Raw genomic sequence first — 54,868 nt, 5'->3', positions numbered from 1 at the left:
CGTATCTCAGTTCAGCCGTTTTATGACCGGGATCGAAATTCATCCGGGGGCGAAGATCGGCCAGCGTTTCTTTATCGACCACGGCATGGGCGTCGTGATCGGCGAAACGTGCGAGATCGGCAACGACGTCGTTATCTATCAAGGCGTTACGCTCGGAGGGACGGGCAAAGAGAAGGGCAAGCGCCATCCGACGATCGGCAACAACGTCGTGATCGGCTCAGGGGCGAAAATATTAGGTTCCTTTAAGGTTGGCGATAATTCGAATATCGGCTCGAACGCCGTCGTGCTGCGGGAAGTTCCGCCCAATTCGACCGTTGTCGGGAATCCGGGGCGCGTCGTGAAGCAAAACGGGGAGCGGGTCGGACGGCTCAATCATCATCAGCTGCCCGATCCGGTCATTGAAATGTTCCGGGATTTGCAGAAACAAATTGACGGTCTTCAGGCGCAGCTGGATGAGCTGCGGCAGCCCGTTTCAGGAGGAGAAGTAAACAAATGAGTCTTTCCATCTACAATACGTTGTCGAGAACGAAGGAAACGTTCCGTTCCATCGAGCCGGGCAAGGTGAATATGTACGTTTGCGGTCCTACCGTCTACGACTATATTCATATCGGCAATGCGCGTCCGGCGATTTTTTTCGACGTTGTGCGCCGTTATTTGGAGTTCCTCGGTTATGAAGTCAATTATGTGGTCAATTTCACCGACGTCGACGACAAGCTGATCAAGAAAGCGGAGCAGCTCGGCACGACGGTGCCGGAGGTGGCGGACCGGTTCATCGCCGCCTTCCGCGAAGACATCGAAGGGCTCGGCATTCGCAAGGCGACGGTTAACCCGCGCGTAACCGAAGAGATTCCGGAGATCGTTGCGTTTATTCAAGGTCTTGTTGACAAAGGCTATGCTTATCCGAGCGACGGAGACGTTTATTTCCGCACGTCGAAGTTCGAAGAATACGGCAAGCTTTCGCACCAGAACCTCGAGGAGCTGCAGTTCGGCATCCGGATCGAAGTCGGCGAGCGGAAGGAGAACCCCGCGGACTTCGTGCTCTGGAAGGGAGCCAAGCCGGGCGAAATCAAGTGGGATAGCCCGTGGGGGCCGGGCCGTCCGGGCTGGCATATCGAATGCTCCGCGATGGCGCTCAAATACGCAGGCGATACGCTGGACATTCACGGCGGCGGACACGACCTGCAGTTCCCGCATCACGAGTGCGAGGTCGCGCAATCGGAATCGCTGAACGGCAAGCCGCTGGCCAACTATTGGATGCATAACGGCTATCTGCACATCAACAACGAGAAAATGTCGAAATCGCTCGGCAACGGGATCACGGTACACGAGCTGCTGAAGCGGGTGAAGCCGCAGGCGATCCGGTATTTCATGCTTTCGGCGCATTACCGCAGCCCGCTCAACTTCAGCGACGACGCGATCGCCCAAGCGGAAAAAAGCGTGGAGCGGATTGCGAACTGCGCCGCGAGCCTGCAGCATCGGCTGACGGCGGCAGGGGACGATAAGGCGCCCGTAACGGGTTCGGAGGCGCCGCTGCCGAGCGGAGACGCCGAGCTCGATGCGAAGCTGGCCGCCATTCTGGCGCAATTCAAAGCGAAGCTGGACGACGACTTCAATACGCCGGACGCGATTACCGCCTTGTTCGAGCTCGTCGCCGAAGCGAACCAATACATGAATCGCAGCGATGCTGCGGCCGCCGGCTTCAAGTCGGCGCTCCACCTGCTGGAGACGATGGATCGGGTGCTGGGCCTGCTGCCGGACGCATCGGCCGAAGCCGAGCTGCTTGATGAGGAGATCGAGCAGCTGATCGCCGAGCGCACTGCGGCCCGCGCCGCGAAAAACTGGGGGAGAGCCGATGAAATTCGGGATCTGCTGACCGCCAAAGGCATTTTGCTCGAGGATACGCCGCAAGGGATCCGTTGGCGGCGCAAATGAGCGAACGGAACGATACGATGAACTTGGACAACGTTTTGAACGAGGATGGAGATAGATTGACCTATGAAGGCGCGAACGAACCGGCCGGCCACGGGAGCGCGGGCACGGACGAAACCTGGCCCGGCCGCTCCGAAGCCGATGCGGACCGTCAGCCGGAAGCCGGCGGCGCCGAAGCCGGTTCGTTCGAACCGGTCGGCGGTCCGGCGGCGGGCGAAAGCCCGTTCCCGTTCTATCCGCCGTCCAAGCCGGCCAAGCTGATGAATCCCGTCATTCTCGCTTATGTGGGCGATGCGGTATTTGAGCTGATGGTCAGACAATATCTGGTGGCCGGCGCCAATCACAAGTCGCATTATTTGCACAAGGAAGCGACCTCGTACGTTTCCGCGAAAGCGCAGCGGAGATGGCTGGAGCTGTGGCAGCCGCTGCTGACGGAAGAGGAGCTGGACGTGGTGCGGCGGGGACGCAACGCGAAGTCGGGCAATCCTCCGAAAAACGCCGATCCGGCGGACTACAGGCAGGCGACGGCGCTGGAGTGCCTGGTAGGCTATTTGTTTTACGAGGGCCGCGCAGACAGGCTGCAGCAGCTGTTCGCCGCGGGCTTGAAAGACGGCGCAGCAGGAAATTAGGAGGACTACGATGACGAACCGCAAGCAGCATTTGAACACGAACTTGAACGACCCGAACGCGGACGAGCTGATCGCCGGCAAGCATCCGGTGCTGGAAGCGCTCCGATCGGGGCGGGAAATCAATAAAATATGGATTGCCGAAAACGCGCAAAAGCATTTGACGATGCCGATCGTCGCGGAAGCCAAAAAGCTCGGAATCGTCGTGCAGCATGTCGACAAGCGCAAGCTGGACAGCATGGCGCAAGGGGTGCAGCACCAAGGAATCGTCGCCCAAGCCGCCGCGTACCGGTACGCGGAGGTCGAGGATTTGCTCGCGCGGGCGGCGGAGCGGGGCGAAACGCCGTTTCTGCTGCTGCTGGACGAAATCGAGGATCCGCATAATTTGGGCTCGATCTTGCGGACGGCGGAATGCACCGGGGTTCACGGCGTCATTATCCCGAAGCGCCGCTCCGCGGCGATGACGGCGACGGTGCTCAAAACGTCGGCCGGAGCGGCCGAGCACGTGCCGGTCGCACGGGTGACGAATCTCGCCCAGACGATCGACCGGCTGAAAGAGGAAGGCGTATGGATCGCGGGGACGGATGTCGCCGCCGAGCAAGACGTTTACGATACCCGGCTCGATCTGCCGCTCGGCATCGTCATCGGCAACGAGAGCAAAGGCGTCGGCCGGCTCATCAAGGAGAAATGCGATTTTCTCGTGAAGCTTCCGATGCGGGGGCAGTTGAATTCGCTTAACGCTTCCGTCGCGGCGGGCGTGCTGATGTACGAGGTCGTCAGACAGCGGCGGAGCGGGTAGGAAATGAGCCGGCGCGACGATATACTGATCGTGGACGGCTATAATATCATCGGGGCGTGGCCGATGCTTGCCGTCCTGAAGGATACCGAGCTGGAGGAAGCGCGGGACAAGCTGCTGGACATGCTGGCCGACTACCAAGGCTTCTCGGGAAGAAAGGTTTACGTCGTGTTCGACGCGCATCAGGTGCCCGGGCTGGGCGCTTCGTATTCGCAGCACAAGCTGACCGTCGTTTATACGAAGGAGAAGGAAACGGCGGACGAATGCATCGAAAGGCTCGTTACGGAGCTTTTCTCCCGCCGGACCAACATTTACGTAGCTACGTCCGACCTGGTCGAGCAGCACGTCATCTTCGGCAGGGGAGCGCTGCGCGTGTCGGCGAGGGAGCTTCTGATCGAGGTAAAGCATAACCGTCACGTCATGGAGCAGCGGCTGAAGGAAGAGAAGCGGACGAAGCGCAATTCGCTGGAGGGGATCGTAAGCCCGGAGGTGCGCTCCCAGCTTGAGAAATGGCGCCGCGGAGACCTATGACGAAAAAAGGAAATGAATCCCTTCCGGTTACAAAATTAGTATGAAAAGTTGTCTCCTTACTGGCAAATCGGTTGACTGGATAAGGTTACATAATATATACTGGCACTATATTTGCTGGATGCAAGGCCATCCGGCAGTGTACGCCTTGCAGGCCGGAGGGATTGTTCGTGAGCATCGACCTCAAAGAATGGAGTACGCTGGATTACGACTGCAGTACGGACGAGGAGATCGTCGAGGCGGTCCGCAATGGCGACAGCTTAGCGCTGGAATACTTGATCAATAAGTACAAGAACTTCGTTCGAGCCAAGGCGCGGACCTACTTTTTGATCGGCGCGGATCGCGAGGATATCGTGCAGGAAGGCATGATAGGCTTGTACAAGTCGATTCGCGATTTTAAAGGAGACAAGCTCGCAAGCTTCAAAGCTTTCGCGGAGCTGTGCATCACCAGGCAGATTATAACCGCTATCAAGACGGCGACCAGACAGAAGCATATTCCGCTTAATTCTTATGTTTCGCTGGACAAGCCGATTTACGACGAGGATTCCGACCGGACGCTGCTCGACGTCATTTGCGGCACGCGGGTGTCCGATCCGGAGGAGCTGATCATTAACCGCGAGGAGTTCAGCGGGCTCGAGGATAAGATGTCCGAAATTTTGAGCGATCTCGAACGGAAAGTGCTGATGCATTATTTGGACGGAAGGTCGTATCAGGAAATAGCCGTCGATCTCGACCGGCACGTCAAGTCGATCGACAACGCTTTGCAGCGGGTGAAGAGGAAGCTGGAACGCTATCTCGAAATCCGGGACATTAGCGGATAACGGAATTATAGGATCATTGGAAGAGGACTGTCTGACCGATTCGCCCAAGCGCGATTCGGTTTCGGACAGTCTTTGTTGTTTTAAATCCCGAGGATTGTGACGATACTGCTAGAGAATCCCGATGTTGCCGCGTTTTCCAATAAATAGACGGCGGTCCAATATCGTTGACAGTAAAAATGCCATGTGATAAAGTGTTTAGGTAGGCCTGAAACTAGAAGGTTTTTTTCAGTCGGGCACATGAGTCGATGATGTTATATTAGCTTCATGATTCATACTTAGTAGCAGTTCGGGAGGTGTACTTCAATGCGGGTAATTATCACGTTGGCTTGCACAAACTGCAAACAAAGAAACTATACGAGCACCAAAAACAAGCGCAACCACCCCGACCGCATCGAGTTGAAGAAGTTTTGCAAGTTCTGTAACGAGCAGACTCCTCATCGCGAGACGAGATAGTCATTTGGAGGTGTTAGCGTGGCGTTTATTGCTAATCTGAAGCGAAGCTTCGGGAAAACGTTCGGTTTCTTTACCGACAGCTGGGCAGAGCTGAAGAAAGTCCGCTGGCCAAATCGTAAAGAGTTGACAAGCTATACGATCGTTGTGCTTGTAACGGTCTTGTTTGCGACGATTTACTTTTGGGTTCTTGACATCGGGATCTCAAGTTTGGTTGAACTGATTGTTTAAGAAGGGTCCAAAGGTGGATTGTAATGGAAAAAAGATGGTATGTCGTGCACACTTACTCTGGCTATGAGAACAAGGTCAAAGCCAATTTGGAGCGCCGCGTAGAATCGATGGGCATGGAGGATAAAATCTTCCGCGTGCTCGTCCCGATGGAAGAGGAACTGGTAGACAAGGATGGCAAGAAGAAGACGGTCATGCGCAAAGTCTACCCGGGATACGTCCTCGTGGAAATGATTCAAACCGACGATTCCTGGTATGTGGTTCGCAATACGCCGGGTGTGACAGGATTCGTAGGGTCGACGGGCTCGGGCTCGAAGCCGATTCCGCTTTTGCCGGAAGAGGTGGACCAGATTCTGAAGCATATGGGTATGGAAGAGCCGAAGCCGAAGATCGAGTTCGATCTGAAGGAGACCGTTCGCGTCAAAGTAGGTCCTTTCGCGGACTTTGTCGGCACGGTAGAAGAAATTCTAACCGACAAGGCGAAGCTGAAGGTTCACGTGAACATGTTTGGTAGGGAAACCCCGCTTGAGCTTGACTATACTCAGGTGGAGAAGATATAATTGTCCGGTTTCCATTAGCAAGCCGTCACCGCTAGGATATCAAGGCAAGGAGGTGTAAGTCATGGCAAAGAAAGTCATCAAGCTTGTAAAACTGCAAGTACCAGCTGGCAAAGCGAATCCGGCTCCGCCAATCGGTCCTGCCCTTGGTCAAGCGGGCGTTAACATTATGGCATTCTGTAAAGAATTCAATGCTCGTACTGCTGATCAAGCCGGTCTGATCATTCCGGTCGTTATCACGGTGTTTGAAGATCGTTCGTTCACGTTCGAAACGAAAACTCCGCCGGCAGCTGTCCTTCTTCGCGTAGCAGCAGGAATCGAAAAAGGTTCCGGCGAGCCGAACAAGAAGAAAGTCGCTACCGTGAAACGCGACAAAGTCCGCGAAATCGCCGAGCAAAAAATGCCGGACCTGAATGCGGCATCCGTCGAAGCAGCAATGAAGATGGTCGAAGGAACCGCTCGCAGCATGGGTATCACGATCGCCGACTAATTGATAGTCGCAACCGCAATCCGTTTAGGATGCGGCTTAAGGGCGCCGCACAGGCATGCCCGAACCGTCTGGCGTACGGCCAGGCGGGTGGGAGGATTTTCCTTAGGAGGATTTTCCGCTATACCACGTAAGGAGGAGAATGTATAATGGCTAAGCACGGCAAAAAGTATTTGGAAGCCGCTAAGCTGATCAACAGCGAAGCGACTTACGAGCCGCTTGAAGCGATTGAGCTCGTGAAGAAAGCAGCGACTGCCAAATTCGACGAATCCGTTGAAGTTGCAGTTCGCTTGGGCGTAGACCCTCGTAAGCAAGACCAGGCAGTCCGCGGCGTTGTTGTACTTCCGCACGGCACTGGTAAAACGAAACGCGTCCTCGTATTCGCGAAAGGCGACAAGGCGAAGGAAGCGGAAGCTGCAGGCGCCGACTATGTAGGCGATGCAGACATGATCAACAAAATCCAACAAGGCTGGTTCGAATTCGACGTCTGCGTAGCGACGCCGGACATGATGGCTGAAGTTGGTAAGCTCGGCCGTATTCTCGGCGGTAAAGGCCTCATGCCTAACCCGAAAGCGGGTACCGTAACGTTCGACGTTACGAAAGCCGTTCAAGAGATTAAAGCCGGTAAAATCGAGTACCGTCTCGACAAAGCAGGTCAAATCCATGCGCCGATCGGCAAAGTGTCCTTCGATGCAGAGAAGCTGAACGAAAACCTTCGCACTCTCATCGACGCGCTGAACCGTGCAAAACCGGCAGCAGCTAAAGGGGTTTACCTGAAAAACATTTCGGTGTCTTCGACGATGGGCCCTGGCGCTCGCGTTTCCACGGCGGCATTCCGCTAAGAAGCACGAAACTGAATATCGAACATGCATACCGTAGACAGTAGGTGCCGGTAACGGCTTAATTTCCTACCGAGGTGTTATGATAAAGCGTTTGTGTGCGGCATCGGCTTAAACGGCCCGTGCCGTGAACGAACCGTCATGGCCTTCGCTACGTGCGGAGGCTTTTCTCATGCACCCTGAGCAAGAGACTTGTCATGAACGGGATGTACAATTCACCAAACAGGGGGTGTACAATTTGGCTAACGCTAAGATTATTCAAGGCAAACAACAAGCAGTTGAAGAAATCTCTTCGAAACTGCGCGAAAGCACGACGACGGTCGTAGCGGACTACCGCGGTTTGAACGTAGCGCAAGTTACGGAACTCCGTAAACAGCTTCGCGAAGCCGGCGTTGAGTTCCAAGTTCTGAAGAACACGCTCGTTCGCCGTGCTACGGAAGCGGCTGAGTTGTCGGAACTGAACGGAGTATTGACGGGTCCTACCGCGATCGCGTTCAGCAAAGAGGACGCAGTTGCTCCTGCGAAAATCCTGAACGATTTCGCGAAAAAGAACGAAGCGCTCAAGCTGAAAGGCGGCGTCGTTGAAGGCCGCGTCGTAGGCATCGACCAAATCAAGGCACTGGCAGAGCTTCCTTCCCGCGAAGGTTTGCTGTCCATGCTCCTCAGCGTCCTGCAAGCGCCTATGCGCAACTTCGCCCTTGCGGTTAAGGCAGTCGCAGAGAAACAAGAAGCGTAATCGCGCTTTAAGCGTTAAGCACGTAAATTCGGCTGCCGGCTGATGCCGGTTTAAGCCAAACCAACTAAAACAAATTCAATTTGGAGGTTCTACCATGAGCAAAGAGCAAATCTTGGAAGCCATTAAAGGCATGTCCGTTCTTGAACTGAACGATCTCGTTAAAGCAATCGAAGAAGAATTCGGCGTAACGGCTGCTGCACCGGTAGCGGTTGTAGCTGGCGGCGGCGCTGCTGAAGCTGCTGAACAAAGCGAATTCGACGTAATCCTGGCTAACGCCGGCGCTTCGAAAATCAACGTTATCAAAGTTGTTCGCGAAATCACGGGTCTCGGCCTGAAAGAAGCGAAAGAACTGGTTGACGGCGCTCCGAAGCCAATCAAAGAAAAAGTGGCTAAAGAAGAAGCAGAAAGCATCAAAGCTAAGCTTGAAGAAGCTGGCGCTACTGTAGAAGTGAAGTAATAGAAGCGTACCAACGCGCTATACTTCCTGAATATGACGAACCCCTTGAGACGCTGCGTTTCGAGGGGTTCGTCGTATGTTTTTCTCCATCAACCTACCACTACCCATGTGCAGGAGGGCTTATGAATGGCTGATCACTATTATTCCAAAACGCCGTCGGCCAAGTCCGACCGGCATACGGTAGAGACGACGATCCGCGGACTAACGTTCCGATTTGTGACGGATGCGGGCGTTTTTTCGAAAACGGGCGTGGATTACGGCAGCCGGGTGCTGCTGGAGGCTCTGATCCTCGCGGACGATGCTAAAGTTCTCGATGTCGGCTGCGGCTACGGGCCTATCGGGCTTACGGCGGCCAAGCTGGCGCCGCGCGGGCATGTGACGATGATCGACATTAACGAACGGGCGGTAGAGCTCGCTCGTCATAATGCGAAGCTGAACGGAATCGCGAACGTTTCGATTATGCAGAGCGATCTTTACGAGAATGTCAAAGAAGGGACATTCGACTCGATTGTCAGCAACCCGCCGATTCGCGCCGGGAAAGCGGTCGTTCACCGTATTTTCGAGGAAGGCTACGAAAGGCTTGCGCCGGGAGGCAGCATGTGGATCGTCATTCAAAAGAAGCAAGGAGCTCCTTCGGCAGAAGCGAAATTGCAGTCGCTGTTCGGACAAGTGGACGAAGTGACGAAAGATAAAGGTTACCGGATTTTTCGCGCGGTGAAAACGGGGCCGTAAGCTCCGTTTTCCCGAACGTTTCGGACGTTGGCCGGAAGTGTGGCAGCCGTTTGTTTAGAAGCGGAATCCCTAAAAAGACCGGAAATCAGATAAATTTTGGAACAAAATTTAAATAATTGACTTGACTTTTCGAATGTGATAATATTATAAAATGTCAGCATTAAATTGGGCTCAATATCTTTAGTTGGTTAAAATGTCAAGCGCAAATTTTTAAGGCACGATGCATATTTCCTTTGCGATTGACGTATAATGTTTACATTTTGGGCAAAATTACTTGATATGAGGCCGTGGCGCCTTTGTTCGCGCGTGGCCGGCTCCCGGAACATGCTCTTTTTTCGAAACCATTCGATAAGGGCTTTTCTTTATTTGAAGAAATATCGTTTGCCGGAAGCGGAATATCGATGCTGTGAGACAGACATGAGGGGTGAGGTAAAGTTGGCAGGACAACTTGTTCAGTATGGTCGGCGCACGCGTAGAAGCTATGCCCGAATCAACGAGGTTCTGGAGGTCCCTAACCTAATTGAAATCCAACAAAAATCGTACGAGAAGTTTCTGGAAACGGATCTGCTTGAACTGTTCCAAGATATCTCGCCGATTCAGGACTTTACGGGAAATCTATCGCTTGAGTTTATCGATTACAGCTTGGGCGAACCGAAATATTCGGTCGATGATTCGAAGGAACGCGATGTGACGTATGCCGCTCCATTACGCGTAAAGGTGCGGCTGTTCAACAAGGAAACCGGCGAAGTGAAGGAACAAGAAGTGTTCATGGGTGACTTCCCGTTGATGACCGAAACCGGCACGTTTATTATTAACGGGGCGGAACGGGTTATCGTCAGTCAATTGGTTCGATCCCCAAGTGTATACTTCAGCACGAAAGTCGACAAAAACGGGAAAAAGACCTACACGGCTACCGTTATTCCGAATCGCGGCGCTTGGCTGGAGCTCGAAACCGACGCGAAGGACATCATTTACGTGCGGATCGACCGTACGCGCAAAATTCCGGTAACGGTATTGCTGCGCGCACTCGGTTTCGGCACGGACGCTGAAATTTTGGAGCTGCTCGGCAACGACGAATATATTCGCAATACGCTGGATAAAGACAATACCGACTCGACGGAGAAAGCGCTGATCGAAATTTACGAGCGCCTTCGTCCGGGCGAACCGCCGACATTGGATAACGCAAGAAGCTTGCTCGTGGCGCGCTTCTTCGATCCGAAGCGCTATGACCTGGCGAATGTGGGCCGGTATAAAATAAACAAAAAGCTTCACATCAAAAACCGTCTGTTCAACCAACGTCTGGCCGAACCTTTGGTGGATCCGGATACGGGCGAAATTATCGCCGAAACCGGCCAGGTGATCGACCGCAGACTGTTGGATGAAATTTTGGACCGCCTGGAGAAAAACGTCGGATTCAAGACGTATCATGTCGCCGGCGGCGTTCTCGAGAACGACAGCATCCCGCTGCAAGCCGTGAACGTGTTCTCGCCGCTCGACGAATCCAAGGTGATCAAGGTCATTTCGAACGGCATTATCGACAAATCCGTCAAGCATATTACGCCTGCGGATATTATCGCATCCATAAACTATTTCATTAACCTGCTGCACGGCATCGGCAACACGGACGACATCGACCATCTGGGCAACCGCCGTCTCCGTTCCGTGGGCGAGCTGCTGCAGAACCAGTTCCGCATCGGTTTGTCCCGTATGGAACGCGTCGTGCGCGAAAGAATGTCGATCCAGGACGCCAATGCGATCACGCCGCAGGCGCTGATCAACATACGTCCGGTTATCGCTTCGATCAAGGAGTTCTTCGGTTCGTCGCAGTTGTCCCAATTCATGGACCAAACGAACCCGCTGGCGGAGTTGACGCACAAACGCCGCTTGTCCGCGCTTGGACCGGGCGGTTTGACGCGCGAGCGCGCCGGCATGGAAGTGCGCGACGTCCATCCGTCCCATTACGGCCGGATGTGTCCGATCGAGACGCCGGAAGGACCGAACATCGGTCTGATCAACTCGTTGTCCACGTATGCGCGGATCAACGAATACGGCTTTATCGAAGCGCCTTACCGCTGGGTGGATCCGAAGACCGGCAAAGTGACCGATCAGGTTACGTATATGACCGCCGACGAAGAAGAAAACTACGTCGTTGGCCAGGCGAACACGCAGTTGAACGAAGACAACACGTTTGCCGACGAGTTCAACATCGTTCGTTATAACAAACAGGCCGACAACATCCTGACGATGCCGTCCAACCGGATCGACTATATCGATGTGTCGCCGAAGCAGGTCGTATCGGTCGCGACGGCGCTCATTCCGTTCCTCGAGAACGACGACTCCAACCGCGCGCTCATGGGATCGAACATGCAGCGGCAAGCCGTTCCGCTTCTCGTGCCGAAAGCTCCGTTTGTCGGAACCGGCATGGAGCATAAGGCGGCCAAGGATTCGGGTGTATGTATTGTATCCAAGTACGACGGAATTATTGAACGGGTAACCGCGAACGAAATTTGGCTGCGCCGCGTGGAAGAAGTGGACGGCAAAACCGTTAACGGCGACCTGGTGAAGTATAAAATCCATAAATTCATGCGCTCCAACCAAGGTACGTGCATTAACCAACGCCCGATCGTGCGCAAGGGCGACGTCATCAAAAAAGGCGATATTTTGGCGGACGGACCTTCGACGGAGCAAGGCGAATTGGCGCTTGGCCGCAACGTTGTCGTTGCGTTCATGACGTGGGAAGGCTACAACTACGAGGACGCCATTCTGCTTAGCGAAAAGCTCGTGAAGGAAGACGTGTACACGTCCATTCACATTGAGGAATACGAGTCCGAAGCGCGCGACACGAAGCTCGGACCGGAAGAAATTACGCGCGACATCCCGAACGTCGGCGAAGAAGCGCTGAAAAATCTCGACGAGCGCGGCATTATCCGCGTCGGCGCGGAAATCGGCGCCGGCGACATTCTGGTCGGCAAAGTAACGCCGAAGGGCGTTACGGAGCTTACGGCCGAGGAACGGCTGCTGCACGCGATCTTCGGCGAGAAGGCGCGCGAAGTTCGCGATACGTCGCTGCGCGTGCCGCACGGTACCGACGGCATCGTCGTGGACGTGAAGGTGTTCACGCGCGAGAACGGCGACGAGCTGCCGCCGGGCGTCAATCAGCTGGTGCGCGTCTACATCGCGCAGAAGCGTAAAATTTCGCAAGGCGATAAGATGGCCGGACGTCACGGCAACAAAGGGGTTATCGCCCGCATTATGCCGGAAGAGGATATGCCGTTCCTGCCGGACGGCACGCCTGTCGAAGTCGTGCTGAACCCGCTTGGCGTTCCTTCCCGGATGAACATCGGCCAGGCGTTCGAAGTCCATCTCGGCATGGCCTGCAAGCTGCTCGGCATTCACGCGGCGACGCCGGTATTCGACGGCGCCCGCGAGAACGACGTATTCGATACGCTCGAAGAAGCCGGCATGCAGCGCAACGGCAAGACGGTGCTGTACGACGGACGTACGGGCGAAATGTTCGAACGCGAAGTAACTGTCGGCGTCATGTACATGATCAAGCTGGCGCACATGGTTGACGATAAAATCCACGCCCGTTCGACGGGTCCATACTCTCTCGTTACGCAGCAGCCGCTGGGCGGTAAAGCGCAGTTCGGCGGACAACGCTTCGGGGAGATGGAAGTGTGGGCGCTTGAAGCTTACGGCGCCGCGCATACGCTGCAAGAGATTCTTACCGTTAAATCGGACGACGTGGTCGGCCGCGTGAAGACGTACGAATCGATCGTTAAAGGCGAGAACGTGCCGGAGCCGGGCGTTCCGGAGTCGTTCAAAGTATTGATCAAAGAGCTTCAAAGTCTCGGCATGGACGTGAAGATCCTGTCCGAGAACGAAGAGGAAATCGAGATGAGAGAATCGGACGACGACGACGACGCGGCGGGCGACAAGCTCAATCTCAATCTGGAAGGCGCAGAAGTTGGCGCGGAATAACATTTGAAGGCACGGCTCCTGGCGGCAACGAGACTGGTTCGCCGGGAGCCACCTGCGACTATAGCTATACATGACGAAGGAGGGTTGCTCCTTGTTGGACGTGAACAACTTCGAGTATATGAAAATCGGTCTGGCATCGCCGGATAAAATTCGTTCTTGGTCCCGCGGAGAAGTGAAAAAACCGGAAACAATCAACTACAGAACGTTGAAGCCGGAGAAGGAAGGACTTTTCTGCGAGAAAATTTTCGGGCCGCAGAAAGACTGGGAATGTCATTGCGGCAAGTACAAACGCGTTCGCTACAAAGGCGTCGTCTGCGACCGCTGCGGCGTTGAAGTAACCCGCGCGAAAGTGCGCCGCGAACGGATGGGCCATATCGAACTGGCCGCTCCCGTATCGCATATCTGGTATTTCAAAGGCATTCCAAGCCGCATGGGTCTTGCGCTCGATATGTCCCCTCGCTCGCTGGAGGAGATTATCTACTTTGCATCCTATGTCGTGACCGACCCCGGCGAGACGCCGCTTGAGAAAAAACAGCTTCTCTCCGAGAAGGAATACCGCAGCTACCGCGAGAAATACGGCTACGGCTTCCAGGCGGGAATGGGCGCCGAAGCGGTCAAGAAGCTTCTGCAGGACATCGACGTGGAGAAAGAACTGGATACGCTCAAGGAAGAGCTTCGCACGGCGCAAGGCCAACGCCGCAACCGCGCGATCAAGCGCCTTGAAGTGATCGAGGCGTTCCGCAATTCCGGCAACCGTCCGGAATGGATGATTCTTGACGTGCTCCCGGTTATTCCGCCGGAGCTTCGTCCGATGGTACAGCTGGACGGCGGACGTTTCGCGACATCCGACCTGAACGATCTGTACCGCCGCGTTATTAACCGGAACAATCGTCTGAAGCGTCTTCTGGATCTCGGCGCTCCGGACATTATCGTGCAGAACGAGAAGCGGATGCTGCAGGAAGCGGTTGACGCCCTGATCGACAACGGCCGCCGCGGCCGTCCGGTAACGGGACCGGGCAACCGTCCGCTTAAATCGCTCAGCCATATGCTGAAAGGCAAGCAAGGCCGTTTCCGTCAGAACCTGCTCGGTAAACGGGTCGACTACTCCGGCCGTTCCGTTATCGTCGTAGGTCCGGACCTGAAGATGTATCAATGCGGTCTGCCGAAGGAAATGGCGCTTGAGCTGTTCAAGCCTTTTGTCATGAAGGAGCTTGTCAACAAAGGGCTCGCCCATAACATCAAGAGCGCGAAGCGCAAGGTCGAGCGCGTAAGCACGGAAGTATGGGATGTTCTCGAGGAAGTCATCAAGGAGCACCCGGTTCTGCTGAACCGTGCCCCTACGCTTCACCGTCTCGGCATCCAGGCGTTTGAGCCGATTTTGGTCGAAGGCCGCGCAATCCGTCTTCACCCGCTTGTATGTACCGCCTATAACGCGGACTTCGACGGCGACCAGATGGCCGTGCACGTGCCGCTTTCCGCCGAGGCGCAAACGGAAGCCCGTCTGCTTATGCTGGCCGCGGGCAACATTTTGAACCCGAAAGACGGCAAGCCGGTCGTTACGCCTTCGCAGGACATGGTTCTCGGCAGCTACTACCTGACGATGGACAATGTCAACGCGAAAGGCACCGGCTCGGTATTCGCTTCCGTGAACGAAGCGGTATCGGCTTACCAGCGCGAAATCGTATCGCTGCATGCGCGCATCTTTATTCCGGCGCGCGTACTGGGCAAAACGAACTTTACCGAAGAGCAGAACAATTCGCTCATTGCGACGACGGTCGGCAAAGTCATTTTCAACGAGATTTTCCCTGCCGATTTCCCGTATATCAACGAAGCGACGAAAGTTAACCTGCTTCAAGGTACACCTGATAAATATTTCGTCAAGGAAAAAGGCACCGATCTGCGCAAGTTCGCGGAATCGCTGCCGATTGCCGGCGGTGTCGGCAAAGAATATCTGGGATCGATCATCGCGGAATGCTTCCGCAAATACCACACGACCCAAACGTCGATTACGCTGGACCGGATCAAGCAGCTCGGCTTCACGTATTCGACGCGCGCCGGCATTACGATCGCCGTATCCGACGTCGTCGTGCCGAAGGAAAAGATCGACATCCTGAACGAAGCGGAAGCGCAGGCGAAAGTCGTTACGAACCAATACCGCCGCGGTTTGATTACGAACGACGAACGTTACGACCGCGTCATCGACATTTGGGGCAAGGCGAAAGACCGCATTACCGACGTGCTGATGAAATCGATGGACCGTTACAACAACATCATGTTGATGGTCGATTCCAAAGCGCGCGGCAACAAGTCGCAGATTACGCAGCTCGGCGGCATGCGCGGCCTGATGGCGAACCCGTCCGGCCGGATCATCGAGTTGCCGATCAAATCGAACTTCCGCGAAGGCCTGACCGTCCTCGAGTACTTCATCTCGACGCACGGCGCGCGTAAAGGTCTTGCCGATACGGCTCTGCGTACGGCCGACTCGGGTTATTTGACCCGCCGTCTGGTCGACGTTGCGCAGGACGTTATCGTTCGCGAAGACGATTGCGGTACGGACAAAGGCTTTACCGTAAGCAAAATTCAGGACGGCAAAGAGGTTATCGAAGATCTGTACGACCGTATCGAAGGCCGTTACTCCTTCGAAACCGTACGCCATCCGGAGACGAAAGAAATTATCGTCAACCGCAACGAGCTGATCGATTCGAACAAAGCCGAAGCGATCGTCGCAGCGGGCATCGAGAAAATTCAAATCCGTTCGATTTTGAGCTGCCGCGCCCGTCACGGCGTCTGCAAAACGTGCTACGGCCGCAACCTGGCGACCGGCAAGCACGTCGAGATCGGCGAAGCTGTCGGCATTATCGCCGCTCAATCGATCGGGGAGCCGGGAACCCAGCTCACCATGCGTACGTTCCACACCGGCGGCGTTGCCGGCGACGACATTACGCAAGGTTTGCCGCGGATCCAGGAGCTGTTCGAAGCGCGCAATCCGAAAGGCCAAGCGATTATTACGGAGCTCGACGGCGTGATCAAAGAAATCCGCGAAGCGAAGGACCGCCGCGAAATCGAGGTTCAAGGCGAAGCGGAAACGAAAGTATACGCGGTAACGTACGGTTCCCGCATCCGGGTAACGGAAGGCCAGCATGTCGAGGCCGGCGACGAACTGACAGACGGTTCGATCGACCCGAAAGACATGCTGCGCATTAAAGGCATTCGCGGCGTGCAGAACTACATTCTGCAGGAAGTGCAACGCGTTTACCGGAACCAGGGCGTAGAAATCAACGACAAGCACATCGAGGTTATGGTGAAGCAGATGCTTCGCAAAATCCGCATCGTCGATGCGGGCGACACGACGCTTCTGCCAGGCTCTTTCGTCGATATGCACGAATACGAAGACGCCAACCGCGATGCCATTATGGCCGGCAAAGAGCCTGCGGTGGCGAAGCCGGTGCTGCTCGGTATTACGAAAGCGTCACTGGAGACGGATTCCTTCCTGTCCGCCGCATCGTTCCAAGAAACGACGCGCGTGCTGACCGACGCCGCGATCAAGGGTAAAGTCGACCAGCTGCTTGGCTTGAAGGAGAACGTCATCATCGGCAAGCTGATTCCTGCCGGAACCGGCATGACCCGCTACCGGAACATCCGTTTCGTCGGTATGGAAGAAGAGCAACAATCGGATAATCAAGGCGAAATCGAATCCGAACCCGTAACGGTGGAGTAACCCGCCTCTGCGGACGAGATTCGGTTTACGGCAACGAATGGGAGGCGGCCTGCGCGCCAAGTCGGCGCGCGGCTGCCCCATTTTCCGTTGTCATATGGAATCATGGGCCGACATGATGCGTTAATGCAAAAATATTTGAATGAATGCTTCCTTCTTTCTTGACATCATAGGGTATGAGATGATACTATATCGGAGTGTGCCCAGTGGCTTGATCTCTCTTTTTGATAGGAGAAGGTGAACCATGCGATTCAAAGTCGGCGCCAAACAGACGACGAAGATGCTCGAGCAAGGAAGAGCCGTCGAAGTCTATATTGCCCGCGATGCAGATCCTCGAATGAGGGACAAGATCGCTCAGCTGTGCGAACGCACGGCAATCCCGATCAAATGGGTGGATTCCATGAAGCAGTTAGGCGAATTATGCGGTATCGATGTCGGAGCCGCTACGGCCGCTGCGGTAAACGTGGAAGAATAAAAGGATGACCGTTTTTGCGAGTGCCGCAATAGTGGTATACTTGCAGAAATTTTTATTTGCTCTTTTATGAACCGCCTGGATCTGTGGGCTTAAAATCAGGGTTTAATGTCTACCATTATACAAAAAAGGCATCAAGATATTGGAAGGAGGTGGCACGAAATGCCAACAATTAACCAACTGGTCCGCAAAGGACGTCAAGCTAAAGTGGTAAAGTCGAAATCCCCAGCTTTGCAAAAGGGCTTCAACGCTCTGAAACGTGAAGCTACGGATATTAGCGCTCCACAAAAACGCGGCGTTTGCACTCGCGTAGGCACGATGACGCCGAAGAAACCAAACTCCGCACTTCGTAAATATGCCCGCGTGCGTTTGACGAACCGTATCGAGGTGACGGCTTACATCCCGGGTATCGGTCACAACCTGCAAGAGCACAGCGTTGTACTGATCCGCGGAGGCCGCGTTAAGGACCTTCCGGGTGTACGTTACCACATCGTTCGCGGCGCGCTTGACACTGCAGGCGTGAACAACCGCATGCAAGGCCGTTCCAAATACGGCACGAAACGTCCTAAAGCTAAAAAATAATAAGAACCTGATCGAAGCAATTCGATTCGGAGCGACTTATGACTACGAAAGAAAGGGGGACTTTACATGCCACGCAAAGGTCCTGTAACGAAACGCGATGTATTGCCGGATCCGGTTTACAACAGCAAACTGGTTACCCGCCTTATCAATCGCATCATGATCGACGGCAAGCGCGGTGTTGCTCAAAAGCTGCTGTATGATGCATTCAAGCTGGTTCAGGAGCGCACGGGTAAAGATCCGATGGAAGTGTACGAAGCAGCACTGAAAAACATCATGCCAGTACTTGAGGTTAAAGCTCGCCGTGTCGGCGGCGCTAACTACCAAGTGCCGATCGAAGTTAAACCGGAGCGCCGCACGTCGCTTGGTCTCCGTTGGCTCGTAAACTACTCGCGCTTGCGCGGGGAGAAGACGATGGAAGAACGTCTGGCTGCGGAAATCATCGACGCATCGAACAACACCGGCGCATCTGTTAAGAAGCGCGAAGACACGCACAAAATGGCGGAAGCGAACAAAGCATTCGCTCACTATCGCTGGTAGGATAACGAAGGGAGACTATATCCATGGCAAGAGAGTTCTCCTTGCAAAATACGCGTAACATCGGGATTATGGCGCATATTGACGCTGGTAAGACCACGACGACGGAACGTATTCTGTTCTACACCGGCCGTACCCACAAAATCGGCGAAGTGCACGAAGGCGCTGCGACGATGGACTGGATGGAGCAAGAACAGGAACGCGGCATCACGATTACGTCTGCCGCAACGACCGCTCAATGGAAAGGCCATCGCATCAATATCATCGACACCCCGGGACACGTTGACTTCACGGTTGAAGTTGAACGCTCCCTGCGCGTATTGGACGGAGCCGTTGGGGTTTTCAGCGCGAAAGAAGGCGTTGAGCCGCAGTCTGAAACCGTATGGCGTCAGGCTGACCGCTATGGCGTTCCTCGTATCGCTTACATCAACAAGATGGACATTATCGGCGCAGACTTCCTGAATGTCGTTCAAGACATGCGCGATCGTCTGCAAGCCAACGCGGTAGCGATTCAGCTGCCGATCGGCGCCGAAAATGACTTCAAAGGCGTAATCGATATTATCGAGCGCGTAGGTTATGTTTACAAAGACGACCTCGGCAAAGAACCTGAAAAAATCGAAGTTCCGGCCGAGCTTGCCGACAAAGTCGAAGAGCTTCGCATGGAATTGGTTGAGAAGGTTGCCGAGCTGGACGAAGAACTGATGATGAAATACCTGGAAGGCGAAGAAATTTCGATTCCTGAATTGAAAGCTGCGCTCCGCAAAGGCGTTTGCGAAGTGAAAATCTTCCCGGTCATCGCAGGTTCGTCCTACCGCAACAAAGGCGTTCAAATGATGCTTGACGCGGTCGTTGACTACCTCCCGTCGCCGCTTGACGTACCGGCTATCAAAGGTACGCTCGAAGACGGCGAAGAGTCGGTACGCCATTCGTCCGACGAAGAGCCGTTCTCGGCTCTTGCGTTCAAGATCATGACCGACCCTTATGTCGGTAAACTGACGTTCTTCCGTGTATATTCCGGTATCCTGAAATCCGGTTCGTACGTTCTGAACTCGACGAAGAACAAGCGCGAACGGATCGGACGGATTCTGCAGATGCACGCGAACAGCCGTCAAGAAATCACGGAAGTTTACGCGGGCGACATCGCCGCTGCGGTCGGTCTGAAAGACACGATCACGGGCGACACGCTTTGCGACGAAAAGAATGTTATCATTCTCGAGTCGATGAACTTCCCTGAACCGGTTATCGAAGTCGCAATCGAACCAAAAACGAAAGCGGACCAAGACAAACTGGGCGTTGCAATTTCCAAGCTGGCTGAAGAAGATCCAACCTTCCGCGCTTACACCGACGAAGAAACGAACCAAACGATCATCGCTGGTATGGGTGAGCTTCACCTTGAAATCATCGTTGACCGTATGCTTCGCGAATTCAAGGTTGAGACGAATGTGGGTCAACCTCAGGTTGCTTACCGTGAGACATTCCGTCAATCGGCTAAGGTTGAAGGTAAATTCGTTCGTCAGTCCGGCGGTAAAGGTCAATACGGCCATTGCTGGGTTGAGTTCACTCCTCTGGAGCCGGGCGAAGGCTTCGTCTTTGAAAACAAAGTTGTCGGCGGCGCGATTCCGCGTGAATTCATCGCTCCAATCCAAGCTGGTATTGAAGAGTCGATGAAGAACGGCGTACTTGCCGGCTTCCCGATGGTTGACATTAAAGCTACCGTATTCGACGGATCGTACCATGACGTCGACTCCTCGGAAATGGCGTTCAAAATCGCCGGTTCCATGGCGCTCAAAGCGGCGAAGGAGAAATGCGCTCCTGTCCTGCTCGAGCCGATCATGAAAGTCGAAGTTACCGTTCCGGAAGAATACATGGGCGACGTAATGGGTATGCTGAACTCCCGCCGCGGTCGCATCGAAGGCATGGATTCGCGCGGCGGCGCGCAAATCATCCGTGCGAAGGTGCCTCTCGCCGAGATGTTCGGTTACTCGACTACGCTTCGTTCCGGTACGCAAGGCCGCGGCGTATTCTCCATGGAGCTCTCGCACTATGAAGAAGTACCGCGTTCGATTGCCGAAGCGATCATCGCGAAGAAAAGCTCCTAATTTAGCAGCTTTCTGACGTTTTCTTTTGGTCGGCGTTCAAGCTCCAAGCGAGAATGCCGGCCCACACATATAACTTTAAGAATATTGAGGAGGATTAAGTTCAATGGCAAAGGCTAAATTTGAACGTACAAAACCACACGTTAACATTGGTACTATCGGTCACGTCGACCATGGTAAAACGACTTTGACCGCCGCTATCACGACGGTTCTTTCCAAAAAATACGGCGGTGCTGCAGTAGCATTCGACCAAATCGACAAAGCTCCGGAAGAGCGCGAACGCGGTATCACGATTTCGACTGCACACGTTGAGTACGAAACGCCTAACCGCCACTATGCTCACGTTGACTGCCCAGGACACGCCGACTATGTTAAAAACATGATCACGGGTGCTGCGCAAATGGACGGCGCTATCCTCGTCGTATCCGCTGCTGACGGCCCAATGCCGCAAACTCGCGAGCACATCCTGCTCTCGAAGCAAGTAGGCGTTCCTTACATCGTCGTATTCCTGAACAAATGCGACATGGTTGAAGACGAAGAGCTTCTTGAACTGGTTGAAATGGAAGTTCGCGACCTGCTGTCCGAATACGACTTCCCAGGCGACGACACTCCGATCATCCGCGGCGCTGCTCGCGAAGCACTGCAAAACCCAGACGGCCCTTGGGCTGACAAAATCGTTGAGCTGTTCGAGCAAATCGACACTTACATCCCGACTCCTGAACGCGACACGGCTAAGCCTTTCCTGATGCCAGTCGAAGACGTGTTCACGATCACGGGCCGCGGTACGGTTGCAACTGGCCGTATCGAGCGCGGTGAAGTTAAAATCGGTGACGAAGTTGAAATCATCGGTCTGGTTGAAGAGTCCCGCAAATCCGTCGTTACGGGCGTTGAAATGTTCCGTAAACTGATGGACAGCGCTCAAGCCGGCGACAACATCGGCGCACTGCTCCGCGGTGTTGACCGTAAAGAAATCGAACGCGGTCAAGTACTTGCTAAGCCAGGTTCGGTTAAACCGCACACGAACTTCACGGCTCAAGTATACGTTCTGACGAAAGAAGAAGGCGGACGCCATAAGCCGTTCTTCACGGGCTACCGTCCTCAATTCTACTTCCGTACGACGGACGTTACGGGCATCATCAACCTGCCGGAAGGTACGGAAATGGTTATGCCTGGCGACAACATCACCGTTTCGGTTGAACTGATCGCTCCAATCGCGGTTGAAGAAGGCACACGCTTCTCCATCCGTGAAGGCGGCCGTACGGTAGGCGCTGGCGCCGTTGCTTCCATCACGAAGTAATGCTTCGCGGCAATAGCCGCTTTGGTTGCAATAACCCCGAGATGCAAATCTCGGGGTTATTTTTTTGTCTGGATTAAGCTTTGTCCGCAGGACAAGCCGGTATTGCTCGAACGGTACAGGGGAGAAGAGAGAGTCGCAGGCATCAGCCTAACGAAGCAGCGTTGCTGAGGAGATCAATCCCTCCTGAGGAAGGATGTGTGGTGTAATGAGTAAACGCATTGTCCTCTTGATGTTTTACAGCATTAAATCATTGACGAAAAAGCTTACACCCATTTAATATATTAAAATAAGCAGAAATATCGTAATCATTCGACGAGAGAGAATGAAAGGGGAAATGTTCCAATGAACAAGAAGTGGTTATTGCCGCTTGTGCTCGTTCTGATGCTGGTCATTGCGGCTTGCGGAGGCAAAACGAATACGAACGGATCAAACGCTCCTGCAAATTCGCCGGCTGAAAGCGCAAGCAGCGCGTCGCCTGAGGGCAAAAGCTATAAGATCGCCATTTCGCAAATTGTGGAGCATCCTTCGCTGGATGCGACAAGAGAAGGGTTTCTTGCCGCATTAAAGGATGCCGGTTTTGTCGAGGGTCAAAATCTGACCGTCGATTTCAACACGGCGCAAGGAGATCAAACGAACAATCTGTCGATCGCCCAAAAAATCGCGGGAGACAAGCCCGATCTTGCTTTAGGCATTGCAACGCCTTCCGCTCAAGCGCTTGTGAACGCCTATACGCAAGCCGGCAATACCGGTCCCGTATTGTTTGCTGCCGTAACCGATCCGCTTGACGCGAAGCTGGTCACCAGCCTGGACGCGCCTGGCGGCAACGTTACCGGCGCTTCGGACACGAACCCGGATGCAGTCGTTCAACTGATGGACTTTATCGCGGCAAACTTCCCGGATGTAAAGAAAGTAGGCCTTATTATCAACAAAGGCGAGACGAACGCCGTCGTTATGGGCGAAAACGCGAAGCAAGCGCTTGCCAAGCACAACATCGAGCTGGTTGAAGCTGCCGTAACGAATACTTCCGAAGTCAAGCAAGCCGGAGAATCGCTCATCGGAAAAGTGGACGCCATGTTCATCACGCTCGACAATACGGTCGTATCCGGCGTCGACAGCCTGCTGCAGCTTGCGAAAGACAACCAAATCCCGTTCTTCTCGAGCGACCGCGATACGGTAGAAAAGGGCGCGTTTGCGACGGTCGGTTTTAAATATTACGACCATGGCTATCAGGTCGGCCAGATGGCAGCCGATATTTTGAACGGCAAAAACCCGGGCGAAATGAAAGTGACCGTTCCGGATAAATTGGATCTCATCCTTAACTTGAAGGCTGCCGCCGAGCAGGGCGTAACGGTTACGGACGAAATGAAAGCGGCCGTTAAAGATCCGGCCAACAACATCATCGAATAATACACAAGACGGTTTCTGATTTGGAACAAAAGCGGCAAACGGGGTGAGCGCTCCTTGTGTTCATCCCGTTTTCTATTTTAGAGGAGGTACCCCCATGCCAGTATGGTTATCGGGCGCATTCGAGCTTGGGCTGCTTTATTCGCTTATGGCTCTGGGCGTGTATATTACGTTTCGAATATTGGATTTCCCCGATCTGACCGTCGATGCCAGCTTCACGACCGGCGCCGGCGTAGCGGCCGTCATGATTACAAACGGGACTTCTCCTTGGCTCGCCTGCCTTGCGGCGTTTGGCGCGGGAGCCGCGGCTGGAGCGGTTACCGGGCTTCTCCATACGAAAGGCAAAATTAACGGCTTATTGTCCGGCATTCTGATGATGATCGCATTATACTCAATCAACATGCGGATCATGGGCGTACCGAACATTGCGCTGATGGGCGCAGACATCGAAACGGTGTTTACGTCCGTCGACGTATTGGTCCTTATGCCGATTATCGTTATAATCATAAAACTGCTGCTCGATTTGTTTTTCCGGACGGATCTTGGCTTGAGCCTGCGGGCGACGGGCGATAACGAACGGATGATTCGCAGCTTCGGCACCAACACCGATACGACGAAAATTCTCGGCATCGCCTTGTCGAACGGCTTGGTCGCGCTGTCCGGTTCGTTTATCGCGCAGCAAAGCGGATTCGCCGATATCCAAATGGGCGTCGGCATGATCGTAATCGGCCTTGCGTCCGTTATTATCGGGGAAGCGTTGTTTGGCGCACGCACCATTTTTCGCGCGACGCTTGCGGTCGTGCTTGGTTCCATCGTATACCGGATTATTATCGGTCTTGCTTATCGGAGCGACTTCCTTGAGGCATCCGACTTGAAGCTGATTACGGCAGTTATCGTTATTATTGCGCTTGTTTTCCCTTCCATTCAAAAATCTTGGCGGCAGAAAAATTTGGCGCGGAGGCGTACCGTCGATCTCCTTGCCGGCATGAACGGCACGAACGCCGAAGCCAAGGGAGGAGAACGATGATGCTGGAAATCGCGAACGTATCGAAGCTGTTTAATCCGGGCACCTTGGATGAAAAAACCGCGCTCGTCGGCGTAAACTTGAACATGAAGCCCGGCGATTTTATTACGGTGATCGGCAGCAACGGGGCCGGGAAGTCGACGCTCATGAACATTATTTCCGGCGTGATGAAGCCGGATATCGGCGAAGTCCGGATCGAAGGCGGCAACATCAGCAATTTGCCGGAATTTCGCAGAAGCAAGTGGATCGGCCGCGTATTTCAGGATCCGATGGCGGGAACGGCGCCCCGAATGTCGATCGAAGAAAACTTGGCGATGGCATATACCCGCGGCATGCGGCGCGGTTTTTCGTTAAGCGTAAACCGCAAACGGCGGGAGCTGTTCCGCGAACAGCTGTCGCGGCTCGGAATCGGGCTTGAAAATCGGCTTACCGCCAAAGTAGGGCTGTTGTCCGGCGGCGAACGCCAGGCGTTAAGCTTGCTGATGGCGACCTTTACGAAGCCGCAAATTTTGCTGCTCGACGAGCATACGGCGGCGCTTGACCCCGCCCGCGCGGAACTGATCACGACGCTTACGGAGTCGCTTGTGCGCGAAATGAACTTAACGACATTAATGGTGACGCATAACATGGAGCAAGCCATTCGCCTCGGCAACCGGCTCATTATGATGGATAAGGGCAAAATCATTCTTGAGGTGAACGAAGACCGGAAAAAGGATTTGACGGTAGAACGGCTGCTGGGCGAGTTTGAACAAATTAGCGGCAAAAAGCTCGCCGATGACCGCGTCGTGCTCGGATAGATTATAAAACTAGCAATAATATCCTATACAAATGTAAAGTTGCAAAAAGGAGAACCCCCGTTTTTCAAAGACGGGAGGTTCTCTTTTCTTTTTATTGCAAGAAGGAGGGTGAGGTTGAAATTGGATTTGAGCAAACGGCGAAGGTCATGTATGCTATTCAAAGCGCATGTCATGCCGGCGGGATATATCGCGTTTCTTCATTAATATAGATGCGGAACGAAAGCTTGGCTGCAAGCGGAAAAACAATTAAAATTTCCTTGCAATTGCCTATAGCTTTCGGTATAATATTGACTGTTGGTCTGTGACGTTGCGATGATGCGAGAGGTTGCCGACACACCCGGCCCCTTTGCCATGGGTTGTGTGACGGGTTTTCCCGCGGAGTATGTCCGATACTAAATTGGGCGATAAAAGGAGGGACTTATATGGCAAAGCAAAAGATTCGTATTCGCTTGAAAGCATACGATCATAGAATTCTTGACCAGTCCGCAGAGAAAATCGTGGAAACTGCAAAACGTTCCGGTGCTGGCGTATCCGGGCCGATTCCGCTTCCTACGGAAAAGCAAATCATCACTATTTTGCGTGCGGTTCACAAGTACAAGGATTCCCGTGAACAATTCGAGATGCGTACTCACAAACGCTTGATCGACATTGTTAATCCGACGCCGCAAACGGTTGATGCGCTGATGCGTCTGGACCTGCCATCCGGTGTAGATATCGAGATTAAACTGTAATAAGCATATTTGATATTAGAAGGGAAATGAGGTGTCAACATGAAAGGTATCTTAGGTAAAAAGCTGGGTATGACCCAAGTGTTCACCGCCGAAGGTAATGTCGTTCCTGTAACGGTTATCGAGGCTGGTCCTTGCGTCGTGCTTCAGAAGAAGGACCAAGAGAACGACGGCTACGACGCTGTACAACTTGGTTTCTCCGATAAGAAAGAAAAAAATGCAAACAAGCCTGAAATCGGCCATGCCAAGAAGGCTAACACTGCTCCTAAGCGCTACGTTCGTGAAATTCGCGGCATTAACTTGGGCGAATATGAAGTTGGCCAGGAAGTGAAGGCTGACCTGTTCGCGGAAGGCGAATTCGTTGACGTAACGGGGATCTCCAAAGGTAAAGGCTTTGCCGGCGTTATCAAGCGTTGGGGACAAAGCACGGGTCCTATGAGCCACGGTTCCCGCTACCATCGCGGTCCTGGTTCCATGGGTTCGATTCAAGCGAACCGCGTGCCTAAAGGCAAACACCTTCCGGGCCACATGGGTCACGAGACGGTTACGATCCAAAAGCTCGAAATCGTCAAAGTGGACGCAGAACGCAACGTATTGCTCGTTAAAGGTTCGATTCCTGGACCGAAGAACGGTTATGTAAAAATCAAACAAACGGTTAAGAACTAATTGCTCTTGAAGAAAGGAGGAACAACAAATGCCTAAAGTTACTGTATACAACGTGAGCGGATCGCAAGTTGGCGAGCTGGAGCTTTCCGACAGCGTGTTCGGCATTCAGCCCAACGTTCATGTTATGCACAGCGCTGTAGTACTGCAGCAGGCTTCCGAACGTTTCGGAACCCACAAAGTAAAAGGACGCTCCGAAGTTCGCGGCGGCGGCCGTAAACCTTGGAAACAAAAAGGCACGGGCCGCGCTCGTCAAGGCAGCATCCGTTCGCCGCAATGGGTAGGCGGCGGTACCGTATTCGGTCCGACTCCTCGCTCGTACGGCTTCAAACTTCCTAAGAAAGTTCGCCGTCTGGCGATCAAATCCGCGCTTTCGTCGAAGGTGGCAGGCAACGATATTATCGTTCTCGACCAACTGACGATGGCAGCTCCGAAAACGAAAGAATTCGCGGCTATCCTGAACAACCTGAAGGTTGCCCGCAAGGCTCTTGTCGTGACGGCAGCTTACGAAGATAATGTGGCTCTTTCGGCCCGCAACATTCCGGGAGTGAAATTTGTCGCTGCTGACGGCATTAATGTTCTGGATGTTTTGGTTCACGATAAGCTCATTATCACGAAAGAAGCAGTAGAGAAAGTACAGGAGGTGCTTGCGTAATGAAAAATCCACGCGATATTATCAAGCGCCCGGTTATTACGGAACGCACGAGCGATTTCATGGCGAACAAACGTTACGCTTTCGAAGTTGATCTTCGCGCGACTAAAACCGAAATCAAAGCAGCTGTAGAAGAAATTTTCAAAGTGAAGGTAGCGAGCGTCAACACGATGCGCGTTCCTGGCAAGCTGAAGCGCTACGGCCGTTACAGCGGATATACTTCCGAATGGAAGAAAGCAATCGTTCAATTGAGCGACGACAGCAAAGAACTCGAGTTCTTTGAAACGGTATAAAGAAGGAGGGAATCGAAGTGCCAATTAAGAAGTACAAACCGACATCTCCGGCCCGCCGTGCAATGTCCGTCTCGACTTTCGAAGAGATCACGACAAGCACGCCGGAGAAATCGTTGCTTGCCCCTCTTTATAACAAAGCGGGTCGCAACAACCAAGGTAAAATTACGGTTCGTCACCAAGGCGGCGGACACAAGCGTAAATACCGCATCATCGACTTCAAGCGTACGAAGGACGGCATACCTGGTAAAGTGGCAACGATCGAATACGATCCGAACCGCACATCCAACATTGCTTTGATTCATTATGTTGACGGTGAGAAAGCTTACATCATCGCGCCTAAAGGCTTGAAAGTTGGCGATCAAATCATGTCCGGCCCTGAAGCCGACATCAAAGTGGGCAACGCCCTTCCGCTGGTTAACATTCCGGTCGGTACGGTTATCCACAACATCGAGCTGAAACCGGGCAAAGGCGGCCAATTGGTTCGCGCAGCCGGTACGGAAGCTCAATTGCTGGGTAAAGAAGAAGGCTATGCCATCGTTCGTCTTACTTCCGGCGAAACCCGCCGCATCCTGAACACTTGCCGCGCTACGATCGGCTCCGTTGGCAACGAAGACCACGAGCTCGTTAAAATCGGTAAAGCCGGCCGTTCCCGTTGGCTTGGCAAACGTCCTGAAGTTCGCGGCGTTGTCATGAACCCGAACGATCACCCGCACGGTGGTGGTGAAGGCCGCGCTCCAATCGGACGCAAGTCGCCTATGTCTCCATGGGGCAAACCAACCCTTGGTTACAAAACGCGCAAGAAGAAAAAAGCATCGAGCCAATACATTATTCGTCGCCGCACGAAATAATAGCCGCTTGATCAAAGCCGCGTGAACATCGGCTCGCGCGAGCTTTACGAGAAGGGAGGACAACAAATGGGTCGCAGTTTGAAGAAAGGTCCGTTTATTGACGGCTACCTGCTGAAAAAAGTCGAGGACATGAACGCTTCGAACAAAAAAGCTGTTATTAAGACTTGGTCCCGCCGTTCGACCATTTTCCCGCAATTCGTAGGTCACACGTTTGGCGTGTACGACGGTCGCAAGCATGTGCCGGTTTATGTAACGGAAGATATGGTCGGCCACAAGCTTGGCGAATTCGCGCCAACTCGTACGTACAAAGGCCACGACGACGACAAAAAGACGGGCAGACGTTAATTTGCCCTTTAGATCTTTAAGTTATGAGAGGAGGTTCATCCATGCCAGAAGCAAAAGCGCATGCTAATTTCGTACGTATTGCTCCTCGTAAAGCGCAGCTCGTTGTGGATCTTATCCGCGGCAAGCAAGTCGGCGAGGCGATTGCAATTCTGCGTCATACGCCAAAATCCGCTTCTCCTATCGTGGAAAAGCTGCTGAATTCGGCTATCGCGAACGCTGAGCATAACTACCAACTGGACGTGAACAAGCTGGTCGTATCTCAAGCTTACGTGAATCAAGGTCCTACCATGAAACGTTTCCGTCCACGCGCTATGGGACGTGCAAGCCGTATCAACAAAAGAACCAGCCACATCACTTTGGTGGTATCTGAAAAATAAGGAGGGATAACGTGTGGGTCAAAAGGTAAATCCGGTCGGTCTCCGTATCGGGATCATCCGTGACTGGGAATCGAAATGGTACGCAGACAAAGATTTCGGCGATCTTCTTCTCGAAGACGTGAAAATCCGCGAGTACCTGAAAAATAAACTGAAAGACGCAGCTGTATCGCGCATCGAAATCGAGCGTGCAGCTAACCGCGTGAACGTTACGATTAACACGGCTAAGCCGGGTATGGTAATCGGTAAAGGCGGTTCCGAAGTGGAAAACCTTCGCAATGAGCTCGGCAAAATTACGAAGGGCAAAAAGGTCCACATCAACATTGCAGAAATCAAACAAGCCGATATGGACGCTATTCTCGTAGCTGAAAGTATCGCACAACAGCTTGAGCGCCGCGTTTCTTTCCGTCGTGCACTTAAGCAAGCTATTCAACGTTCCATGCGTGCAGGCGCTAAAGGGATCAAGACCTCGGTAAGCGGTCGTCTCGGCGGTGCTGAAATTGCTCGTACGGAAGGATACAGCGAAGGAACGGTTCCGCTTCATACGCTCCGTGCCGACATCGACTACGGAACTGCAGAAGCGCATACGACTTACGGCCGCATCGGCGTAAAAGTATGGATCTATCGCGGCGAAGTCCTTCCTACGAAGAAGAAAGCTCCCCAGGAAGGAGGCAACTAAATCATGTTGGTACCTAAACGTGTCAAACACCGCAAACAACAACGCGGTAATATGAGAGGCCGCGCGAAAGGCGGCACGGAAGTCGCTTTCGGCGAATACGGCCTCCAAGCTCTTGAGCCATCATGGATCACAAACCGTCAGATCGAGTCCGCTCGTATCGCGATGACCCGTTACATCAGACGTGGTGGTAAAGTTTGGATCAAAATTTTCCCTGATAAGCCGATCACCCAAAAGCCTCTTGAGGTCCGGATGGGTAGCGGTAAAGGTAACGTAGAGAAGTGGGTTGCAGTTGTAAAACCAGGTAAAATCCTGTTCGAACTGTCCGGCGTATCCGAAGAGATTGCTCGTGAGGCTATGCGTCTTGCATCCCACAAACTGCCTATCAAAACGAAGTTCGTGAAACGCGAAGAAGTGGGTGGTGAAGCAAATGAAAGCTAGTGAATTTCGCAACCTGACCACTGCTGAGATTGAACAAAAAGTCGCCGGTTTTAAAGAAGAGCTTTTCAACCTGCGTTTCCAACTGGCTACCGGCCAATTGGATAACCCAACCCGGATTCGTGACGTGCGGAAGGAAATAGCTCGTGCTAAGACCGTCCTGCGTGAAAGAGAACTCGGAATCAGCAGCTAATAAGTCCTGTCGTTGATTGGTTCATAGCCTTCAGGAAGGAGGAAGAAGATGAGCGAACGCAATGCACGTAAAGTCCAAATTGGCAAAGTCGTTAGCGATAAAATGGACAAAACGATCGTGGTGGCTGTAGAAACTTACAAAAAGCATGATCTGTACCATAAGCGCATCAAATATACGAAAAAATTTAAAGCTCATGACGAAAACAACCAAGCGAAAATCGGCGACGTTGTAAAAATCATGGAGACTCGTCCGCTTTCCAAAGACAAACGCTTCAGACTCGTAGAGATCGTGGAGTCTGCGGTTATTCTTTAATAAGTCGGAAGATCGTTTAACATGGTCTGAAAGGAGGACATTCAGATGATTCAACCATTTACACGTTTGGCAGTTGCCGACAACTCCGGCGCTAAAGAACTGATGTGCATTCGCGTGCTTGGCGGTACCGGACGTCGCGTAGGTCATATCGGCGATCTGATCGTATGCTCCGTCAAACAAGCAACGCCAGGGGGCGTTGTCAAAAAAGGCGACGTGGTTAAAGCGGTTATCGTGCGCACGAAGCGTGCCGTACGCCGTAAAGACGGTTCCTACATCGCATTCGACGAGAACGCGGCTGTAGTTGTAAAAGAAGACAAGAGCCCTCGCGGCACTCGTATCTTCGGACCGGTTGCCCGTGAGCTTCGCGATAAAGATTTCATGAAGATCGTATCGCTTGCACCGGAAGTTATCTAATAAGGCACCCCAAAAGTGGCCTGAAAGCTATATAGCAGGAGGTGTAACAAATGCCAAAGCTGAAAAAAGTGCTTGAGTCTTACAATCACAAGCTGCACGTCAAAAAAGACGATACGGTTATCGTGATTTCCGGCAAGGATAAAGGTAAAAAAGGCCGCGTTATCGAAGCGTACCCGCGCGAAAACCGCGTCCTGGTCGAAGGCGTGAACATGGTGAAGAAGCATACCCGTCCTTCGCAAAACAACCCGCAAGGCGGCATCATTGAGCAAGAAGCTCCGATTCATGCTTCGAACGTGATGCACATCGACCCTAAGAGCGGCAAAGTAACCCGCATCGGTTACAAAGTGCTCGACAACGGCAAAAAAGTCCGGTACGCAAAACGTTCCGGCGAAGTTATCGACTAATTGCAACGGTAGAAAGGAGGTAAACGAAACATGGCTGCAAGATTGAAGGATCGTTACCTGAATGAAATTACTCCTGCTCTGATGCAGAAGTTCAACTATACGACAGTAATGCAAGTGCCGAAGATTGAAAAAGTAGTAATCAACATGGGTATGGGCGAAGCGGTTTCCAACTCCAAAGTACTCGATGCTGCTGTTGAAGATCTCCGTCTCATTTCCGGTCAAAAACCGGTCGTAACTCGCGCGAAGAAGTCGATCGCCGGCTTCAAGCTCCGCGAAAACATGCCGATCGGGGTTAAAGTAACGCTGCGCGGCGAGCGCATGTACTACTTCCTCGACAAGCTGTTCAACGTCTCGCTTCCACGCGTTCGCGACTTCCGCGGCGTATCCACGAAAGCGTTCGACGGTCGCGGCAACTATACGCTTGGCTTGAAAGAGCAATTGATCTTCCCGGAGATCGAATACGACAAGGTCGATAAAGTACGCGGTATGGACGTCGTCATCGTCACGACGGCAAAAACGGACGAAGAGGCTCGTGAACTGCTGACCCAACTGGGCATGCCGTTTGCGAAGTAATCCACTAATAGGGAGGTGTAATACCCAGTGGCAAAAACTTCGATGAAAGTTAAGCAACAACGTACACCGAAATTCAAAGTCCGCGCGTATACGCGTTGTGAACGTTGTGGCCGTCCGCACTCTGTTTTGCAAAAGTTTAAAATTTGCCGGATTTGTTTCCGTGAATTAGCATATAAAGGCCAGATCCCTGGCGTCAAAAAAGCAAGCTGGTAATTAGCTTAGTTCGGGAAGGAGGTTAACAAGAATGGTGATGTCTGATCCGATTGCAGATATGTTGACACGCATCCGCAATGCGAATGTCGTTCGGCATGAAACGGTTGAAATGCCGGCTTCGAAAGTGAAGAAGCAAATCGCTGACATTTTGAAGCGTGAAGGCTTTATCCGCGATGCTGAATTTATCGAGGACAACAAACAAGGGATTATCCGTATTTTCCTGAAATACGGCCCGAACCAAGAGCGCGTTATTACCGGTTTGAAACGTATTTCGAAACCAGGTCTTCGCGTTTACACGAAATCGAACGAAATCCCTCGCGTACTGGGTGGTCTTGGTATTGCGATCATTTCCACGTCGAAAGGGATTATGACCGATAAAGAAGCACGTCAACTCAAATCCGGCGGCGAAGTCGTCTGCTACGTTTGGTAATAACAAGTCACAACGATTGGAGGTGTAACAATGTCCCGTATTGGTCGCAAACCGATCCAAGTGCCTAACGGCGTTAACGTAAGCTTGGAAAACGGAGTAATTACAGTAAAAGGACCTAAAGGCTCGCTGTCGCGCGAAATTCACAAAGACATGAAGGTGAATATCGAAGCCGACGCGATCGTCGTTGAACGTCCGTCCGATAATAAATTGCATCGCTCCCTGCATGGTACAACCCGCAGCGTCATCGCGAACATGGTGAACGGCGTAACCGAAGGTTACTCCAAGAGCCTGGAGCTGGTCGGCGTAGGTTACCGTGCCAACAAGTCCGGCGACAAGGTTGTTCTTAACGTCGGATACTCGCATCCAGTGGAGATTGTTCCCGATAAAGGTATCGAGTTCGAAGTTCCGGCAGTTACGAAAATCATCGTAAAAGGCATCGACAAAGAGCTTGTCGGCGCTACAGCTGCTAAAATCCGTTCCGTACGCGAACCTGAGCCATACAAAGGCAAAGGCATCAAGTACGAAGGCGAACGTATTATCCGCAAGGAAGGTAAAGCCGGTAAGAAGAAATAAGCAGCTTGATCGGGCTGCTTAATCTTGCGGCATAATCTACTCAGGAAAGGAGTTGTCCGCGTGATTACGAAAGGCGATAAAAACAAGGCTCGTCTGAAAAGACACCTTCGTGTTCGTAAAAAAATCACAGGAACGGCTGCGCGTCCTCGCTTGTCCGTATTCCGTTCTTCCAAACATATTTACGCGCAATTGATCGACGACGTTCAAGGCGTAACGATCGCAGCCGCTTCTACGGTTGACAAGGAGCTTGCCGGTCAAATCGGAAACGGCGGCAACGTGGAATCGGCTCGCAAAGTCGGCGCACTCGTTGCTGAACGCGCAAAAGCAAAAGGCGTAACCCAGGTTGTATTCGACCGCAGCGGTTACCTGTACCACGGCAGAATTCAGGCGCTTGCTGACGCAGCTCGCGAAGCTGGCCTCGAATTCTAATCCATTTTACGAAAAGGGAGGTTAAATGACTTGCGTATTGATCCGAACACGTTAGGAGAACTGACTGAAAAAGTTGTTCATATCAACCGCGTTGCGAAAGTTGTTAAAGGCGGACGCCGTTTCAGCTTTAGCGCGCTTGTAGTTGTCGGCGACGGCAAAGGCCACGTCGGCGCAGGGATCGGCAAAGCGGGCGAAGTACCTGATGCGATTCGCAAAGGTATCGAAGACGCGAAGAAAAACATGATTCAAGTTCCTCTCGTTGGAACGACTATTCCACACCAAGTCCTCGGACATTTCGGCGCAGGCGAAGTACTGCTGAAGCCGGCTTCCGAAGGTACCGGCGTTATCGCTGGCGGCCCTGTTCGCGCAGTGCTTGAGCTTGCCGGCGTAGGCGACATTTTGACGAAATCGCTTGGTTCTTCCAATTCCATGAACATGGTAAACGCGACGCTGGAAGGTCTCTCCCGTCTGAAACGCGCGGAAGACGTTGCCAAGCTGCGTGGAAAAACCGTCGAAGAGCTTTTAGGTTAAGGAGGGGTATACGATGGCAAAATTGCAAATCACCCTCGTCCGCAGTTTGATTGGTCGTAGCGAAAAGCAACGTGCGACGGTAAAATCGCTCGGTCTGAGCAAAATTCGTCAAACGGTTGTTCATGAAGACAGCCCGGCCATCCGCGGCATGATTAACGCAGTTAACCATATGGTTAAAGTCGAAGAGGTTTAAGCATAGATCGAACAGAAATCATTAAGGAGGTGCACGAACGATGAAATTGCATGAGCTCGCTCCAGCACCGGGTTCCAAGAAGAAACGCAACCGTGTAGGTCGCGGTATCGGTTCCGGTAACGGCAAAACGGCAGGACGCGGTCACAAAGGTCAAAACGCTCGTTCCGGCGGTGGTGTGCGTCCAGGCTTCGAAGGCGGTCAAAATCCTTTGTACCGTCGTCTGCCTAAACGCGGCTTCAACAACCCATTCCGCAAGGAATATGCCGTAGTTAACGTTGAAGATCTTAACAACTTTGCAGCAGGCACGGAAGTTACGCCAGAGGTTCTGTTTGAGCAAGGCATTGTGAAGAACGGCTTGGACGGTATCAAGATTTTGGGCAATGGCGAAATCAACGTACAGCTTACTGTTAAAGCAAATAAGTTCTCTCAATCTGCGGTAGAGAAAATCCAGGCTGCCGGCGGTAAAACCGAGGTGATCTAATTGTTCAAAACCGTGTCCAACATTTGGAAAGTGGAGGATTTGCGCAATCGGATCCTCTTCACACTTTTCATTCTTCTGATATACCGCATCGGTTCCTTTATTCCGGTACCGGGCGTAGAAACAGACGTATTTAAGCAAGTTGACCAAGCTGGAGCGGATTTGTTCGGCTTGCTCAACACGTTTTCAGGCGGCGCGTTGTTCCAGTTCTCCATTCTAGCGCTCGGCATTACGCCGTACATCACATCGTCGATTATCGTTCAGCTGTTGTCGATGGATGTTATTCCGAGACTTGCGGAATGGGCGAAGGAAGGCGAGAACGGAAAACGCAAGCTCGCGCAAATTACGCGATATGGCACGGTTATACTTGGTCTGATTCAAGGTTTTGCTACGGCGATCGGGTTCAACCGTCAGTATAACTATGAAATGGTTCCTGGCGCTAACTTCGTAGACTATTTGGTCATCGCCATCATCTTGACGGCAGGCGTTGCCTTCATGATGTGGCTCGGCGAACAAATTACGGAGCGCGGTGTCGGCAACGGGATCTCGATCCTGATCTTTGCCGGTATCACGGCTAGCTTGCCTGGTCATATTCGTACGCTCTACCAGGATCAGTTTGTCGGGAAGGAAGATCAGCTGTTCTGGAACATCGGCAAGATGGTGCTGATCGTCATTGCGGTCATTCTCATCATCGTCGGCGTTATCTTCGTACAGCAAGGCATTCGGAAAATTCCGGTTCAATACGCCAAACGCGTAGTCGGACGGAAGATGTACGGCGGCCAATCGACGCACATTCCGATGAAAGTGAACGGCGCAGGCGTTATCCCGGTCATTTTCGCGGTGTCGCTGCTTATGTTCCCGATTACGATCGCGCAGTTTTGGGCAGGCAAGACGTGGGCAAACTGGATTATCAACAACCTGTATTACGACCAGCCGCTTGGCATGGTGCTGTACGTGCTGTTGATTATCGGCTTCACCTTCTTCTATACCTTTGTCCAAATCAATCCTGTACAAATGGCTGACAATATGAAGAAGAACGGCGGTTATATTCCGGGCATCCGTCCGGGCAAACCGACTTCGACTTACCTGACGCGTGTGATGTCGCGCATTACGCTTGCAGGCGCATTGTTCTTGGCCGTTATCTCGGTTCTTCCGGTCTTTTTCGGAGCGGTTGCCGGGTTGCCGCGGACGGTGCAGCTGGGCGGAACGTCGCTGCTGATCATCGTCGGCGTCGCGCTCGATACGATGAAGCAAATCGAGAGCCAATTGATCAAACGCCATTACAAAGGGTTTATCAATAAATAACAATAGGTTCTGTTCGGGTTTCCGTTCGTCTTAAGGTGCTAACGGGGCCCGCCCGAGCCTATTGTGCTTAAAGCGAGGAACATGCCAATGAACATTTTATTCATGGGTCCTCCGGGAGCCGGTAAAGGAACGCAAGCTGAGCGTATCGTCGAAAATTTCGGCGTGCCGCACATTTCCACTGGTGACGCATTCCGCCTTGCGATGAAGCAAGGAACACCGCTCGGTCTTAAAGCGAAGGAGTATGTCGACCAAGGGCTGCTCGTTCCCGATGAGATCACGAACGGCATTGTGAAGGAACGCCTTGAACAGGATGATTGCAAGAAAGGTTTCTTGCTCGACGGTTTTCCTCGCACGCTGCAGCAGGCCGAAGCGCTTGACGGCATGCTGAAGGAACTCGGCCGCAGCATCGACCATGTCATTAACCTGAAAGTAGATCGCGGCTTGCTGCTTGCCCGTCTGACGGGCAGACGCATTTGCAAAGCGTGCGGATCGACCTACCATGTGTTGTTTAACCCGCCGAAGCAAGAAGGCGTATGCGACAAGTGCGGAGGCGAGTTGTACCAACGCTCGGACGATACGGAAGAGAAGGTCGGAACGCGTCTGGACGAGTACATCTCCAAGACGGCGCCGCTTTTGAGCTACTACGGCGAGAAAGGTCTTCTGCGCGAAGTCGACGGCGAGAAGGAAATCGATGCGGTTACCGCCGATATCGAATCCTACTTGCGAGGTTCATTGTAATGATCGTTTGCAAATCCGAATCGGAGCTGCGACATATGAGGGAAGCCGGCCGAATCGTTGCAGGTGCGCACCGTTTAATGGCAGAGGCCGTCAAGCCCGGCATTACGACGGGAGAACTTGACGAAATTGCCGAAGCGTACATTCGCAGCCAAGGCGCCGTTCCATCCTTCAAAGGTTACAATGGTTTTCCTGCCAGCATATGCGCTTCTGTAAACAATGAGCTGGTTCATGGTTTTCCCGGACCGCGCAAGCTGAATGAAGGCGATATTATCAGTATCGATATCGGCGCCGAATACGAAGGCTACCACGGAGATTCCGCATGGACGTATCCGGTTGGCGACGTATCCGCCGAGGTCAGACGGCTGCTGGAAGTAACGGAGCAATCGCTCTATGCGGCAGTGGCGCTCATCCGTCCGGATGTTCGCTTGTCTACCGTATCGCATGAGGTTCAGCGTGTCGTGGAGGCGGCGGGTTTCTCGGTTGTAAGGGAGTTTGTAGGACATGGAATCGGCAGGGACCTTCACGAGGCTCCGGAAATTCCGAACTACGGATTGCCAGATCGCGGACCACGGCTTAAGCCGGGTATGGTTCTTTGCATCGAACCGATGGTCAATATCGGCGAGCGGTACGTCCGCACGCTGGAAGACAATTGGACGGTCGTCACGGAGGACGGTTCCTGGTGCGCTCATTTCGAGCACACGGTAGCTGTGACGGCGAACGGCTTTGAAATTTTGACGGCGATGCCTCAGGCGGTGTAGATTGATATGGGGATCCAACCGCAAATCGGTCAAATCGTCAAAGTGCTTCGGGGCAAGGAAGAAGGCAGCTTGGCCGTCGTCATCCGCATAGAGGATGACCGGTTCGTCTGGATCGCGGACGGCGACAAACGCCGCTTCGATCATCCGAAGAAAAAGAACGTTCTGCATCTCGAGTTGCAAGAGGCCGTCAGCAGCGAAGTTGTAAACAGCATGAACGAAACAGGCCGGGTAACCAATGCCAAGTTGCGTTATGCCATTCAGAAGTTTGCGTATGCGAAAGGAGATTGACTGTGGCTAAAGAAGACGTCATTGAGGTCGAAGGCACGGTGCTAGAGCCATTGCCGAATGCCATGTTCAAGGTGGAACTGGAGAACGGTCATCAGATCCTCGCACACGTTTCCGGTAAGCTCAGAATGCACTTTATCCGCATTCTGACTGGAGACAAAGTGGTCGTACAGTTATCGCCTTATGATTTATCAAGAGGGCGCATCACCTATCGGAAGTAGGCCTTTCCGTCTGCTCCGATAAGATTCGGGAGGTAATCACAATGAAGGTAAGACCTTCGGTTAAGCCGATTTGCGAGAAATGCAAAGTCATTCGCCGCAAAGGCAATGTTATGGTGATTTGTGAAAATCCGAAACACAAACAAAAACAAGGATAAGGAGGTAAACCATATATGGCACGTATAGCTGGTGTTGACTTGCCGCGCGACAAGCGCGTCGAAATCGCCCTGACGTACATTTTCGGGATCGGCAAAACGACTTCCCAAAAAATCCTGAGCACGACTGGCATCAATCCAGACACCCGTGTTCGCGATCTGACGGAAGACGAAGTAAGCCGCCTGCGCGATACGATCGACAAAACCGTTAAAGTGGAAGGCGATCTGCGCCGCGAAATTTCCCTGAACATCAAACGTCTGATCGAGATCGGCTGCTATCGCGGTGTTCGCCATCGTCGCGGTCTGCCGGTTCGCGGACAACGTACGAAAACGAATGCGCGTACCCGTAAAGGTCCTCGTCGGACTGTAGCGAACAAGAAGAAATAAGAAAGGAGGATAATGGATCATGGCTAAACCTAAAAAAGTCGTCCGCACGAAACGCCGCGACCGTAAAAATATCGAATCGGGCGTCGCTCACATCCGTTCGACGTTCAACAACACGATCGTTACGATTACGGATCCGCACGGCAATGCGATTTCTTGGGCAAGCTCCGGTAACCTCGGTTTCAAAGGTTCCCGCAAGAGCACGCCGTTCGCCGCTCAAATGGCTGCGGAATCTGCAGCTAAAGCGGCAATGGAACACGGCATGAAGGCTGTTGAAGTTATGGTTAAAGGTCCTGGCGCAGGCCGCGAAGCGGCTATCCGCTCGCTGCAAGCCGCAGGCCTGGAAGTTAACCTGATTAAAGACGTAACGCCTATTCCTCACAACGGATGCCGTCCGCCGAAACGTCGTCGCGTATAACCTAGCTCACTGTGGTATCAAAATACAGCAACTTGTGAATAATGGTTGTGAAGGTTTGGCATACTACAAGGTTTGACTAGAATACGGTATTGTAACGGGAGCGACGTTTGAAGGAGGGTACTATTAGTGATTGAGATCGAAAAGCCGAAAATCGAAACCGTAGAATTGAACGAGGAAGGCACTTACGGACGTTTCGTCGTTGAACCTTTGGAGCGCGGATATGGCACGACGCTTGGAAACTCGCTTCGCCGAATTCTGTTGTCGTCTCTGCCGGGCGCGGCAGTCACATCGGTTCAAATCGACGGCGTGCTGCACGAATTCTCTACGGTTCCGGGAGTGATCGAAGACGTCACGGAGATCATTCTTAACCTGAAAGGCCTGTCGCTTAAAATCCATTCCGATGAAGAAAAGGTGCTGGAAATTGACGCGGAAGGCGAAGGGAACGTAACGGCGGGCGATATTCGAGCCGACAGCGATGTCGAGATTTTAAGCCCAGATCTTCACATCGCAACCTTGGCCTCCGGCGCGCGGCTCCATATGAGAGTATTCGCCAATCGTGGTCGCGGGTACGTGCAAGCGGACCGCAACAAGAAGGAAGATCAACCGATTGGGGTTATTCCTATTGATTCGATTTACACGCCAATTACACGTGTCAACTATAGCGTAGAGAACACACGCGTTGGCCAAGTGACCAACTACGACAAGCTGACGCTTGAAGTATGGACGGATGGCAGCATCCGCCCTGAAGAAGCGGTTAGCCTCGGCGCTAAAATTTTGACCGAGCATTTGGACCTGTTCGTTGGATTGACCGATGAAGCCAAAGACGCGGAAATTATGGTTGAGAAGGAAGAAGATAAGAAAGAGAAGGTTCTCGAGATGACGATCGAGGAGCTGGATCTTTCCGTACGTTCTTACAACTGTTTGAAACGTGCAGGCATCAACACTGTGCAGGAGCTTATTACGAAATCCGAAGAGGACATGATGAAGGTCCGCAACCTCGGCCGCAAATCGCTCGAGGAAGTGCAAGAGAAGCTCGAAGAGCTTGGTCTTGGCCTACGGCAGGAAGAATAGGCCGCTTGCAAGTTAGAATTAGGCAAGGGAGGGGAAAAAGAAATGGCATACTCTAAACTCGGCCGTGACGCAAGTGCGCGGAAAGCATTGTTCCGCGACCTCGTTACTGACCTGTTCCTTTATGAACGCATTGAAACGACGGAAGCAAAAGCGAAAGAAGTTCGTTCGATCGCTGAGAAGCTGATCACGAAAGCGAAGAAAGGCGACCTCGCTGCTCGTCGTCAAGTAGCTGCTTACGTTCGTCGCGAAAGCGTAGACGGAGAGCAAGACGCGATTCAAAAGCTGTTCTCCGAGCTGGCCACCCGTTACTCGGAACGTGCGGGCGGATACACGCGGATTTTGAAGCTGGGACCCCGCCGTGGCGACTCTGCGCCAATGGTATATCTGGAACTGGTTGACCGCGCGTAATTGAGAAAGGGTGGCCCTTAGAGGCCACCTTTTTTAATTGGCCCGGCTGCTTGTTGGCTCGCGTCTTGGTTCGTGCGGAATTGTGGTGATAGCTACGTGTTGGCATATGCGGTTCAGCCTGCTGTTAATTTCGTGTTCTTCTCAATTTATTCTATGGTTATAACACGAATTTAAAGGCCGGACGTAAACTCTGAACCCCATATGCCGCACTCTGCTAACCCGCATCCGCCTAACCTTCGCTCGCCGCAGCTCCCGTGCCAACCCAAGGCGCTCTCCAAGGGCGGGGAGAGGCAGTAGGTTACGAGAGTCATGGTTTTGACTCTCGTATCTGTTTTCTCTGAAGCTCTGCGGCGCGGAGCTGCCTACTTGCCCTTGTGTTTGGGGCTCCTACGTAGAGCGTGTTCCGAAGGGACGACAAGCGGCTTGCCGCAGCAAGGTGTCTATGCACGTTGTACGTGGCAGTTGCGATCCCTTTCGGGGTGTCCAGAGGGGCTGCGCCCCTTGGGGTCCTCCTTACGACAAGGGGGATTTAGGGGGTTGGGAAATCCTTTTTAAAGGGAATGGGATGACATGCGCAATATATGCATGAAAGTGAGCTATGACGGCTCAAGGTATAACGGCTTTCAATCGCAGCCCGACGGGAATACGATACAGGATCACATCGAGAAAGCGATCCGTATGTTGACAGGCGAAGAGCTGAACATTATCGGTTCGGGAAGAACCGATGCGGGCGTCCACGCCAAAGCGCAAATGTTCAACTTCCTTACCGCTTCCGCGATTCCGATCGAACGCTGGCCGCTAGCGCTGAATTCTCGTTTGCCTGACGATATCGTCATTCTGGACGCAGTAGAAGTGCCGGAAAGCTTTCATGCCAGACGATCGGCCAAACGAAAAACGTACCGATACACCATCGACACGGGCAAGTTTCCCGACGTGTTCGGAAGGCAGTACCGTTATCATCATTACCGGCCGTTAAACGTTGCCGCCATGCGGGAAGCGATTGCCCATTTGATCGGGACGCATGATTATACGTCGTTTACCTCTGCCCATTCGACGAAAAAAAATCACGTCCGGACGATCTATGAAGCCTACATCGAGCAGGACGGGCCTTTCCTGCATATTTACGTGACCGGCAGCGGATTCTTGTACAACATGGTACGCATTATCGTAGGAACGTTGATCAAAGTAGGAATCGGAGCCGTTGCGCCTGGAGACATGCCGGCCATTCTTGAGGCGCGAGACCGCTCGAAGGCCGGCCCGACGGCGATCGCTCAAGGCTTGATGCTGTGGGACGTGTATTATTCGGAGCTGGATGCCGGCCTTTCGGATCAATCGCAAGGCTAGCAACGGTTAAAAGATTGGAAATCGCGCAAAACCGTCCAAAATCGCTTGCGCATGCCTAATCTTTATAGTAGAATATAACTTGTGTTTTCTTAGTGGCTCTCCCACAGCCCCGACTAAGAATGACCGACTTATAGCAACAACTTAGCAACATTAACGATTGAAAATGATAACTAGAGACCGCATATGTAGCGGATGTTTGTACCGTCGGACGGGCAGCGCGTGAACGAGTGCGTTAGCGGACTTTTGATGACGGGAACATAAACTTAAGAACGTGAACAATTGAAGGAGGATCATCCATGCGTACCACCTTTATGGCGAAGACGAACGAAGTTGAACGCAAGTGGCACATCATTGATGCGACTGGCAAAACGCTTGGTCGTCTGGCGAGCGAAGCTGCAAGCCTGATTCGCGGCAAGCATAAACCACAATTTACACCTCACGTTGACTGCGGCGATTTCGTAATCGTCATCAACGCTGAGAAAATTCAACTGACAGGCAAGAAAATGACGGACAAAATGTACTACCGTCACTCCCTGTATCCGGGCGGCCTGAAAGTGACTCCGGCTCAAGAAATGATCAAAAACAAACCTGAACGTGTCATTGAGCTGGCTGTACACGGCATGCTGCCGAAGAACCGTCTCGGCGACAAAATGAAGCTTAAACTGAAAGTATACGCTGGTTCGGAGCATCCACACCAAGCACAAAACCCTGAAGTTTACGAACTTCGCGGCTAATTAAAGAGGAGGACAGTTTCATGGCTCAAGTACAATACTATGGAACCGGTCGTCGTAAACACTCTGTTGCACGCGTACGTCTTGTGCCGGGTGAAGGACGAATCATCGTTAACAAACGCGACCTGAACGACTATTTTGGTCTGGAGACGCTTAAGCTGATTGTTAAACAACCGCTTGCTCTCACAGAAACGCTTAACAACTACGACGTTATCGTAATTGCAAACGGCGGCGGCATTTCCGGCCAAGCCGGCGCTATCCGTCACGGCATTTCCCGCGCGCTGCTGAAAGCAGATCCGGAATTCCGTCCGGCTCTGAAACGCGCTGGTTTCCTGACACGCGACCCACGCATGAAAGAACGTAAAAAATACGGTCTCAAAGCGGCTCGTCGCGCGCCACAATTCTCGAAACGTTAATACGTACGGTATACCCAAGAAGGCATCTCTCCGGAGATGCCTTTTTTTGCATATAGGAAGTCGAGATAATGACACTTTGGCGGAGGAGCCATTCCACGCATAATCATTTTGTTGGGTATCGCGGAACAACCGGACGTTCCAGCGAGCAGGTTGTACATGGATTATGTACATAATAGAAAACGCTTACATATAATAGGGGTGCTGTATTCCATTCTAGGATAAGGAAGGGGAATTCAATGATGCGAATGAAAAAGATTGCCATGCCGTTCCTCGCAGCTGCGATAGCGGCACTACCCCTCTACTCGGCAACGCCGAGCGTCGGGTACGCGGCGGAGAGGGCCGATACGTTTATGCCGAACGGCAGCACGGGCGGTCGTGATGTGGACGAGCTTGAACTTACCGGCCTGCCGTATATGGAGCCGGATGAGGAGACCGGAGCAGGCGAGGGCGGAAGTCTGGGCGATACGGAGGGAGACGATGGACAAGATCCGTCGGTCGTCGATTCGACTTATGAAGCCGAGGACGCAATAGGATCGGGTACGATTGTGGATAATAAGCATCTTGGTTATACGGGAGCCGGCTTTGTCGATTTCAACCCGAATACGGCCGGCGGATGGATCGAATGGACCGTATATATGCCGGCATCGGGAGATTATACGCTTGAATTCCGTTACGCTTCGGGCGCAGCGGAAGATCGTCCGGCGGAAATCAAAGTGAACGGGACCGTCGCCGCCGCGCAGTTAAGCTTTCCGTCGACGGGAGATTTCGCGAAGTGGAGCACAGCCCGTATGAAGACGAAGCTCAACGAAGGGACTAACGTTATTCGAATGACGGCAACGGGATCAAGCGGCGGCGCAAATATCGATCATCTCCGTATTCACAATGCTCCGGATATGGGCGAACCGGGTCCCGGCGTTCTGGAAGAAGTCGAAGTGTCGGATATGATCGGCGGATCGCTGATGAAAAAACTAACGACACTGGGCATCTTGGCTCCCGAACGCGAAACGGACCGCCCTATTGCCCGCATCGAATTCATGTCGCTTCTGAACGATGCGCTAGGTTACATTCAAAGGGATGAATTCCCCAACTTGGAGCTCGAAACTTCCGTATGGGAGAAGCCGCTTGGCGATTGGGACGCGTACGTGCTGGAGGCCGCGCGGGACGCGGGTTATGCCGAACCGGGCAAGGACGGCCTGATAAAGCCGGACGAGCCGATCACAAGGAAGGATGCGGCGAATATGATCGCCCGGGCCCTTCACTTAACCGGCGCTTCGGAAGGAAGCAACGGCGGGGTAGGCGCCGTTGTGAAGGAAGGCTACATGTCGGCGAATAACGGATTTGGCGCCAAGGATTACTTGACGGCTGCGGAAGCCGGCGAGGTTGCGGAGAGGATTGCCGCCGAATCGGGCAGCGCGAAGAAGCTGAGCATCGTCGGCGCTTATACGGTGGCAAGCAACATTGCCGCCGTCATTTTAAACGGCGAACTTGAAACGGTCGATTACAAAGATTTTGCTCTTCGTACGCCGACCGGTTCATGGGAGTCGCTGGCCCCCGCGTTTCGAGATTTGGAATTGGTAAAAGCCGCTAGGGGAACGAACCGTTTCGGCAACACGGTTATTTTGTTCGAGACGGCCGAATCGTTCGGCAAGGATGCGACGATAACGGGAGAGGCGGAAGAGTACGAATTCGAAGGAGATCTTGATGCCGCGATCGAGAAGGCTCATAATCTGGTCTCTTGGCAAATGGACCACGGCGGCTGGACGAAGTCGATGCCTTACGACCGGGCTTGGAACGGGACGGAAAGCAAGTCGGCGCAGCTGGGCGCGGACGGAGTAACGGAGCTTGGTTCCATCGACAACAATGCGACAACCGGTGAAATCAGGTTCATTGCCGAGGTTTACCGGGCGACGGGCGACGATTCGCTGAAGGAAAGCGTGCTGAAGGGAATCGGCTTCCTGCTGAACATGCAATACGATACGGGAGGATGGCCGCAAGTGTATCCGGAGCGCGGCGCTCCCGGCGACAGCACGTACTATTCCAATTACGTCACGTTTAACGATAACGCCATGATCCGAGTATTGGATTTGATCGACGACATCGTCCTCAAGCAATATCCGTTCGATACGAATCTGGTCGACGATGCCACGATAGCGGAATTGGAGGAGGCGAGAGATCGCGGGATCGAGTATATTTTGAAATCGCAAATTGTCGTCGACGGCCAACTGACCGCCTGGTGCGCGCAGCACGACCCGTACAGCTACGAGCCGAAGGGCGCCAGAGCTTATGAGCATCCTTCCATTTCCGGCTCCGAGTCGGTTGGCATCGTTCGTTATTTGATGAGCCGTCCGAATCAGACCGACGAGATCAAGCGCGCGATAGCGGGTGCGCTGCAATGGTTCGACGAAGTGAAGCTCGAAGGAATCAAATATGTGAGCGCAGATCCGAACGGCGTTTATTTTGTGGAAGACCCGGCATCCGTCACATGGTACCGGTTCTATGAGATCGGCACGAACCGCGGGATTTTCTCCGGACGCGACGGCGTCATTAAATACAGCATTCAGGAAATCGAGCAGGAGCGCAGAGACGGCTATTCCTGGGGCGGCAGCTATGCCAAAAAGCTGCTCGAAGCCGCGACAACGACCGGCTATTTCGAGAACCGCGTGTACGCGGCGGCAGTCGGCACCAATTCCGCAGATGCCGCAGGAACCGCTTTGACCGCCGGTGATCTGAAGCTAACCCGCGATTTAAGGCCGCAGCTCGGAGCTCTTCCGAGCCGGATGACGGTGGCGCAAGACGGTACGGGCGATTATACGACCGTGCAAGCGGCCATCGATGCGGTTCAAGCGAACAACTCGGAGAGAGTCGAAATTTTCATTAAAGACGGGATCTATAAAGAAGTGGTTACGGTTCCCGCCAACAAACCGTTTATTGCGATGATTGGAGAGAGCGCGGAAGGTACGGTCATTACCTATGACAATTACTCCGGCAAGGAAAAGCCGACCGGAGGCACTTACGGCACAAGCGGCAGCGCCAGCATGTTCGTCAACGGCAGCGATTTTATCGCCAAAAACATGACGATCGAAAATTCGTTCGACGAATCCTCCGTCGAGGCCGGCGCTAAGCAAGCCGTCGCCTTGAATGTCCGCGGCGACCGGCAGCGCTTCGAGAACGTCCGCTTCATCGGGAATCAGGACACGCTGCTGACGAACGGCGGAACCCAATATTTTTACCGATGCTACATCGAAGGCGACGTCGATTTTATTTTCGGCGGATCGTCCGCCGTGTTCGAGGAATGTACGATTCATTCGCTCGACCGCGGATCTTCGACCAATAACGGGTACATTACGGCAGCGAGCACGATGATCACGGAACCGTACGGCTATCTCATCCTGAACAGCAAGCTGACAAGCGACGCCGCTCCCGGCACCGTCTGGCTGGGGCGTCCTTGGCATCCGGGCGGCAATCCGGATGCGATCGCCAGCGTCGTCTATATGAATTGCGAGATGGGTGCCCATATCAACCCGATCGGCTGGACCGATATGTCCGGTTTCTCCGCGGCGGACGCCCGGCTCTACGAATACAAGAACTACGGGCCCGGCGCCGCCGTTACCGATACGCGCCGTCAATTGTCGGATGAAGAAGCTTCCGGGTGGACGGTCGAAAACGTGCTTAAAGGCTGGAACCCGAACGCTTAAAGCGGAAACTTCGCTTTTTCATCCGTTAGAACGTGCGGCCTGGCTGACTTAAGCGATACCCGGGACGGATAACTTGATCTGCCCCCCCTCGATAGACGATGCTTAGACCATCCGTTTGCGCCGCCTGGCGACGAACCTCCCGCTGCGATTTTCGCGCGGAAGGTTTCGCATGTTGGGGCAGGGGAGCGGGCCGGTACGGAGATGGGCACGCACAGGAAAGGCACTTGACCATATAATGCGAAAAGAAGGTTCTTGCCTGGCCGCTTGCCCATCTAATTGAGAGTTAATTTCAATATGGAATTAACGAAGCCGGCGGACGGCCGTTTTTCCTAGGCTATTGTTCAAAAAAGGGAAATGCTGTCAAGACTTTTTGTCATTTAGCCATTGAACTATACGCCGGAAGGACTTATAATTTAACTTAATACAGATAATTTTACTTGGAATTGACACGGAGGGAAAAGCGATGAACTTATTCGAGAAGGAAGCGCTTATTAAACAAAAAGCGGAAGAGCTTGAGACGGCCACTCCGCAAGAAATTATTGCTTACGCCGTAGAAACGTTCCCGAACATTACGTTTGCGTGCAGCTTCGGCGCGGAAGACGTCGTCCTGGTCGACATGCTGCAGAAGATTAGCCCGACTACGGACATTTTCTATTTGGATACGGATTTTCACTTCAAAGAAACGTATGAGACGCGCGACCGCCTCATCGAGCGTTATCCGGGAATTCCGCTTGTCCAAGTCAAACCGCTCCTTACGCCGGAAGAGCAAGCGGAACAGCATGGACCGGAGCTGTGGACGAAGGACGCCAACCAATGTTGCAACATCCGCAAGGTTGAGCCGCTAACGCGCATTTTGTCCAAGTACGAAGCATGGATTACCGGCATTCGCCGCGATCAGGCGCCTACCCGCGCCAATGCGAAGAAAGTCGAGTACGACGTGAAGTTTGGTCTCGTGAAGTTTAACCCGCTGGCAAGCTGGACTTCCGAAGACGTATGGAATTATATCCGGGAGAACGACGTCATCTACAACCCGCTGCACGACCAGAACTATCCGAGCATCGGCTGCGAGTATTGCACGCGTCCCGTCATGCCGGGCGAAGATCCGCGCGCAGGGCGCTGGGCTGGTCAGGATAAGACGGAGTGCGGCTTGCATAAATAAGCAATCGGACGGACACCATTGAATGAAATCAAGGAGGAGCAACAGGATGAGTCAAATACAACCGCACGGCGGCACGCTGGTGAACCGTGTCGCTGCCGGCGAAGAGCGCGAACGGCTGCTGAAGGAAGCGGAAAGCCTGACAACCATTGTCATTAACAGCTGGACGATTTCGGATTTGGATTTGATCGGGGTCGGCGCTTTTTCGCCGCTCAAAGGCTTCATGAACGAGCAAGATTACCGGTCCGTCGTAGACCGGATGCGCCTTGCCGACGGCACGGTATGGAGCATTCCGATTACGTTATCGGTGGACGATGCGCAGGCTTCCGCTCTGCGCGCCGGACAACGGGCGGCGCTTGTCGGCGAGGACAACGTCGTATACGCCGTCATCGATATCCAGGACATTTACAAGGTCGATCAGAAGCATGAAGCGGTTCAAGTATTCAAGACGGACGATCTGGAGCATCCGGGCGTGAAGAAGCTTTTTGCCCGTCCTTCCACTTACGTCGGCGGCGACATTGTCGTATTGAACCGTCCGAAGCCGGAGAAGTTCGAGGAATATTATTTTGATCCTTCCGAAACGCGCCGCATCTTCGCGGAGAAAGGCTGGCAGACCGTCGTCGGCTTCCAGACCCGCAATCCGGTGCACCGGGCGCACGAATATATTCAGAAGACGGCCATGGAAATCGTGGACGCCTTGTTCCTGAATCCGCTTGTCGGCGAGACGAAGTCCGACGACGTTCCGGCGAACGTCCGCATGAAGAGCTACCTTGCGCTGCTCGAGAACTACTATCCGCAGGACCGCGTCTTCCTGGGCGTATTCCCGGCGGCTATGCGTTACGCGGGACCGCGCGAAGCGGTTTTCCATGCGATCGTACGCAAAAACTACGGCTGCACCCACTTCATCGTCGGCCGCGACCATGCCGGCGTAGGCGATTACTACGGCACGTATGAAGCGCAAGAGCTGCTGAAGACGATCCCTGCCGCGGATCTGGGCATTACGCCGCTTTATTTCGAGCACAGCTTCTACTGCACGAAATGCGGCAACATGGCCACGACGAAGACGTGCCCGCACGATAAGTCCGACCATCTGACGTTGTCCGGAACGAAAGTGCGCGCCCTGCTGCGCGACGGCATCTGCCCGCCGCCGGAGTTTTCCCGTCCGGAGGTCGCGCAAATTTTGATCGAAGGCATGGCGCAAACGACCGTTTAATCCAAACACCGGCGAAGTGAAAGCGTGAGCCTTTGACGTTTTGAGCTTCATAAACACATAAACGACCATCTCGTCCCATATAAATGATAATGTGTACAGGGCTGGCCTGTCCGGTCGAAGCGTACATCTTATCAGGGGGACGGGGTGGTTTTTTATGTTTCGTCGCCGAGGGCGCAGACTTATCGTCTGGATGACGTATAAAGGCGCGGTTCGGATCGCCGTTGGGCTGACTGTCGTGATTTTGGTCGCCGTTCTGCTCGGCCGGCACACGCCGGCCAGTCAAAGCTGGACGTATTGGTCGATGCCGCTTGCCGGGAAAACGGTCGTCATCGACGCGGGGCATGGCGGCATTGACGGAGGCGCCGTCAGCAAATCGGGCGTTATCGAAAAAGATATCAATCTGGCGATTGCTTTTTATCTTCGCGATTATTTGCAGCAGTCCGGCGCTGCGGTCGTGCTGACGCGCGAAGGGGATTACGATCTGGCCAATCCCGATACGAGCGTGATCCGCAAACGCAAAACCGAAGATTTGCTGAAGCGCGTCTCCACGATCCAGCAAAGCGGAGCAAGCGTTGTCGTCAGCATCCATATGAACAGCATTCCGTCGGAGAAATGGTCGGGCGCTCAAACGTTTTATTACCCGAATCATCAAGACAATTCCTTGTTAGCGGCATTAATTCAGGACGAAATCAAGCGCAATCTCGGCAACACGACGCGTCTTCCGGCTTTAAAGAAAGGCGTATACGTGCTGGAGGCGGTCAAAACGATACCGACGGCGCTTGTGGAAGTCGGGTTTTTGTCCAATCCCGGCGAAGCGGGCCGGCTGGCCGACCCGGACTATCAGAAGCAAGTGGCGGCCGCCGTTTACCAAGGGCTGCTCCGGTACGCTTCCGGCGAAAAAATAAGCGTAAGCGGATGAGAAGGAGATGCGCGTCCAATTTGTGCTATAATGGAAAAACGAAATGGTAACGTTATCGCACAAAAAGGTGGTGCTCACAAAAGCATGTTGACACGCGAGCAAGCAATCGAGGCCGTTCAGGCCGTAACGGCACAATATAGCGCGTACCATGTAGCGGTACGCGACGTCATCGTCAAGGACCGTCAAGTATCGTTGACGGTCCTCACCGCAAGCGACGAGCTGAAGCCGTCGCTGGAAGCCGCCCTGCGCGAAGCACTCGCGCAGGCGGGCGCCGAAACCGTGCATTGCCGGTTTCGCGCGCTGGAGGCGCCGCCGGCGGAGCAAGCCGCCGCGCCGGCTGGCGCCAAGGGGGCCGGCCCCGTCAAGGGGCACGGGGCCGGGCTGCAGTCGCCGCTGCTGGATCCCCGCAGCGGCGTGCAGTTCATTGCCGTCGCCAGCGGCAAGGGCGGCGTCGGCAAATCGACCGTCAGCGTCAACCTCGCTGCGGCATTGGCCCGGCAGGGCAAGCGGGTCGGCATTATCGACGCCGATATTTACGGCTTTAGCGTTCCCGATATGATGGGAATCGAGGAACGCCCTTCCGTCGAAGACGAGCGCATCGTGCCGATCGAGCGGTTCGGCGTCAAGGTGATGTCCATGGGCTTTTTCGTGGAAGACAACAGTCCGGTCGTATGGCGCGGCCCGATGCTCGGCAAAATGCTGCGCAACTTTTTTGCCGAGGTCGAATGGGGAGAGCTCGATTACATGCTGCTCGATTTGCCGCCGGGAACGGGCGACATTGCGCTGGACGTGCATCAGATCATTCCGCAGAGCAAAGAAATTATCGTGACGACGCCGCACGCGACGGCCGCGTTCGTTGCGGCGAGGGCGGGCGCAATGGCGGTGAAGACCAATCACGACATTATCGGCGTCGTCGAGAACATGTCCTATTACCGGAACAAAGCGGGGGAAGAGGAGTATGTGTTTGGCCGCGACGGCGGCGCGAGATTGGCCGAGACGCTGCACGTCGAGCTGCTTGCGCAAATTCCGCTCGGCCAGCCGGACAACCATCCGCTTGAGCCGGATTTCTCCCCTTCCGTGTATAAGCCGGAGACGGAGATCGGCAAGATTTACGATCAATTGGCCGCCAAGGTCGTCGACAAGCTGGGAGGCTAAGCAAGAAGCCCGGTTAGGCAGGCAATAACGCCTGTTTAACCGGGCTTTTCGCTTTTTCCGCATAAGAACTCCATTCTTATTGGGAGGAACCGCCTTCTCCTCCGCCTTCTTCGCCGCCGCCTTCTTCTCCCTCGCCGCCGCCTTCTTCGCCGCCCCCTTCTCCTCCGCCTTCTTGCTTAGGCTTCTCGTCCGGCTTCGGCTCCAGATGCTCCTTCACGGCAGCCTTCATCAAATCAAGCATTTCCAGTTTGAAGATCGGGTTGCCCATCGCCTCTTGCATCATGGACATCACTTGCTTTTTATACTGGTTGCTTTGCAGCACTTCCAGTATCATTTTTTGCATATCCGTGTTGTTCATGGCTTTCATCAGATCGGCCTGATAAGTGGGATCCTTCAATAATTGCTTGTGGATCTCGGTATTTTGCTTGTTGACGGCTTTGGCGAATTCGCCCGCGAAACGGGTATCGGTCATCAGCTTGCGAATGACCTTGTCGTATTCCGGGGATACAAGCACGTCCTTCACCGCCAGCCTGACCTGCTCCTGATCCTGCACCGACAGCGTCTTGATGCCGCTGGCGCTGTATCCGGACATTTGCTGGCTCGATTCCTGGAGCGCTTTTTGCGCATCTTCCGTTTTGAGAATATCAATGACCATCGACTTCATGTCTTTATAGCTCATCTGCTGGCCGCCCTGTGCAGGCTCGCTGCCGCAGCCCGCAATCATCAAAACGGAAGAGGCAAGCGCCGCAAATAAAATTGTACGAATGCTCATGGTGAACCGAAATCTCCCTTCTGACCTTGACGCGTATGCAGCGACAATCGGGTAGTACCGTTAGTATGAACCCGGAGGGGGGGAATTATCAGCGGAAGGATTAGCTTTTTCATGCGGACGTGGTAAAATAAGGAGAAGACCAAAGGAGGGAACAGTCGCTTGAATTTGAAAAAATGGGGCTTTTTGTTCGGCATGTGCATGCTGGTCGGATTAGGCGCTTCCGTCATAACGGGCACGATCATGCAGTGGACCGATCAAGACTTTGGGTTTATGGGACTGAAGGCAACCGGCTTCAACGCTTTTATGATGGCGCTTACCGGACTTATGTTCGGCGCCTTTAGCCATATGGGCTTTTTTGCTTATTTAACGTTAAACTATATCGCGCTCAGCATTTTCCGCAAAGGCTATTTGTGGAACGCGCTTCAAGGCTATAGCGTTGTATTTGCCGCGGTTGCCATGGGTTATATGCTCTACAGCCAACATGCCGCCGGCTGGTTTTACTGGTCGCTTCCTCTTGGGCTTCTCGTCTGCGCCGGGATCGTCTCCTGGTTCAAAATGAAGCAAACGAACAAAAGCGCCTTCATTCCAAGTCTGTTTTTGCTGTTTACCGTTACCTTTATCGAATCGTGGCCGGCGCTCCAAGGGGAGCTTAACGTTTCGGCAATCGTCTTTATGATGGTTCCGCTTTTTGCTTGCAATGCGTACCAAATCTTGATGCTGCATCGCGTTCTTGGAAACAGGGATGCCGATTCCGCGGCACCGGCCGTGAAATCGGCATCTTAAAATAGAAATAGGGACGTATCTATGGCCTATCCGGCAACGTTGAAGGCGCTAAGCGGATTGTCGGCGGAGCTTGTTTTGTCCTGAACGCTTTTGCCGTTTACTTCCGTTTGGGCCAGCAGCTGCGACACGGAGACAAATTCGTAACCTTGGTTGCGCAGCTGATCGATGATGACCGGGAGCGCCTCGTGGGTTTGCTTGACGGAATCGCTGGCGTGCAGCAGAATAATGTCGCCTGGATGCGTGCGGGACACGACGCGGTTAATGATTTTGTCCGTACCGATGTTCATCCAGTCCAGCGAATCGGTATCCCACTGAATGACCTTGTAATTCAATTCCTCCGCGATACGGAGCACCCGCTTGTCGAAATCGCCGTTCGGCAGGCGGATCAGGTTCGGCTGTTTGCCGGTCACTTCGGTCAAAATCGAATGGGCGGTTGTAATTTGCTTGCGGATTTCTTCGTCGCTCAGCTTGCTGTAGTTGTCGTGCTTATGGCCATGGCTGCCGATCTCATAGCCTGCGTCCACGATTTTTTTGACAATGTCGGGATGAGCTTGGCTCCATGGAGAGGATAAGAAGAAGGTTGCTTGCTTGACGCCTTTCTCTTTCAGGACGTTAAGGATCGGCTCGGTTCTTTTTTCACCCCAGCTAATATCGAACGTAAGGGCAACGACCTTCTTGTCCGTCGATACGCTGTAGATGGCAGCCGGCTGCTGCGGAGCGAATACGGTGATGTTGTCCCGCTCGGCATAAATGACGCCTACGGAGAACACGATAGCAATGGCGATCAGAAAATATTGCTTTATTCTTTTGCCGTTCAGTACATAGAAGAAATTCATGGGTAAAGCGCTCCTCTCTCATAAAGCTTCTTTCTTGTACAATCTATGCTCGTACATGTACAAGTTATTCATGCTTGTTCGACTTTTGGGAGAGGGAGCTAGCGGCCGGGAGGGAACTGCTTTGTTTAAATGGAGTGCGATCGTCGATCACTTGAAGTCGATGCATCGGTATATTGCTTTCAGCGTCATTTTGTTTATGGCGGGATTGGTCGTAGGAGCGACCAACAGCGCTTTGCACGGTTATTTGGGAGGGCAGGTCGAAGCGATTCGGGAGCTCGGCGAGACGTTGCGCCAGTCTTCCGATCCGACGCTTTCCTTTATGGTGTTTATTTTTATCAACAATGCGGTCAAAGCCGTGTTCGTGATCTATTTGGGAGCTTTGCTCGGAATCGTGCCGGCGTTTTTCCTGGTCGTCAACGGGATGGTCCTCGGCTACCTGTTTTATCTGAAACAGCTGGAGGCCGGAGCGGGCGGAACGCTGGACATGTTTCTTCGCGGCATATTGCCTCACGGCATTCTGGAAATACCGGCAGTCGTTGTCGCGGCGGCATACGGTTTGAAATTCGGCGCTCTTGTATGGAAAAGAATTTTTATTCCCGGCGGAAAAGGAGCGGAAGGAGCGGGAACGGAGCTGCGCCGTTTCGTGCCACGGACGGTGCCCCTCGGCATTGTCGTTGTCGCGGTGCTGCTTGTCGCTTCTATTATAGAGAGCACAATAACGCCTTGGCTTATGGGGACCAGCCTTTCTTAACGGGATAATCCGCAAGGGTCGCCGGCGGTTAATGGGTTGTAATAAATTTTCCAATAAATGAGCATAACAGTAAAGCGATATGTTGCTTCTACGTCAAACATGTCGTTCAGGAGAATCCGAATAAGCTCAGGCGCTATACGCTGCAGCAATCCAAGGAGGCCGTTTACCGTTATGCTCGGAATATTGTTCAACGACAAAGAATGCAAAGAGCTTGATTACGTATTGCGCAAGGAATTGGATGAAATGCTCCTCGATTTGAACGACTCCCGTCTCGACGGAGATATCAAGCTTGCCATTACGAAACGATACAAAATCGTATTCCGCATGTATGCCCGAATTGCGTCCCCGAAGGAACTTTCCCGCTATGCTCTTAACGTTCGAAGCTTTAAATAAACGGCATAAATTTTTTTTAAAAAAAGGGTTGCATTGTTTTAGGCACCTGTGCTATATTATAAAAGTCGCCGCTGAGAGACGCGGTGATAACGAAAGAAACGATTGTTCTTTGAAAA

At 53.1% G+C, this 54,868-nt stretch carries 68 protein-coding genes and 1 other annotated feature (1 of these 69 cut by a window edge); of the genes, 66 read left to right on the top strand and 2 right to left on the bottom strand.

Annotation, left to right across the window (positions count from 1 at the left end; all coding sequences use genetic code 11):
- The 63 genes from cysE to ACFSW5_RS19620 all read left to right on the top strand — a co-directional run.
- On the top strand, nt 1-496 hold the 3' portion of the coding sequence (gene cysE / locus ACFSW5_RS19930; protein ID WP_379276949.1) for a serine O-acetyltransferase. Its footprint begins 164 nt before the window's first position; 496 of the gene's 660 nt are visible here — the last part of the coding sequence; its start codon lies beyond the left edge, outside the window; it ends in the stop codon at nt 494-496.
- Complete coding sequence (gene cysS / locus ACFSW5_RS19925; protein WP_379276947.1) at nt 493-1,932, top strand: cysteine--tRNA ligase; 1,440 nt, start codon at nt 493-495, stop codon at nt 1,930-1,932. Before cysE ends, cysS begins: the two co-directional genes overlap by 4 nt.
- Nucleotides 1,929-2,558, top strand: coding sequence for a Mini-ribonuclease 3 (locus ACFSW5_RS19920; RefSeq protein WP_379276945.1), 630 nt, complete (start codon nt 1,929-1,931; stop codon nt 2,556-2,558). The genes cysS and ACFSW5_RS19920 overlap by 4 nt, the downstream gene beginning before the upstream one ends.
- A gap of 10 nt (nt 2,559-2,568) precedes the next feature.
- The gene (rlmB, locus tag ACFSW5_RS19915; protein ID WP_379276943.1) at nt 2,569-3,354 is read left to right on the top strand and encodes a 23S rRNA (guanosine(2251)-2'-O)-methyltransferase RlmB; all 786 of its coding nucleotides are present in this window, start codon (nt 2,569-2,571) and stop codon (nt 3,352-3,354) included.
- A 3-nt stretch (nt 3,355-3,357) separates the two neighbouring features.
- On the top strand, nt 3,358-3,882 hold the full coding sequence (locus ACFSW5_RS19910; RefSeq protein WP_379276941.1) for an NYN domain-containing protein: 525 nt from the start codon (nt 3,358-3,360) through the stop codon (nt 3,880-3,882).
- Nucleotides 3,883-4,049: 167 nt separating this feature from the next.
- Nucleotides 4,050-4,700, top strand: coding sequence for an RNA polymerase sporulation sigma factor SigH (gene sigH, locus ACFSW5_RS19905; RefSeq protein ID WP_379276938.1), 651 nt, complete (start codon nt 4,050-4,052; stop codon nt 4,698-4,700).
- 303 nt (nt 4,701-5,003) lie between these two features.
- Nucleotides 5,004-5,153 carry a 50S ribosomal protein L33 gene (rpmG, locus tag ACFSW5_RS19900; protein ID WP_379276936.1) on the top strand — a complete coding sequence of 50 codons (150 nt, stop codon included), beginning with the start codon at nt 5,004-5,006 and terminating at the stop codon, nt 5,151-5,153.
- 18 nt (nt 5,154-5,171) lie between these two features.
- Nucleotides 5,172-5,381, top strand: a complete 210-nt coding sequence (gene secE, locus ACFSW5_RS19895) for a preprotein translocase subunit SecE (protein ID WP_379276934.1) — start codon at nt 5,172-5,174, stop codon at nt 5,379-5,381.
- A 23-nt stretch (nt 5,382-5,404) separates the two neighbouring features.
- Nucleotides 5,405-5,938, top strand: a complete 534-nt coding sequence (gene nusG, locus ACFSW5_RS19890) for a transcription termination/antitermination protein NusG (protein ID WP_379276932.1) — start codon at nt 5,405-5,407, stop codon at nt 5,936-5,938.
- Between the two features lie 61 nt (nt 5,939-5,999).
- Entirely contained in the window at nt 6,000-6,425 is a 426-nt protein-coding gene (rplK, locus tag ACFSW5_RS19885; RefSeq protein WP_379276929.1) for a 50S ribosomal protein L11, read from the top strand.
- Nucleotides 6,426-6,571: 146 nt separating this feature from the next.
- Nucleotides 6,572-7,264: a 50S ribosomal protein L1 gene (gene rplA / locus ACFSW5_RS19880; protein ID WP_379276926.1), complete on the top strand. Its 693-nt coding sequence runs from the start codon at nt 6,572-6,574 to the stop codon at nt 7,262-7,264.
- Between the two features lie 13 nt (nt 7,265-7,277).
- Nucleotides 7,278-7,441: a sequence feature (ribosomal protein L10 leader region), on the top strand.
- Between the two features lie 58 nt (nt 7,442-7,499).
- Nucleotides 7,500-7,997 (top strand): 50S ribosomal protein L10, encoded by a 498-nt coding sequence (gene rplJ / locus ACFSW5_RS19875; protein WP_379276924.1) that lies wholly within the window; start codon nt 7,500-7,502, stop codon nt 7,995-7,997.
- 94 nt (nt 7,998-8,091) lie between these two features.
- Complete coding sequence (rplL, locus tag ACFSW5_RS19870) at nt 8,092-8,454, top strand: 50S ribosomal protein L7/L12 (protein WP_379276921.1); 363 nt, start codon at nt 8,092-8,094, stop codon at nt 8,452-8,454.
- 126 nt (nt 8,455-8,580) lie between these two features.
- Complete coding sequence (locus ACFSW5_RS19865; protein ID WP_379276920.1) at nt 8,581-9,186, top strand: class I SAM-dependent methyltransferase; 606 nt, start codon at nt 8,581-8,583, stop codon at nt 9,184-9,186.
- Nucleotides 9,187-9,603: 417 nt separating this feature from the next.
- Complete coding sequence (gene rpoB, locus ACFSW5_RS19860; protein ID WP_379276918.1) at nt 9,604-13,167, top strand: DNA-directed RNA polymerase subunit beta; 3,564 nt, start codon at nt 9,604-9,606, stop codon at nt 13,165-13,167.
- Between the two features lie 91 nt (nt 13,168-13,258).
- Nucleotides 13,259-16,885 (top strand): DNA-directed RNA polymerase subunit beta', encoded by a 3,627-nt coding sequence (gene rpoC / locus ACFSW5_RS19855; RefSeq protein WP_379276916.1) that lies wholly within the window; start codon nt 13,259-13,261, stop codon nt 16,883-16,885.
- Between the two features lie 241 nt (nt 16,886-17,126).
- Nucleotides 17,127-17,357, top strand: coding sequence for a ribosomal L7Ae/L30e/S12e/Gadd45 family protein (locus tag ACFSW5_RS19850; protein WP_379276913.1), 231 nt, complete (start codon nt 17,127-17,129; stop codon nt 17,355-17,357).
- Nucleotides 17,358-17,516: 159 nt separating this feature from the next.
- Nucleotides 17,517-17,936 (top strand): 30S ribosomal protein S12, encoded by a 420-nt coding sequence (rpsL, locus tag ACFSW5_RS19845; RefSeq protein WP_379276911.1) that lies wholly within the window; start codon nt 17,517-17,519, stop codon nt 17,934-17,936.
- 66 nt (nt 17,937-18,002) lie between these two features.
- Complete coding sequence (rpsG, locus tag ACFSW5_RS19840; RefSeq protein ID WP_379276909.1) at nt 18,003-18,473, top strand: 30S ribosomal protein S7; 471 nt, start codon at nt 18,003-18,005, stop codon at nt 18,471-18,473.
- Nucleotides 18,474-18,496: 23 nt separating this feature from the next.
- Complete coding sequence (gene fusA, locus ACFSW5_RS19835; RefSeq protein ID WP_379276907.1) at nt 18,497-20,569, top strand: elongation factor G; 2,073 nt, start codon at nt 18,497-18,499, stop codon at nt 20,567-20,569.
- A 103-nt stretch (nt 20,570-20,672) separates the two neighbouring features.
- Nucleotides 20,673-21,863: an elongation factor Tu gene (gene tuf, locus ACFSW5_RS19830; RefSeq protein WP_379276905.1), complete on the top strand. Its 1,191-nt coding sequence runs from the start codon at nt 20,673-20,675 to the stop codon at nt 21,861-21,863.
- 342 nt (nt 21,864-22,205) lie between these two features.
- Entirely contained in the window at nt 22,206-23,270 is a 1,065-nt protein-coding gene (locus ACFSW5_RS19825) for an ABC transporter substrate-binding protein (protein ID WP_379276902.1), read from the top strand.
- 94 nt (nt 23,271-23,364) lie between these two features.
- Nucleotides 23,365-24,294, top strand: coding sequence for an ABC transporter permease (locus tag ACFSW5_RS19820; RefSeq protein ID WP_379276899.1), 930 nt, complete (start codon nt 23,365-23,367; stop codon nt 24,292-24,294).
- On the top strand, nt 24,294-25,088 hold the full coding sequence (locus ACFSW5_RS19815; protein WP_379276979.1) for an ABC transporter ATP-binding protein: 795 nt from the start codon (nt 24,294-24,296) through the stop codon (nt 25,086-25,088). Before ACFSW5_RS19820 ends, ACFSW5_RS19815 begins: the two co-directional genes overlap by 1 nt.
- Before the next feature lie 422 nt (nt 25,089-25,510).
- The gene (rpsJ, locus tag ACFSW5_RS19810) at nt 25,511-25,819 is read left to right on the top strand and encodes a 30S ribosomal protein S10 (protein ID WP_005544556.1); all 309 of its coding nucleotides are present in this window, start codon (nt 25,511-25,513) and stop codon (nt 25,817-25,819) included.
- Nucleotides 25,820-25,858: 39 nt separating this feature from the next.
- Entirely contained in the window at nt 25,859-26,482 is a 624-nt protein-coding gene (gene rplC / locus ACFSW5_RS19805; RefSeq protein WP_379276897.1) for a 50S ribosomal protein L3, read from the top strand.
- Between the two features lie 28 nt (nt 26,483-26,510).
- Complete coding sequence (rplD, locus tag ACFSW5_RS19800) at nt 26,511-27,134, top strand: 50S ribosomal protein L4 (protein WP_379276895.1); 624 nt, start codon at nt 26,511-26,513, stop codon at nt 27,132-27,134.
- The gene (rplW, locus tag ACFSW5_RS19795) at nt 27,134-27,424 is read left to right on the top strand and encodes a 50S ribosomal protein L23 (protein ID WP_379276892.1); all 291 of its coding nucleotides are present in this window, start codon (nt 27,134-27,136) and stop codon (nt 27,422-27,424) included. The genes rplD and rplW overlap by 1 nt, the downstream gene beginning before the upstream one ends.
- 17 nt (nt 27,425-27,441) lie before the next feature.
- Nucleotides 27,442-28,272 (top strand): 50S ribosomal protein L2, encoded by an 831-nt coding sequence (rplB, locus tag ACFSW5_RS19790; RefSeq protein WP_379276890.1) that lies wholly within the window; start codon nt 27,442-27,444, stop codon nt 28,270-28,272.
- A 66-nt stretch (nt 28,273-28,338) separates the two neighbouring features.
- Nucleotides 28,339-28,617 (top strand): 30S ribosomal protein S19, encoded by a 279-nt coding sequence (rpsS, locus tag ACFSW5_RS19785; protein WP_379276888.1) that lies wholly within the window; start codon nt 28,339-28,341, stop codon nt 28,615-28,617.
- 41 nt (nt 28,618-28,658) lie between these two features.
- Nucleotides 28,659-28,994 carry a 50S ribosomal protein L22 gene (gene rplV / locus ACFSW5_RS19780; protein ID WP_379276885.1) on the top strand — a complete coding sequence of 112 codons (336 nt, stop codon included), beginning with the start codon at nt 28,659-28,661 and terminating at the stop codon, nt 28,992-28,994.
- Between the two features lie 13 nt (nt 28,995-29,007).
- Nucleotides 29,008-29,670 carry a 30S ribosomal protein S3 gene (rpsC, locus tag ACFSW5_RS19775; RefSeq protein WP_379276881.1) on the top strand — a complete coding sequence of 221 codons (663 nt, stop codon included), beginning with the start codon at nt 29,008-29,010 and terminating at the stop codon, nt 29,668-29,670.
- Nucleotides 29,671-29,673: 3 nt separating this feature from the next.
- Entirely contained in the window at nt 29,674-30,108 is a 435-nt protein-coding gene (rplP, locus tag ACFSW5_RS19770; RefSeq protein ID WP_379276878.1) for a 50S ribosomal protein L16, read from the top strand.
- On the top strand, nt 30,098-30,298 hold the full coding sequence (gene rpmC / locus ACFSW5_RS19765; protein WP_379276876.1) for a 50S ribosomal protein L29: 201 nt from the start codon (nt 30,098-30,100) through the stop codon (nt 30,296-30,298). Before rplP ends, rpmC begins: the two co-directional genes overlap by 11 nt.
- A gap of 48 nt (nt 30,299-30,346) precedes the next feature.
- Nucleotides 30,347-30,610 carry a 30S ribosomal protein S17 gene (rpsQ, locus tag ACFSW5_RS19760; RefSeq protein ID WP_379276874.1) on the top strand — a complete coding sequence of 88 codons (264 nt, stop codon included), beginning with the start codon at nt 30,347-30,349 and terminating at the stop codon, nt 30,608-30,610.
- Between the two features lie 45 nt (nt 30,611-30,655).
- Nucleotides 30,656-31,024 (top strand): 50S ribosomal protein L14, encoded by a 369-nt coding sequence (rplN, locus tag ACFSW5_RS19755; RefSeq protein ID WP_379276871.1) that lies wholly within the window; start codon nt 30,656-30,658, stop codon nt 31,022-31,024.
- A gap of 50 nt (nt 31,025-31,074) precedes the next feature.
- Nucleotides 31,075-31,428, top strand: a complete 354-nt coding sequence (rplX, locus tag ACFSW5_RS19750) for a 50S ribosomal protein L24 (protein WP_379276868.1) — start codon at nt 31,075-31,077, stop codon at nt 31,426-31,428.
- Nucleotides 31,429-31,458: 30 nt separating this feature from the next.
- Complete coding sequence (rplE, locus tag ACFSW5_RS19745) at nt 31,459-32,001, top strand: 50S ribosomal protein L5 (protein WP_379276865.1); 543 nt, start codon at nt 31,459-31,461, stop codon at nt 31,999-32,001.
- 27 nt (nt 32,002-32,028) lie between these two features.
- A complete protein-coding gene (locus ACFSW5_RS19740) occupies nt 32,029-32,214 on the top strand; it encodes a type Z 30S ribosomal protein S14 (RefSeq protein ID WP_013312154.1) in 186 nt (61 codons plus the stop codon).
- Nucleotides 32,215-32,245: 31 nt separating this feature from the next.
- On the top strand, nt 32,246-32,644 hold the full coding sequence (gene rpsH, locus ACFSW5_RS19735) for a 30S ribosomal protein S8 (protein WP_379276861.1): 399 nt from the start codon (nt 32,246-32,248) through the stop codon (nt 32,642-32,644).
- Between the two features lie 30 nt (nt 32,645-32,674).
- Nucleotides 32,675-33,217, top strand: a complete 543-nt coding sequence (gene rplF / locus ACFSW5_RS19730; RefSeq protein ID WP_379276859.1) for a 50S ribosomal protein L6 — start codon at nt 32,675-32,677, stop codon at nt 33,215-33,217.
- 60 nt (nt 33,218-33,277) lie between these two features.
- Nucleotides 33,278-33,646, top strand: a complete 369-nt coding sequence (rplR, locus tag ACFSW5_RS19725) for a 50S ribosomal protein L18 (RefSeq protein WP_379276857.1) — start codon at nt 33,278-33,280, stop codon at nt 33,644-33,646.
- Between the two features lie 30 nt (nt 33,647-33,676).
- Nucleotides 33,677-34,177 (top strand): 30S ribosomal protein S5, encoded by a 501-nt coding sequence (gene rpsE / locus ACFSW5_RS19720; protein WP_379276855.1) that lies wholly within the window; start codon nt 33,677-33,679, stop codon nt 34,175-34,177.
- Nucleotides 34,178-34,190: 13 nt separating this feature from the next.
- The gene (gene rpmD / locus ACFSW5_RS19715; RefSeq protein ID WP_379276853.1) at nt 34,191-34,370 is read left to right on the top strand and encodes a 50S ribosomal protein L30; all 180 of its coding nucleotides are present in this window, start codon (nt 34,191-34,193) and stop codon (nt 34,368-34,370) included.
- A 40-nt stretch (nt 34,371-34,410) separates the two neighbouring features.
- The gene (gene rplO / locus ACFSW5_RS19710) at nt 34,411-34,851 is read left to right on the top strand and encodes a 50S ribosomal protein L15 (protein WP_379276849.1); all 441 of its coding nucleotides are present in this window, start codon (nt 34,411-34,413) and stop codon (nt 34,849-34,851) included.
- Nucleotides 34,852-36,153, top strand: coding sequence for a preprotein translocase subunit SecY (secY, locus tag ACFSW5_RS19705; protein WP_379276847.1), 1,302 nt, complete (start codon nt 34,852-34,854; stop codon nt 36,151-36,153). It begins immediately after the preceding gene.
- An 87-nt stretch (nt 36,154-36,240) separates the two neighbouring features.
- A complete protein-coding gene (locus tag ACFSW5_RS19700; RefSeq protein WP_379276845.1) occupies nt 36,241-36,891 on the top strand; it encodes an adenylate kinase in 651 nt (216 codons plus the stop codon).
- Entirely contained in the window at nt 36,891-37,649 is a 759-nt protein-coding gene (map, locus tag ACFSW5_RS19695) for a type I methionyl aminopeptidase (RefSeq protein WP_379276843.1), read from the top strand. Before ACFSW5_RS19700 ends, map begins: the two co-directional genes overlap by 1 nt.
- Before the next feature lie 6 nt (nt 37,650-37,655).
- Nucleotides 37,656-37,937, top strand: coding sequence for a KOW motif-containing protein (locus ACFSW5_RS19690; RefSeq protein WP_379276841.1), 282 nt, complete (start codon nt 37,656-37,658; stop codon nt 37,935-37,937).
- Nucleotides 37,938-37,939: 2 nt separating this feature from the next.
- A complete protein-coding gene (gene infA, locus ACFSW5_RS19685) occupies nt 37,940-38,155 on the top strand; it encodes a translation initiation factor IF-1 (protein ID WP_129443108.1) in 216 nt (71 codons plus the stop codon).
- Nucleotides 38,156-38,196: 41 nt separating this feature from the next.
- A complete protein-coding gene (gene rpmJ, locus ACFSW5_RS19680) occupies nt 38,197-38,310 on the top strand; it encodes a 50S ribosomal protein L36 (protein ID WP_003333770.1) in 114 nt (37 codons plus the stop codon).
- Between the two features lie 15 nt (nt 38,311-38,325).
- Nucleotides 38,326-38,694 carry a 30S ribosomal protein S13 gene (gene rpsM / locus ACFSW5_RS19675; RefSeq protein ID WP_379276838.1) on the top strand — a complete coding sequence of 123 codons (369 nt, stop codon included), beginning with the start codon at nt 38,326-38,328 and terminating at the stop codon, nt 38,692-38,694.
- Nucleotides 38,695-38,713: 19 nt separating this feature from the next.
- Nucleotides 38,714-39,109 (top strand): 30S ribosomal protein S11, encoded by a 396-nt coding sequence (rpsK, locus tag ACFSW5_RS19670; RefSeq protein WP_379276835.1) that lies wholly within the window; start codon nt 38,714-38,716, stop codon nt 39,107-39,109.
- Nucleotides 39,110-39,235: 126 nt separating this feature from the next.
- Nucleotides 39,236-40,180 carry a DNA-directed RNA polymerase subunit alpha gene (locus ACFSW5_RS19665; protein WP_379276832.1) on the top strand — a complete coding sequence of 315 codons (945 nt, stop codon included), beginning with the start codon at nt 39,236-39,238 and terminating at the stop codon, nt 40,178-40,180.
- A 42-nt stretch (nt 40,181-40,222) separates the two neighbouring features.
- The gene (gene rplQ / locus ACFSW5_RS19660; protein WP_379276829.1) at nt 40,223-40,588 is read left to right on the top strand and encodes a 50S ribosomal protein L17; all 366 of its coding nucleotides are present in this window, start codon (nt 40,223-40,225) and stop codon (nt 40,586-40,588) included.
- A gap of 570 nt (nt 40,589-41,158) precedes the next feature.
- Complete coding sequence (truA, locus tag ACFSW5_RS19655; protein ID WP_379276827.1) at nt 41,159-41,932, top strand: tRNA pseudouridine(38-40) synthase TruA; 774 nt, start codon at nt 41,159-41,161, stop codon at nt 41,930-41,932.
- Nucleotides 41,933-42,228: 296 nt separating this feature from the next.
- The gene (gene rplM, locus ACFSW5_RS19650; protein ID WP_379276824.1) at nt 42,229-42,666 is read left to right on the top strand and encodes a 50S ribosomal protein L13; all 438 of its coding nucleotides are present in this window, start codon (nt 42,229-42,231) and stop codon (nt 42,664-42,666) included.
- Between the two features lie 20 nt (nt 42,667-42,686).
- Nucleotides 42,687-43,079 carry a 30S ribosomal protein S9 gene (gene rpsI, locus ACFSW5_RS19645; protein ID WP_379276821.1) on the top strand — a complete coding sequence of 131 codons (393 nt, stop codon included), beginning with the start codon at nt 42,687-42,689 and terminating at the stop codon, nt 43,077-43,079.
- A gap of 236 nt (nt 43,080-43,315) precedes the next feature.
- Entirely contained in the window at nt 43,316-46,774 is a 3,459-nt protein-coding gene (gene pelA / locus ACFSW5_RS19640) for a pectate lyase (protein ID WP_379276818.1), read from the top strand.
- 463 nt (nt 46,775-47,237) lie between these two features.
- Complete coding sequence (locus ACFSW5_RS19635; protein ID WP_379276815.1) at nt 47,238-47,933, top strand: phosphoadenylyl-sulfate reductase; 696 nt, start codon at nt 47,238-47,240, stop codon at nt 47,931-47,933.
- 46 nt (nt 47,934-47,979) lie between these two features.
- Nucleotides 47,980-49,143, top strand: coding sequence for a sulfate adenylyltransferase (sat, locus tag ACFSW5_RS19630; protein ID WP_379276813.1), 1,164 nt, complete (start codon nt 47,980-47,982; stop codon nt 49,141-49,143).
- A gap of 154 nt (nt 49,144-49,297) precedes the next feature.
- On the top strand, nt 49,298-50,062 hold the full coding sequence (gene cwlD, locus ACFSW5_RS19625; RefSeq protein ID WP_379276811.1) for an N-acetylmuramoyl-L-alanine amidase CwlD: 765 nt from the start codon (nt 49,298-49,300) through the stop codon (nt 50,060-50,062).
- Nucleotides 50,063-50,146: 84 nt separating this feature from the next.
- Nucleotides 50,147-51,217, top strand: a complete 1,071-nt coding sequence (locus tag ACFSW5_RS19620; RefSeq protein WP_379276809.1) for an Mrp/NBP35 family ATP-binding protein — start codon at nt 50,147-50,149, stop codon at nt 51,215-51,217.
- Nucleotides 51,218-51,293: 76 nt separating this feature from the next.
- Here the strand turns inward: ACFSW5_RS19620 and gerD are convergent, their stop codons facing one another.
- Nucleotides 51,294-51,989 carry a spore germination lipoprotein GerD gene (gerD, locus tag ACFSW5_RS19615; RefSeq protein WP_379276806.1) on the bottom strand — a complete coding sequence of 232 codons (696 nt, stop codon included), beginning with the start codon at nt 51,987-51,989 and terminating at the stop codon, nt 51,294-51,296.
- 159 nt (nt 51,990-52,148) lie between these two features.
- Here gerD and ACFSW5_RS19610 point away from each other — a divergent pair, with 159 nt between their 5' ends.
- On the top strand, nt 52,149-52,772 hold the full coding sequence (locus ACFSW5_RS19610) for a KinB-signaling pathway activation protein (RefSeq protein ID WP_379276803.1): 624 nt from the start codon (nt 52,149-52,151) through the stop codon (nt 52,770-52,772).
- 26 nt (nt 52,773-52,798) lie between these two features.
- Here ACFSW5_RS19610 and pdaB read toward each other — a convergent pair whose 3' ends face one another.
- Nucleotides 52,799-53,608, bottom strand: coding sequence for a polysaccharide deacetylase family sporulation protein PdaB (pdaB, locus tag ACFSW5_RS19605; RefSeq protein ID WP_379276801.1), 810 nt, complete (start codon nt 53,606-53,608; stop codon nt 52,799-52,801).
- A 121-nt stretch (nt 53,609-53,729) separates the two neighbouring features.
- Between pdaB and ACFSW5_RS19600 the strand changes: the two genes are divergently transcribed.
- Nucleotides 53,730-54,359: a stage II sporulation protein M gene (locus tag ACFSW5_RS19600; RefSeq protein WP_379276799.1), complete on the top strand. Its 630-nt coding sequence runs from the start codon at nt 53,730-53,732 to the stop codon at nt 54,357-54,359.
- A gap of 171 nt (nt 54,360-54,530) precedes the next feature.
- Complete coding sequence (locus ACFSW5_RS19595; protein WP_379276796.1) at nt 54,531-54,752, top strand: hypothetical protein; 222 nt, start codon at nt 54,531-54,533, stop codon at nt 54,750-54,752.
- Nucleotides 54,753-54,868 lie beyond the last annotated feature (116 nt).

The organism is Paenibacillus thailandensis (assembly GCF_042685365.1).
In the GTDB taxonomy this organism is placed as follows: domain Bacteria; phylum Bacillota; class Bacilli; order Paenibacillales; family Paenibacillaceae; genus Paenibacillus_AP; species Paenibacillus_AP thailandensis.
The sequence above is the reverse complement of the archived record's forward strand: the minus strand, read 5'-3'. Positions and strand labels throughout refer to the sequence as shown.

What these genes read in the sequence shown, in the direction of transcription:
- rpsH (WP_379276861.1), top strand. Translation starts at nt 32,246, where the DNA reads ATGGTGATGTCTGATCCGATTGCAGATATGTTGACACGCATCCGCAAT.
- truA (WP_379276827.1), top strand. Translation starts at nt 41,159, where the DNA reads ATGCGCAATATATGCATGAAAGTGAGCTATGACGGCTCAAGGTATAAC.
- rpmJ (WP_003333770.1), top strand. Translation starts at nt 38,197, where the DNA reads ATGAAGGTAAGACCTTCGGTTAAGCCGATTTGCGAGAAATGCAAAGTC.
- pdaB (WP_379276801.1), bottom strand. Translation starts at nt 53,608, where the DNA reads ATGAATTTCTTCTATGTACTGAACGGCAAAAGAATAAAGCAATATTTT.
- rpmG (WP_379276936.1), top strand. Translation starts at nt 5,004, where the DNA reads ATGCGGGTAATTATCACGTTGGCTTGCACAAACTGCAAACAAAGAAAC.
- rpsI (WP_379276821.1), top strand. Translation starts at nt 42,687, where the DNA reads ATGGCTCAAGTACAATACTATGGAACCGGTCGTCGTAAACACTCTGTT.
- rplA (WP_379276926.1), top strand. Translation starts at nt 6,572, where the DNA reads ATGGCTAAGCACGGCAAAAAGTATTTGGAAGCCGCTAAGCTGATCAAC.
- nusG (WP_379276932.1), top strand. Translation starts at nt 5,405, where the DNA reads ATGGAAAAAAGATGGTATGTCGTGCACACTTACTCTGGCTATGAGAAC.
- rpsS (WP_379276888.1), top strand. Translation starts at nt 28,339, where the DNA reads ATGGGTCGCAGTTTGAAGAAAGGTCCGTTTATTGACGGCTACCTGCTG.
- rplF (WP_379276859.1), top strand. Translation starts at nt 32,675, where the DNA reads ATGTCCCGTATTGGTCGCAAACCGATCCAAGTGCCTAACGGCGTTAAC.
- rplO (WP_379276849.1), top strand. Translation starts at nt 34,411, where the DNA reads ATGAAATTGCATGAGCTCGCTCCAGCACCGGGTTCCAAGAAGAAACGC.
- rpsJ (WP_005544556.1), top strand. Translation starts at nt 25,511, where the DNA reads ATGGCAAAGCAAAAGATTCGTATTCGCTTGAAAGCATACGATCATAGA.
- sat (WP_379276813.1), top strand. Translation starts at nt 47,980, where the DNA reads ATGAGTCAAATACAACCGCACGGCGGCACGCTGGTGAACCGTGTCGCT.
- rpsK (WP_379276835.1), top strand. Translation starts at nt 38,714, where the DNA reads ATGGCTAAACCTAAAAAAGTCGTCCGCACGAAACGCCGCGACCGTAAA.
- ACFSW5_RS19825 (WP_379276902.1), top strand. Translation starts at nt 22,206, where the DNA reads ATGAACAAGAAGTGGTTATTGCCGCTTGTGCTCGTTCTGATGCTGGTC.
- rpmC (WP_379276876.1), top strand. Translation starts at nt 30,098, where the DNA reads ATGAAAGCTAGTGAATTTCGCAACCTGACCACTGCTGAGATTGAACAA.
- rpsL (WP_379276911.1), top strand. Translation starts at nt 17,517, where the DNA reads ATGCCAACAATTAACCAACTGGTCCGCAAAGGACGTCAAGCTAAAGTG.
- rpmD (WP_379276853.1), top strand. Translation starts at nt 34,191, where the DNA reads ATGGCAAAATTGCAAATCACCCTCGTCCGCAGTTTGATTGGTCGTAGC.
- rplM (WP_379276824.1), top strand. Translation starts at nt 42,229, where the DNA reads ATGCGTACCACCTTTATGGCGAAGACGAACGAAGTTGAACGCAAGTGG.
- ACFSW5_RS19910 (WP_379276941.1), top strand. Translation starts at nt 3,358, where the DNA reads ATGAGCCGGCGCGACGATATACTGATCGTGGACGGCTATAATATCATC.
- cysS (WP_379276947.1), top strand. Translation starts at nt 493, where the DNA reads ATGAGTCTTTCCATCTACAATACGTTGTCGAGAACGAAGGAAACGTTC.
- rlmB (WP_379276943.1), top strand. Translation starts at nt 2,569, where the DNA reads ATGACGAACCGCAAGCAGCATTTGAACACGAACTTGAACGACCCGAAC.
- ACFSW5_RS19700 (WP_379276845.1), top strand. Translation starts at nt 36,241, where the DNA reads ATGAACATTTTATTCATGGGTCCTCCGGGAGCCGGTAAAGGAACGCAA.
- rplN (WP_379276871.1), top strand. Translation starts at nt 30,656, where the DNA reads ATGATTCAACCATTTACACGTTTGGCAGTTGCCGACAACTCCGGCGCT.
- rplD (WP_379276895.1), top strand. Translation starts at nt 26,511, where the DNA reads ATGCCTAAAGTTACTGTATACAACGTGAGCGGATCGCAAGTTGGCGAG.
- ACFSW5_RS19850 (WP_379276913.1), top strand. Translation starts at nt 17,127, where the DNA reads ATGCGATTCAAAGTCGGCGCCAAACAGACGACGAAGATGCTCGAGCAA.
- cwlD (WP_379276811.1), top strand. Translation starts at nt 49,298, where the DNA reads ATGTTTCGTCGCCGAGGGCGCAGACTTATCGTCTGGATGACGTATAAA.
- rplK (WP_379276929.1), top strand. Translation starts at nt 6,000, where the DNA reads ATGGCAAAGAAAGTCATCAAGCTTGTAAAACTGCAAGTACCAGCTGGC.
- ACFSW5_RS19865 (WP_379276920.1), top strand. Translation starts at nt 8,581, where the DNA reads ATGGCTGATCACTATTATTCCAAAACGCCGTCGGCCAAGTCCGACCGG.
- tuf (WP_379276905.1), top strand. Translation starts at nt 20,673, where the DNA reads ATGGCAAAGGCTAAATTTGAACGTACAAAACCACACGTTAACATTGGT.
- ACFSW5_RS19920 (WP_379276945.1), top strand. Translation starts at nt 1,929, where the DNA reads ATGAGCGAACGGAACGATACGATGAACTTGGACAACGTTTTGAACGAG.
- ACFSW5_RS19690 (WP_379276841.1), top strand. Translation starts at nt 37,656, where the DNA reads ATGGGGATCCAACCGCAAATCGGTCAAATCGTCAAAGTGCTTCGGGGC.
- ACFSW5_RS19815 (WP_379276979.1), top strand. Translation starts at nt 24,294, where the DNA reads ATGCTGGAAATCGCGAACGTATCGAAGCTGTTTAATCCGGGCACCTTG.
- ACFSW5_RS19635 (WP_379276815.1), top strand. Translation starts at nt 47,238, where the DNA reads ATGAACTTATTCGAGAAGGAAGCGCTTATTAAACAAAAAGCGGAAGAG.
- rplW (WP_379276892.1), top strand. Translation starts at nt 27,134, where the DNA reads ATGAAAAATCCACGCGATATTATCAAGCGCCCGGTTATTACGGAACGC.
- gerD (WP_379276806.1), bottom strand. Translation starts at nt 51,989, where the DNA reads ATGAGCATTCGTACAATTTTATTTGCGGCGCTTGCCTCTTCCGTTTTG.
- rplL (WP_379276921.1), top strand. Translation starts at nt 8,092, where the DNA reads ATGAGCAAAGAGCAAATCTTGGAAGCCATTAAAGGCATGTCCGTTCTT.
- rplE (WP_379276865.1), top strand. Translation starts at nt 31,459, where the DNA reads ATGGCTGCAAGATTGAAGGATCGTTACCTGAATGAAATTACTCCTGCT.
- rplP (WP_379276878.1), top strand. Translation starts at nt 29,674, where the DNA reads ATGTTGGTACCTAAACGTGTCAAACACCGCAAACAACAACGCGGTAAT.
- rplX (WP_379276868.1), top strand. Translation starts at nt 31,075, where the DNA reads ATGCCAAAGCTGAAAAAAGTGCTTGAGTCTTACAATCACAAGCTGCAC.
- rplQ (WP_379276829.1), top strand. Translation starts at nt 40,223, where the DNA reads ATGGCATACTCTAAACTCGGCCGTGACGCAAGTGCGCGGAAAGCATTG.
- rplC (WP_379276897.1), top strand. Translation starts at nt 25,859, where the DNA reads ATGAAAGGTATCTTAGGTAAAAAGCTGGGTATGACCCAAGTGTTCACC.
- ACFSW5_RS19820 (WP_379276899.1), top strand. Translation starts at nt 23,365, where the DNA reads ATGCCAGTATGGTTATCGGGCGCATTCGAGCTTGGGCTGCTTTATTCG.
- rplV (WP_379276885.1), top strand. Translation starts at nt 28,659, where the DNA reads ATGCCAGAAGCAAAAGCGCATGCTAATTTCGTACGTATTGCTCCTCGT.
- rpsM (WP_379276838.1), top strand. Translation starts at nt 38,326, where the DNA reads ATGGCACGTATAGCTGGTGTTGACTTGCCGCGCGACAAGCGCGTCGAA.
- fusA (WP_379276907.1), top strand. Translation starts at nt 18,497, where the DNA reads ATGGCAAGAGAGTTCTCCTTGCAAAATACGCGTAACATCGGGATTATG.
- rpsG (WP_379276909.1), top strand. Translation starts at nt 18,003, where the DNA reads ATGCCACGCAAAGGTCCTGTAACGAAACGCGATGTATTGCCGGATCCG.
- map (WP_379276843.1), top strand. Translation starts at nt 36,891, where the DNA reads ATGATCGTTTGCAAATCCGAATCGGAGCTGCGACATATGAGGGAAGCC.
- rpsQ (WP_379276874.1), top strand. Translation starts at nt 30,347, where the DNA reads ATGAGCGAACGCAATGCACGTAAAGTCCAAATTGGCAAAGTCGTTAGC.
- pelA (WP_379276818.1), top strand. Translation starts at nt 43,316, where the DNA reads ATGATGCGAATGAAAAAGATTGCCATGCCGTTCCTCGCAGCTGCGATA.
- ACFSW5_RS19620 (WP_379276809.1), top strand. Translation starts at nt 50,147, where the DNA reads ATGTTGACACGCGAGCAAGCAATCGAGGCCGTTCAGGCCGTAACGGCA.
- ACFSW5_RS19595 (WP_379276796.1), top strand. Translation starts at nt 54,531, where the DNA reads ATGCTCGGAATATTGTTCAACGACAAAGAATGCAAAGAGCTTGATTAC.
- rpoB (WP_379276918.1), top strand. Translation starts at nt 9,604, where the DNA reads ATGAGGGGTGAGGTAAAGTTGGCAGGACAACTTGTTCAGTATGGTCGG.